Genomic DNA, 56,154 nt, shown 5'->3' on the forward strand with positions numbered 1-56,154 from the left:
CGCCGGACCGGGTGTCATCGGTCGCGACCCCGGGCGGCACCGGCGCCTGCCGTCAGGCGTTCGAGCTGATCCGCCTCGCCTCGCCCCATGCGACGGTCTGGGTCTCCGATCCGACCTGGCCCAACCACCTGTCGATCCTGAACTATCTTGGCATGAACGTGCGGACCTACCGCTATTTCGACGCCGAGACGCGCGGCGTCGATTTCGCCGCGATGATGGCGGACCTGTCTCTGATCCGTTCGGGCGACGTGGTGCTTCTGCATGGCTGCTGTCACAACCCGACCGGCGCAAACCTGACGCTGCCGGAATGGCAGGCCGTGGCGGACCTTCTGGAACGGACCGGCGCGGTCCCCCTGATCGACCTGGCCTACCAGGGATTCGGTGACGGGCTGGAGGCCGACGCGGCCGGACTGCGGCTGATCGCCGGGCGGCTGCCCGAGGTTCTGATCGCGGCGTCCTGCTCGAAGAACTTCGGCATCTACCGCGAGCGCACGGGCGCACTGATCGGGCTTTCCGAACCGGCACGGCGAGAGGTGACGCAGGGCACGCTCGCCTTCCTCAACCGCCAGAACTTCTCCTTCCCGCCCGACCATGGGGCGCGGCTGGTGACGATGATCCTGAACGACGACGCCCTGCGCGCTGACTGGCAGGCGGAGCTGGAAGAGGTGCGCCAGGGCATGCTGTCGCTGCGCGAACATCTCGCGCGCGAACTGCGCGACCTGTCCGGATCGGACCGCTTCGGCTTCATCGCCCAGCACCGCGGCATGTTCTCCCGCCTTGGCGCCAGCGCCGAACAGGTGGAGCGGCTGAAGGCCGAACACGGGATTTACATGGTCGGCGATTCGCGGATGAACATCGCCGGGCTGAACGCCACGACGGTGCCGATACTCGCGCGCGCGATCCTCGCCGTCGGCATCTGACGCGAACGGCGGGGCCGGGGCCCCGCCGTCGTGACGCTTCCCTCTCGGGAAGGATCAGGAGTGATAGGCGCTTTCGCCGTGCGCCGTCAGGTCGAGCCCGCGGCGTTCGTCCTCGGCCGCGACCCTCAGGCCGATGGTCTTGCTGATGATCAGATAGAGCACGGCCGACACGACGGCACACCAGACCACGGTAATGGCGACGGCCTGTATCTGAATCCACGTCTGCGCTGCGATCGAGTAGTCATCGCCCTTGATCCCGCCAAGGCTGGACGCGGAGAAGATGCCGGTCCCGATGGCGCCGATGATCCCTCCGACGCCGTGGATGCCGAACACGTCAAGGCTGTCGTCGTAGCCGAACTTGTTCTTCACCACCGCGACGAAGAAGTAGCAGGCCGACGATGCGAGGGCGCCCAGCAGGATGGCGCCGACCGGTCCGACCGTTCCCGCCGCTGGGGTAACGGCAACAAGCCCCGCGATCATGCCCGACGCCGCGCCCAGCATCGAGGCCTTGCCGCGCAGCACCGCCTCCAGTGCCGCCCAGGCGAGGATCGCGCCCGCCGTCGCGGTGAAGGTGTTGATCATGGCCAGCGCCGCTCCGCCATTCGCCTCGAGGTTGGAGCCGACGTTGAAGCCGAACCAGCCGACCCACAGGATGCCCGCACCGACCAGCGTCAGCGTCATCGAGTGGGGCGCCATCATGTCCTTGCCAAGCCCGATGCGGGGGCCGACGAAGATCGCGCCGATCAGCGCCGCGATACCGGCGTTGATGTGCACGACGGTGCCGCCCGCGAAGTCAAGCGCGCCCATGTTGAAGATCAGCCCCGAGGCATCCCAGACCATGTGCGCGACCGGGAAGTAGACCAGGGTTACCCAGAGCGCTGAAAACAGCATCACCGCGCTGAACTTGATGCGCTCTGCAAAGGCGCCGACGATCAGCGCGGGCGTGATCGCGGCAAAGGTCATCTGGAAGGCGATGAAGACATATTCGGGGATGACGACGCCTGCGGTGAACGTGGCCGACATGCTTTCGGGCGTCACGCCGGCAAGGAAGAGCTTGCCAAGGCCGCCCCAGTAGGCGCCGGTGCCGCCCCCGAAGGCGACCGAATAGCCGTAGACGACCCAGATCACCATCACCATCGCGGCGATCATGGTGCACTGCATCAGCACCGACAGCATGTTCTTGGCGCGCACGAGGCCGCCGTAGAACAGGGCCAGCCCCGGCACGATCATGAAAAGGACGAGGACAGTCGAGATCAGCATCCAGGCGACGTCGCCCTTCTCCATCACGGGCTCGGCTTCCTGCGCCAGGGCAGGATGCGCGGCCAGAAGGGCGGCCGCCAGCCCTGAGTATTTCGCGAGTTTCATCATGGTTTTCCGCTTTCGTGAAGGTTGGGGCCTAAAGCGCGTCTTCGCCGGTTTCGCCGGTGCGCACGCGCTGGACAGCCTGCAGGTCGAGGACGAAGATCTTGCCGTCGCCGATCTTGTCGGTGCGCGCGGTCTTCGCGATCGTCTCGACCACCTCGTCGGCGATGGCGTCGGAGACAGCGATCTCGAGCTTCATCTTAGGAACGAAGTTCACCGCATACTCGGCGCCGCGGTAGATTTCGGTGTGCCCGGACTGACTGCCGAAGCCCTTGATCTCGGTCACCATCATCCCGCGCACGCCGATCGCGGTCAGTGCCTCGCGGACCTCTTCGAGTTTGTACGGCTTGATCGCCGCGATGATCAGTTTCACGTCTCCCTCCTTGCCTGGGATAGGGCCCCGCGGGGGGCCGACGCCCTGATCGGAGATGCTGCGGCGCAGCAATTCAAGAAATGTCGGGGTGTGCCCCGGCACGAATTCACGGAAAGACACAAAGCATTGGCGTTTTTTGCGCCTAATGCCTATTTTTTGCGCAGGCAAAAAATTGCCGAAGGCTACCCGGCTCTCCACATTCTGCGTGGCTGCGTCTATGTTCGGCGCAAATCGGGCAGGCATCGGAACGGATGAAAATGAGCGGAAAAGGCGGACGGCGGCCGACTCTGGTCGCCGACAAGCGATATCGCGGCGCTACGCCAAAGCCCGCGCCGAAGCCGAAGGCCGCCGGAAAGCCGGCTGGCCCAAGACGTCCGCGCCGCAAGGGAAGCTGGCCCGTCCGCCTTGTGACCGGGATGTTCGCCTTCGTCTTCCGGACGGCCTGGGCGATCGGTTGGCGCCTTGGCTTCGTCGCCGGCAGCGTCGTCGCGCTGGCGACGATCTATTTCTATGCGCAGCTTCAGCCGCTCGATGCCTATATCGACGCGCGCACCAAGGGATCGGTCACGCTTCTGGATCGCGAAGGTCAGGTCTTTGCCTGGCGCGGCGAGACCTTCGGCGGGCAGATCGACGCGGCCTCGGTCTCCCCCTACCTGCGCAACGCCGTGGTCGCGACCGAGGACAAGCGCTTCTACGGCCATCTCGGCATCAGTCCGCGCGGGATTGCCGGAGCCGTCCGCATCAACCTGGCCGAAGGGCGCGGTCCGCTGGAGGGCAATGGCGGGTCGACGATCACGCAACAGGTCGCGAAACTTCTTTGCCTTGGCGTCGAATACGATCCGGCGGCCTGGAAAAGCGAGGGCGCCTATGAGGAGGACTGCCGCCGCGGCGGCGTCTGGCGCAAGATCAAGGAAGTTCCCTTCGCCTTCGCGCTCGAGGCGAAGTTCTCCAAGGACGAGATCCTGACGCTCTACCTCAACCGCGCCTATCTGGGTGCCGGTGCGCGCGGGTTCGAGGCGGCGGCGCAGCGGTATTTCGGCAAGTCCGCGAACGAGGTCGGCCCGGCAGAGGCTGCAATGCTGGCGGGTCTTCTGAAGGCGCCGACGCGCTATGCACCCACGGCGAACCTGAAACGTTCCCAGGATCGTGCGGCAGTTGTTCTGGGCCTCATGCACGACCAGGACTACCTGACGGACGCGCAATACCAGGATGCGCTGGCCAATCCGGCGCGGCTGTCAAAGGCCGCTGCCGCGCGGGCGGGGGGATACTTCGCCGACTGGGTGATGGAATCGGGACCGGCGTTCCTGACCTCGGACACGACCGAGGACGTGATCATCCGCACCACGCTCGACCAGCGCCTTCAGAACGCCGCGGAAGAGGCGTTGCAGCAGATCTTTTCCAATCGTCTGAAGGCGGGATCGAAGGCGCAGGCCGCAATCGTGGTGATGAGCGCGGACGGCGCGGTTCGCGCCATGGTCGGCGGGCGCGATGCGCAGGTGTCCGGCGCGTTCAACCGCGCGACGCAGGCCAAGCGCCAGACCGGATCGACCTTCAAGCCCTTCGTCTATGCCGCGGCACTCGACATGGGCTGGAACCTGAACACGATCGTCGAGGATGCGCCGCTGACGCTCCATGTCCCCGGGTCGGGCGAATGGTCGCCCAAGAACTATGACAAGGGCTACCGCGGGCCGATCACGCTGACCGAAGCGCTGGCGAATTCGATCAACACCGCCACCGTGCGCGTGTCCGAAGCCGTCGGCCGGGATGCGGTGCGCGAGGTCGCCAACAATTTCGGCTTCGAGGCGGACCTGGCCGAAGGCCCGGCGCTGGCGCTTGGCGTGTCGGAATCGACGCTTCTCGAAATGACCGGCGCCTATGCCGGCATCCTGAACGGCGGCACCTCGGTTCGGCCCTACGGCATGGTCGAACTGCGGCTTCAGGGCGAGGACGCCGCACTGGCCGGCCAGGAAGGCGGGATGGGAGAGCGGGTGATCTCCGAGGCGGCGGCGCGGCAACTGACCTACATGATGTACCAGGTCATCGAAAACGGAACCGGGCGCCGCGCGCGGCTTGAGGGGCGGCAGGCGGCCGGCAAGACCGGGACCACGCAAGCCGCGCGGGATGCCTGGTTCATCGGCTTCACTGCCGACTACGTGGCGGGGGTGTGGATGGGATACGACGACAACACACCGCTGACCGGCGTCACCGGCGGCGGACTTCCGGCCGAGATCTGGCACGAGGTCATGGTACGTGTCGAGGACGGCACCCCTGCGCTGCCGCTGCCGATGGCCAACCCCGGCGACTACGTCTCGGAACCCGTCGCGGAGGCTTATCCCGGCGCGGGCGGCGCACCCGCTCAAGGAACCGCGCCTGGCCGGCAACGCCCCTCGGGCGCCGAGGGCTTCCTGGTCGATCTGCTAGGGGCAATCCTGCGCGGCGGCAACTGAGGCCCCCGTCGGCAGGCCGGCGGGGTCAGCCTGCCTTCTTCAGCGCGGCCGTCAGCGCCGGAATGGATCCCTTGGCCTGGTCCAGCATGGCGCCGATCTCGGTCCGTTCGGTCGCCAGCATGTTCACGCCTTCGATGATGATGTTGAAGAACAGGTCCTTGCCGGACTTGTCGAACACGTGCCAGCGCACGTCGAACGGGCTTTGCCCCTTCAGCCGCGCGATCGACACGACCTCGAAGAAGCTCTTGAGCGGGTGGGCGTCGGTCACCTCGATCTCGCCGCCGATGAACTCGCGGAACCGTTTGCCGTACTTGCGCGCGATATAGCCCTGGAAGGCGGCCGTGTAGGCCGCGACATCGGACTTGGCAGCTGACCGGCCCGCCGGGCCGAGCGCGCTTTGGGCGATGTAGCGCACATCGGCATAGCGCGCGAAGATACGCTCGAAATCCTTGATCATCGCCCCTTCGGACTTGCCCGAGGCGATCACGGCGTTGATGTCGCCGACAAGGCGGCCGACAAGGGCCCGCGCCTCATCCACGTTCAGGGCGGCCGCGGGAAGACCCGTTGCGGCAAGGGCAATACCGCCCGCGGCAATGGTCAACGCGCGGCGGCGGCTCAGGCGATCAGCGGCCATAGGGGTCCTCGTAGGGGTCGATCGTGTACACATCCTCGCCAAGTTCGTAGCGACGGTTCTGCAAATATATGATGCGCGCCTGCGCATAACCATCCGCGCTTTCGTAGAGGATGGATTCCACGAGGTCAGCATTCACCTGACGCGACGCGGCGGACGAGGCGGCGGCGGCCCCCAGCGCATAGGTCGATTCCGGGCTTGGCAGCAGCGTGTTCAGCGGGTCGAGCGCCAGATCGACGACAATGCCCACCGCATCGCGCTCGGTCGAGGGACCAAGGATCGGAAGCACGATGTAGTCGCCCTCGCCCGATCCCCAGACCGCCAGCGTTTCGCCGAAGTCGGTTTCGTCCTTCTCGATCCCCATGGCGGTGGCCGGGTCGAACAGGCCGCCGATGCCGATCGTCGTGTTGATGACGAAGCGCAGGGTGGTCTCGATCGCCGGCTTCGGCTTGGCCTGCAGCACGCGGTTGACGACATCGCCGGGCGCTGCAAGGTTCGACGCGAAGTTGATGAAGCCCTTGGCGACCGGGCGCGGGAAGGTCGGCACGATCCCCTTCCGCTGCCCGTCGCCGAACAGGGTCCGGTCGATCTCAACGTTCGTCTCGTGAACCCCGCGGTTCTTCGCCTCATAGGGATCGCTGAAGTCCGCCCCTTCCGGCACCTGCGCGCAACCGGCGAGCAAGCCGGCCGCCGGGATCACCCCGAGGCGCAGGGCGCGATAGAATCTCGAAACCAAAGGGGACACCGAAAAGCCCTGATCTGATGAACCTGCTGCCAGCCTAGGCCCTTCCGGCCGTTTGCGGCAACGCTTGGGGGTGGAATATGCACCGCTGTGAGACGATTCAAGCTTGTAACGCCCCATTCACCGTCATTTGCAGCATTCGAAACATCAGCGTTGCCGCTTTGCCGCGCCCCCGCGCAGGCCCTCCCTCCAGGTGCCAGACTCATTTCCCCTTTCCCCCGGCACGGGCCACGGCTAGCTTCCGCGCCGGATCAGACAGGAGGATTCCATGACCGGAAAGATCGAAGCCCGCCTTGCCGAACTCGGCGTGACGTTGCCCGACGCTCCCGCACCGGCCGCCAACTACGTGCCCTTCGTGCAGGTGGGCGACCTGGTGTTCGTTTCCGGTCAGATCAGCCAAGGGCCCGACGGGCTGATCAAGGGCAAGCTTGGCGCGGACCTTGACGTGGCCGCCGGCGCCGCCGCCGCGAAGCGCTGCGGGATGAGCCTTCTGGCGCAGGCGCGCGCGGCCTGCGGCGGCGATCTGGACCGCATCACCCGCGTGGTAAAGCTGACCGGCTTCGTCAATTCGACCGCCGACTTCACCGACCAGCCGAAGGTCATCAACGGCTGCTCGGACTTTCTTGTCGAGGTCATGGGCGATGCCGGCCGCCATTCGCGCTCGGCCGTTTCCGCCCCGTCGCTGCCGCTGGGCGTCGCGGTCGAGATCGAAGCGATATTCCAGGTGAAATGATGGCAAGACCCGTCGCGCTGCCCGCGGCATTCCGGCACTTGCCGATCGCGCATCGCGCCTTTCACGATCGTGCGGCGGGGCGCCCGGAAAACTCTCCCGGCGCCGTGAAGGCCGCGGTGGAGGCGGGCTACGCCATCGAAATCGACATCCAGCCGTCCGCCGACGGCGTGCCGATGGTGTTTCACGATTACGACCTGAAGCGCCTGACCGGCCGTCATGGCCGCATCCGGGGCCATGCCGCGGCGGAACTGGCGGCAATGACGCTGCTGGACGCCGCCGACGGGATACCGACGCTTGCCGAGATCCTGACGATCGTCGAGGGACGTGTGCCGCTGCTGGTCGAGGTGAAGGACCAGGATGGCGGCATGGGGCCGGAGGTGGGCCCGCTGGAACAGGCGATCGCGCGAGACCTGCACGGCTACGCGGGCGATGTGGCGCTGATGTCGTTCAACCCGCATTCGGTTGCCGCGCTGGCCGAAGCCGCCCCCGAACGCCCACGTGGCATAACCACCAGCGCCTATGGCGAGGATTGGCCGCTTCTGACCGAGGCGATCCGCGACCGCCTGCGCGGCATCCCCGACTATGACCGCGTCGGGGCCAGCTTCATCTCGCACGAGGTCAGGGACCTTGCCCGCCCGCGCGTCGCCGAACTGAAGGCCTCGGGCGCGGCGGTCCTGTGCTGGACCGTGCGTTCGCCCGAGGTGGAGGCAGAGGCGCGCCGCCACGCCGACAACATCACCTTCGAGGGGTATCGCGCGGCATTCCCCGCTTGACGGCGCCGCACGCCACCCCACCTTCTGCGGGGAAGGAGAAGGCCTTGCCCGACGGACGTGCCACCGAGATGGAAGTAACCCTGCTGCCGGGCCTCACGGCGATCGACGCCGCGGACTGGGACGCCTGCGCCTGCCCGGCGGTCTCGAGCGGTCGGCCGCAGGATCCCTTCGTCACGCATCGATTCCTGGCTGCGCTGGAACGCTCCGGCTCGGTCGGGCCGGGCACGGGCTGGGACCCGCGCCCTCTGGTCGCGCGGGCCGAGGGGCGCATCGTCGCCGTCGCACCGCTTTACGTGAAGTCGCACAGCCAGGGCGAGTACATATTCGACCATGGCTGGGCGGACGCGCTCGAACGCGCGGGCGGGCGGTATTATCCGAAGCTCCAGATCGCGGTTCCCTTCACCCCCGCGACAGGCAGGCGGTTTCTGACCGCGCCAGGCTGGGATGGCCCTGGCCGGGCCGCGCTGATCGAGGGGATGGTGCGGATCGCGGCCGAGGCGCGGCTGTCATCTGCCCATGTCACCTTCTGCACCCGGGACGAGGCCGAGGCGGGCGCGAGCCAGGGCCTTCTGCACCGCGTGACCCAGCAATACCATTGGGAAAACCGCGGCTACCGCGACTTCGGCGCGTTTCTCGAAGCCCTTGCCTCGCGCAAGCGCAAGGCCATCCGCAAGGAGCGGGAGGTCGCGCGGGCCTTCGGCGGCACGATCCGACGCCTGACCGGCGACGAGATCAGGCCCGAACACTGGGATGCCTTCTGGCGCTTCTATCAGGACACGGGTAGCCGGAAATGGGGCCGCCCCTATCTGACGCGCGCCTTCTTCGACGAAGTGCACCGGACGATGCGCGACGACGCGCTGCTGGTTCTGGCCGAACGCAACGGCATCCCGGTGGCGGGGGCGCTGAACTTCATCGGGCGCGAAACCCTGTTCGGGCGCTACTGGGGCGCGGTCGAGGACCACCCCTGCCTGCATTTCGAATGCTGCTACTATCAGGCCATCGACTTCGCCATCGAGCAGCGCCTCGCACGAGTCGAGGCCGGCGCACAGGGCGAACACAAGCTGGCGCGCGGCTATTTGCCGAGCGAGATCCATTCGCTGCACTGGATCGCAGAGCCGTCCTTCCGCACGGCGGTCGCCCGGTTCCTGCAGGCCGAACGCGCGGCGGTGGGGCAGGATATCGAGGTGCTGACCGACTACGGCCCCTTTCGCAAGGGGGCGTGAACCGGCGCCTTCGGTGGCTGCAACGCAGCCATTGCAGTTTGCCCCGTCCGGCGGGACAATCCCCCTAGACAAGGGGAAACGCGAATGGCTGACCTGATCCTGTATTCCAACCCGATGTCACGCGGGCGCATCGCGCGCTGGATGCTGGAGGAGGTGGGTCAACCCTACGAGGTGCGCTATCTCGACTACGGGCCCCAGATGAAGGCGCCGGAGTATCTGGCGATCAATCCGATGGGCAAGGTGCCCGCCCTGGTGCACGGGGGGCGCGTGGTCACCGAATACGCCGCGATCTGCGCCTACCTGGCCGATGCCTTCCCCGAGGCCGGCCTCGCCCCGTCCGACCGCAGCGCCTATTACCGCTGGCTCTTCTTCGGGGCCGGCCCGCTGGAGGCGGCTTTGGTCATGCAGGCGCTCGGCCTCGAGGTTCCCGCGGACCGGCGTGCGATGGTGGGGTTCGGGACGATCGAGACGACCTATGCCGCGCTCGAAAGCGCCCTTTCGGCGGCGCCCTATCTGGCGGGAGAGCGGTTTTCCGCGGCCGATGTCGCGACCGGATCGCAGATCGGCTATGGCCTGCAATTCGGAACGATCGAACCCCGCCCGGTCTTCGAGGCCTACTGGAACCGCATCAGGGAACGCCCCGCGCTGGTGCGGGCGAACGCCGCCGACACCGCCGCCATGAGGGAAAAGGAGGTGTGAAATGGCTGTCATCCTGACCGATGAGGAACGCAGCGCGGCCCTGCCCGCACTTGACCAGACCGGCTGGCGCGCGGTTTCCGGGCGCGACGCGATCCGCAAGATCTGGAAGTTCCGCAGTTTTTCCGAAGCCTGGGGGTTCATGGCGCGCGCGGCACTTGCGGCCGAAAAGCTGAACCACCACCCGGAATGGACCAACATCTACAACACCGTCGATGTCACGCTGACCACGCATGACTGCGGCGGCCTGTCCACGCTGGACCTGACCCTGGCGCAGCGGATGGACCGGCTCGCCGGGGATGCCGAGGTGCAACGGGATCATTCCGAACCCGTCACCTGCCTGTGCGAACTGCATACGCGGAAGGGGGCGTAGGCCCCGTTTCCGTCAGACCTTCTGCAACAGCGCCTCGCCGACCGAGATGTCGCAGACGCCGGGCTTGTCGACATTGGCCGCGACGATCTTTCCGTCATCAAGGACGACCGCATAACGGTTCGACCGGCCGTGCAGCCCGATCTGGGGCGCGGTGAATTCCATCTTCAGTGCGCGCGTGAAGCTGCCATCGGCGTCGCCAAGGAAGGTGATGCCCGCCGCGGTCCCGCCCGTCGCCTCGCCCCAGGCCTTGAGCACGAAGGGATCGTTGACCGAGACGCAGTAGATATCCTTCACGCCTTTCGCGCGAAAGTCCGCGGCGGTGCGGACGAAGCTCGGCACGTGGATCGTCGAACAGGGCCCGGTATAGGCACCGGGCAGCGCGAAAAGGACGACCTTGCGCCCCTTTGTCAGCTCCGACAGCTTCACAAGCTCGGGGCCTTCGGCCCCCATTCGCACAAATGTCGCCTCTGGCAGTTGCCCGCCAACCTCGATCGTCATGATGGAACCCTCCGCGCGTTGTCCTTGCGGGTGAAGATAGGGCGTGGCGCAGCGCGCCGCCAGTGCCGGATCGCTCAGATCGCGTCCAGAAGCGCCTCTCCGCCCGAGATGCTGCATCCGCGGTCCGGCTCCGGGTGCCAGACCCGGACCACCCCATCCTCGGCCAGCAGGGCGTAGCGCTTCGACCGGCCGATCAGCCCGCGGTCGGGCGCGCTGTAAAGCATGCCGATGGCGCGCGCGAAATCGCCGCCCGCGTCGGCCAGCATGGTGATGCCGGCGCCCGTCGCCCCGGTCGCGCGCCCCCATTCCCCCATCACGAAGGGGTCGTTGACGGCGATGCAGATGACCTCGTCCACGCCCCTGGCCGCGAAAGCGTCCCGGGTGCGGATGAAGCTGGGCACATGCGAGGTGGAGCAGACCCCGGTAAAGGCGCCGGGCAGGCCGAAGATCACCACCTTTCGCCCCTTCAGCCGCCGGGCCAAGTCGACCGGACGCGGACCGACCGCCGTCATCTCGAGCACCGTCACCCCCGGCAGCCTGTCCCCAAGTCCGATCGTCATTCCCGTCCCCCGCGGTTGCGTTTTGCTCGACGAGCGATATAGGCTCCGCCGCGACAAGGGCCAGAGGAGATGCGCGCATGTCGGGAATCGTGATCGTCGGCGCCGGGCAGGCCGGTGCGTCCCTGGCCGCAAAGCTCCGTGCCTTGGGATACGCAGGCGAAATCACCATGATCGGTGAGGAACCGGTTCCCCCCTACCAGCGCCCGCCCCTGTCAAAGGGCTATCTTCTGGGCGAGATGGAGCTTGAGCGGCTTTATCTGCGCGCGCCGTCCTACTGGCAGGAACAGGACGTGACGCTGAAGCTCGGCAAGCGGGTGACGGCCATCGACCCGGCGGCGCGGACGCTGACGCTGGGCGACGAGACGATCGCCTACGACCAGCTTGCCCTGACCACTGGATCGGTGCCCCGCCGCCTTCCTGCCGCCATCGGTGGCGCCCTCGAAGGCGTCTACACCGTCCGCACCCTGGCGGACGTGGATGCCATGGCGGCGGAGTTCGGGCCGCACCGCCGACTTCTGATCGTCGGCGGCGGCTATATCGGGCTAGAGGCCGCGGCGGTGGCCGCCAAGCTCGGGCTGGACGTCACTTTGGTCGAGATGGCGCCACGCATCCTGCAGCGGGTGGCCGCGCCCGAAACCTCGGCCTGGTTCCGCGGGCTTCATGCAGGCCACGGCGTCAAGATCCTGGAAGGAACCGGGCTTGACCGGCTTCTGGGCGAAACCCGCGTGACCGGCGCGCGGCTGTCGGACGGAACCGAGCTGGCGGTCGATTTCGTGATCGTCGGCGTCGGCATCGCCCCCGCGACCGATCTTGCCGAGGCCGCCGGACTGGCCATCGACAACGGGATCAGGACGGACGCGCACGGACGCACTTCGGACCCCGCGATCTGGGCGGCGGGCGATTGCGCCTCGTTCCCGCATCAGGGCGGGCGCCTGCGCCTGGAAAGCGTCGGCAACGCCATCGACCAGGCCGAGGCGGTCGCGGAAAACATGCTGGGGGCGGACAAGCCCTATCAGGCAAGGCCGTGGTTCTGGTCGGACCAGTACGACGTGAAGCTGCAGATCGCCGGCCTCAACAGCGGCTACGACCGGATCGTGACTCGGCCGGGTGACGGCGATGCGGTCAGCTTCTGGTACTATCAGGGCGACCGGCTGCTGGCCCTTGACGCGATGAACGACAGCCGCGCCTACATGGTCGGCAAGCGCCTGATCGAGATGGGCAAATCCCCCGATCCCGCGGCCATCGCCGATCCCGCGACTGATCTCAAGGCGCTCCTGAAGGCATGAGGATCATCGGCGGCGCGCGACGGGGGCTGAAGCTGGCCGATGTCGGCGCAGGGGACGCGTCCGCCCATCTGAGGCCGACCGCCGACCGCGTGCGCGAGGCGATCTTCAACCTGATCCTGAACGGCGGCTACGGCGACCCGGTCGGCGGTGCGCGGGTGCTCGACCTTTTCGCGGGGACCGGCGCACTCGGCCTTGAGGCGCTGTCGCGCGGTGCGGCGCGCGTGGCCTTCGTCGATGACGGCGCGACCGCCCGCGCCCTTCTCCGCCGCAACATCGAACTGATGCAGGCGATGGGCACGACCGATGTCTGGCGGCGCGACGCGACGCGGCTGGGCCAGAACCGCGGGCCGGGTTACGGGCTTGTCTTTCTCGACCCGCCCTACGGCAAGGGCCTGGGAGAGGCGGCACTGACATCGGCGGTTCAGGGCGGCTGGCTCGCCCCCGCGGCCCTTGTCGTCTGGGAAGAGGGATCGCCGCCCGCGGTGCCCGAGGGGTTCGAGGTGCTGGACCAGCGCCGCTACGGCGACACGGTGGTAACGATCCTGCGGGGCCCGTCGTAACAGCGGCTGCCGACCGGGTCGGCGCCGGTCACACCCGCAGGTCGCGGGATTTACCAGGTCGGGTGGAACCGGTTCGCGGGCGACAGGGTGAAGATGTCGCAACCGTCCGCGGTGACGCCGACGGAATGTTCGAACTGCGCGGAAAGGGACTTGTCGCGGGTGACCGCGGTCCAGTCGTCGGCCAGAACCTTAGTTTCCGGTCGGCCAAGGTTCACCATCGGTTCGATGGTGAAGAACATCCCCTCCTCGAGCCGCGGCCCCGAGCCGGGGCGGCCGTAGTGCAGCACGTTCGGCGGCGCATGGAACACGCGACCCAGCCCGTGGCCGCAGAAGTCGCGCACCACGCTCATCCGCTGCGCCTCGACGTAAGCCTGGATCGCATGGCCGATGTCGCCGAAGGTCGCGCCGGGCCGGACCGCCCCGATCCCGCGCATCAGCGCATCGTGCGTAACCTGGATCAGCCGCTCCGCCTTGCGGCTCAGCGATCCGGCCACGAACATCCGGCTGGTGTCGCCATACCAACCGTCCACGATCACCGTCACGTCGATGTTGAGGATGTCGCCATCCTTCAGCAGCTTCGGCCCCGGGATGCCGTGGCAGACGACATGATTGACGCTGATGCAGGAGGCATGCTGGTAACCGCGATAGCCGATGGTGGCAGAGGTCGCCCCCGATGCCTCCACCCGCGCGCGGATGAAATCGTCGAGTTCCCCGGTCGTCGCGCCGGGCGTGACCAGGGGGGCGACCTCGTCCAGGATCTCGGCCGCCAGGCGGCCGGCGACATGCATGCCAGAGAAATCCGCATCCTCATGGATACGGATTCCGTCCCTGGTGACGCGGCCGCGCGTGTGCCCTTCCATCATCCTGTCCTTCCAGTCTCAACGCCTAGATAAGGCGATGCGACGGGATTTGAAAGACCGGATGGGCTGACGCGGGCACGCGCGGTCAGTTCCGCCCGGCCATGACGCCGCCATCGACGTCCCAGATGGCGCCCGTGACCCAGCCCGCGCGATCGGAGAGCAGAAAGTCGATAGCACCCGCCACATCCTCGACCCGGCCAACCCGGCCGATCGGGTGGAACGCGTCGAAACCGCCCGTCAGCGTCTCCTCGATCTTCGCCGGTTCGATGAAGGCGCCGTAGATCGGCGTCACCACGACAGCCGGGGACACCGCGTTGACGCGGATGCCGTGGTCGGCCAGTTCCATGGCAAGGTGCTGCGTCAGCGCGTGCAGCCCGGCCTTGGCCATCGAATAGGCCGAGGACGGAGTCGCCTTGACCGCCTGTTTCGCCCACATCGAGCCGACATTGACGATCGCCCCGCCGCCGTGCGCCTTCATGTTGCGCGCGACGGCCTGCGTCAGCAGGAAGGTTGCGCGGTTCAGCGCCATGTATCGGTCGTAGTCGGCCTCGCTGTGGTCGAGGAAGGACTTGGGGAAGAAGACCCCGGCCGCGTTCACAAGCGCCGCGATATGCGTCCCCTCGCCCCCGATCCGCGCGACAAGGGCCGAGACAGCCGCCGGGTTCGTCAGGTCGGCCACGATGGTCTCCGCCCCGCCGAGGCTGGCGCTGGCGGCGGCGAGTTTGTCGGCCGAAGATCCCACGATGACCGGGGAAAGGCCGCGCGCCTTGAGCAGCCTGGCAGCCTGAAGGCCGATCCCGCTCGACCCGCCGATGATGAGTGCCTTGGACGTCGTCATGATGAATTTCCTATCTATCAGTAGATAGACTCATAAAGCGCATTTGCACCGCCAGAGCAATACGTCTATTTATCACTAGATAGTTACCGGAGGTCCGATGACCGAGCCTTCCACCTGCGATCTGATTCTCGCCTCGGCCGAGCGGCGCGCGCGCACGGGCGGCTACCACGGTTTCAGCTTTCGCGAGATCGCGGACGAGATCGGGGTGAAATCGGCCAGCATCCATTATCACTTCCCCGCCAAGGAGGATCTTGGCGCCGTCCTCGCCCGGCGCTACGCCGACCGGTTCCTCGAACGGCTCGGCCCGCCCGACGCCGCGACCCCGGATGAACGCATTGCCCGCTACAAGGCCACGTTCCGCGCGGCCGTCGCCGAAGACGGCCGGATGTGCCTGTGCGGCATGTTCGGGGCCGAGATCACCGCGCTGCCCGCCCGTGTCGCGGAGGAAACGCGCGACTTCTTCGCCCGCAACCTGCTCTGGCTGGCTGCTGTCGAAGCCCGCAGGGGCCATGGCGAGGACGCGGCGCAGGTGCGCGCCGCCACCATCCTCGCCGCGCTGGAAGGCGCGATCATCCTGTCGCGGACCATGGGCGATCTTGCATTCTTCGACCGCGTGGCCGACAACCTCGGCTGAGCCATCCAGAGAGCCGGACCATGCCGAACCCAACCGCAGCAATCCTCATCATCGGGGATGAAATCCTTTCCGGCCGCACGCGCGAGGCAAACGCGCATTACCTGGCAGGCGAACTGACCCGCGCCGGCATCGACCTGAAGGAAATCCGTGTCGTCCCCGACGGGATGGAGGCGATCGCAAGCGCCGTCAACGCGCTGCGTGCGGCGCACACCCACGTCTTCACCTCCGGCGGCATCGGTCCGACCCATGACGACATCACCGCCGATGCGGTGGCGGCGGCCTTCGGTGTGCCCCTGTCCATCCGCGACGACGCGCGCGCCCTTCTGGCCGCGCATTACCGGGAGCGCGGGATGGAATTCAACGCGCCGCGCCAGCGGATGGCGCGCGTTCCGGGCGACGCCATCCTGATCGACAACCCGATCTCGGCCGCGCCGGGCTTTTCCATCGGCAACGTGCATGTGATGGCCGGCGTGCCCAGCATCTTTCAGGCCATGGTCGCCTCGCTTTTGCCGCGCCTGACCGGCGGAAGCCCGATGCTCAGCCAGTCCTTGCGCATAGACCAGGGAGAAGGCGTGATTGCCGAACGGCTCGGCGCCCTGGCGGCCGCGTTTCCGGACCTTTCGATGGGGTCCTACCCCTTCATCCAGAACGGCGCCTACGGAACCAACATCGTGATCCGGGGAACTGATCCGGCACGGATCGACGAGGCGATGACACAGCTTGCGGCGCTGTTCCCCGGAGAGCCGGCGTGATCGACAGCCTCGCCCTTACCGATGCCACCTGGCCGGCCGCGGCGAGGCATGATGTCGGCGCCTTTGTCGTGCGCGAGGGTCAGGGGGGCGGGCAGCGCGTCTCCTCCGCCACCGCGTCGGGCGCGTGGAGCGAGGCAGACATCGACCGGGTCGAGGCCTGCCAGCGGGGCCTTGGACAGGTGCCGCTGTTCCTGATCCGCCCCGGCGAAGCGGCTCTTGATGCCGCGCTTCAGGCGCGCGGATACACTCTCAAGGACCCTGTCCACCTCTACGAGGCCGCCGCGCATGACGTGGCCGCGCCGACCCCCGCGCTGTCTACCTTCGCGATCTGGCCCCCGCTTGCGATCCAGCGCGACATCTGGGCCGAAGACGGGATCGGGCCGGCCCGGATCGCCGTCATGGACAGGGCACGGGGGCCGAAAACCGCCATCCTCGGCCGCGTCAATGACCGCGCGGCGGGCACGGCCTTTGTCGCGATTCACGAAGGAACCGCGATGCTGCACGCGCTTGTTGTCGTTCCGGCAGAGCGTCGGCAAGGACTTGCCGCCAAGATGATGCGTGCGGCGGCGACCTGGTCCCAAGATCATGGGGCGGAGCGGCTTGGCGTTCTCGTGACCGCGGCCAATGCACCCGCAAACGCGCTCTATGCTTCCCTCGGAATGCGGATTGTGGGACAGTATCACTACCGCATCCACAGAACCTGAACGGGTCGCAAGAGCAGTTGAAGGACGACAAGACAAGCCCCACCGCGCTTGACCTTCCGATGGTCACGCCCCTTCCGGATGCCACCCGGAAGTATTTCGATGTCTGCGCCGAAAAGCTGGGGCTGGTGCCGAATGTGCTGCGCGCCTACGCCTTCGACATCGGCAAGCTGAATGCCTTCACGGCGATCTACAACGACCTCATGCTGGCCGACAGCGGAGTGTCGAAACTTGAAAGAGAGATGATCGCGGTCGCGGTATCCTCGCTCAATCGCTGCTGGTATTGCCAGGTGGCGCACGGAGCGGCGGTGCGCGAACTGTCGGGCGACCCGGTCCTGGGCGAGGCGTTGGTGATGAACTGGCGCGTGGCGCCCCTGACGCCGAAGCAACGCGCGATGCTGGAATTCGCCGAAAAGCTGACGCTCGCCTCCTCCCGGATCGAAGAGGCGGATCGGCAGGCGCTGCGCAATGCGGGTTTCTCCGACCGGGACATCTGGGACATCGCCTCCGTCACCGGGTTTTTCAACATGACCAATCGCATCGCATCGGCGACCGCGATGGAGCCGAACCCGGAATACCACGGGGCGCACCGGTGAAGGCGCTGACGCTGGCGCTGGCTTTCACGCCCGCGTTGGCCCTTGCCGCGCCGACGCTGTCACTGCCCGAAGGCGCCGTAGAAGCCGCCGGAAGCGTCAACCCGATGCAGGGTTTCGCGCTGCCTGTCGGCGTTTTCGCGAACGATACCCTTCCCACCCGCCCGGTGCAGGGCGAGGTGACGCGGACCGCCTGGCAGATCGAAGGCACCGCGACGACGATGCAGCTTTACCTGCCGCTGCGCGAACAGCTGGTAGCGGAGGGTTTCGAACCGATCGTCGAATGCGAGGACGATGACTGCGGCGGCTTCGATTTCCGCTATGCGATCGATGTGCTGCCCGAACCGGATATGCACGTCGATCTGGGCGATTTCCTGTTCCTCAGCGCCGAACGCAAGGCGGCACGCAACCCCGAATACGTCACCCTGCTGGTCAGCCGGTCCAGCCTGAGCGGGTTCGTGCAACTTGTCCGTGTCGGACCGGCTGAAACGCGGCCGATCGCCGCCGCGCCGGTGATCGCCGCCGAGGCCACGGGCGAGGCGCAATCGCTGGGTGCCCGGCTCGAGTCGCAGGGCGCGGTCGCGCTTGACGACCTCGTGTTCCAGACGGGATCGGCGCAGCTTGGCGAAGGGGATTTCCCCTCGCTCCGGGCGATTGCGGACTACCTGGCGACGAACCCCTCCGCACTGGTGATGCTGGTCGGGCATACGGATGCCGAAGGCAGCCTGGCCGCCAACATCTCACTGTCCGAAAAGCGCGCGAGATCGGTGGTCGAGCGATTGATCCAGGCGTTCGGGGTCAATCCGGCGCAACTTTCCGCCGATGGCGTGGGCTACCTGGCGCCCCGGGCCTCGAACCAGACCGAGGACGGGCGCAAATTGAATCGACGGGTCGAGGCGATGCTCGCCTCGACCCGATGATCGCACCGCTGGAACCGCTTACCAGTTCGTCGGACCCTTGTCCGCAAAGGCGGCCGTAAGGAAATCGATGAAGGCCCGGACCTTCGGCTGGGTGAACCGCCCGGGCGGATAGACTGCGTATATGCCAAGCGTTTCGACCGGCAGATCGGGAATGGCCTCTTCCACCTGCGCCTGCCGCATGGCGTCGGCGTAAAGGAACGACGGCAGATAGGCGATGCCAAGCCCCGAAATCGCGGCGTTCAGAAGCGACTGGCCATCGTTCACCGTCAGCCAGCCCGCCGTCCTGACCTGCCGCTTCTCGCCTGAGGGCGCGGTGATCTTCCATACGTTGCCGGACGCCTGGTTGGAGTAATGCAGAAGCTTGTGTTCGTTCAGATCGTCGATTTTCGTCGGGCGCCCGTATCTTTCGAAATAGGACGGCGCGCCGATCATGCGCTTCGCGGTGTCGGTCAGCTTGCGCGCGCGCAGGGTCGAATCCTCAAGCTCACCCACCCGGATCGCCATGTCGAAGCCTTCGGAGATCAGCTCCACATAGCGGTTGTTGAGCACCATGTTCACCGTGATCTCGGGATACTCCAGCAGGAAATCCCCTAGGATCGGCGACAGCAGGTTCACCCCGAAATCCGTCGCGACCGAGATCCGCAACAGCCCCGAGGGCGCGGACTGCATCGAGGTGACCAGCGCGTCTGCCTCGCCCGCGTCGTTGAGGACGCGCCGTGCCCGGTCATAGTAGGCCAGGCCGATCTCTGTCGGCGACACCCGCCGCGTGGTCCGGTTCAGAAGCCGCGCGCCCAGCCGCGCTTCAAGCGCGGAGACGTGTTTCGAAACGGCGGATTTCGAAATCCCCATCTTCTTCGCGGCGTCCGTGAAGCCCCCTTGGTCTACGACTGTGGCGAAGGCTTCCATTTCCGTCAGCCGGTCCATTGTGCACCCTATCTTGACATTCGCCCGCCGAGGACCGGTATCGGGTCCAATTCAGGCAAGAATTGGGAACGACCCAGACAAGAGTTTGGTTTTGTCTTGTCCGATGGTGGCAACCGGTGAAATCCGACCTGCGCAATGCGGGCTAAAGACGCGCGCCAAGCCGGGTTCCCTGGTCGATCGCGCGCTTGGCGTCCAGTTCCGCCGCTATCTCCGCCCCGCCGATCACATGCGGCTCCATCCCCCGTGCCCGCAGCGCCTCCGCCAGCCCGCGTTCGCTTTCCTGCCCGGCGCAGAGAATCACGGACTCGACCTCGATCAGGGTGGGCCGCTCTCGCTCCGGGCCAAAGCTGACATGAAGCCCGCTGGCGTCGATCCGTTCATAGTTGACACCGCCAAGCATCGTCACACCCTTGGCCGCCAGCGTCGCACGATGAATCCAACCGGTTGTTTTGCCGAGCGTTCGCCCCGGCTTCCCGGGCTTGCGCTGCAACAGCGTGACGGTCCGGACCGGCGGTTCGGGGTGTGGGTCGGCCAGCCCGCCGCGCCGGTCGGACGGATCGGCCACCCCCCACTCGGCACGCCAGGCGTCAAGCGAAAGCGCCGGGCCGGGCACCCGCTCGACAAGATACTCCGCGACATCGAATCCTATACCGCCGGCCCCCACGATGGCCGCCCGCGCGCCGATCGTCACCCGGCCCGAAAGCACGTCGGCATAGCTGTGCACCTGCGCGCCCGCGAGGGTCGGAATCCCCGGGTCGCGCGGCCGCACGCCAGTGGCGACGACGACCACATCGAACCCCGAAAGAAGGTCCGCGTCCGCCTCGACGGACAGCTGAAGGGTGACGTTTCTGACGGCAAGCATTGTTGCAAACCATTCAACAAGTCCGTCGAACTCCTCCTTGCCGGGAATGCGCCTTGCAAGGTTCAACTGCCCGCCGATGCGTTCCGCACGCTCGAACAGTGTGACGGCGTGGCCGCGTTCGGCCGCGGCAAGCGCGCAAGCCATGCCCGCGGGCCCGGCGCCCACCACGGCAACCCGGCGTGGCGCCGCGGCGGGTTCCAGCACCAGTTCGGTTTCGTGCCCCGCGCGCGGGTTGACGAGGCAAGAGGAAATCTTGCCGCTGAAGGTATGATCCAGACAGGCCTGGTTGCAGGCGATGCAGGGGGCGATCTCCTGCGGTCGGCCCTCTGCGGCCTTCCGCACGAAGTCCGGGTCGGCAAGGAAAGGCCGCGCCATCGACACCATGTCGGCTGAGCCCTCGGCCAGCACACGCTCGGCGATCTCGGGCGTGTTGATCCGGTTCGAGGTGACAAGCGGGATCGAGACCTGCCCCATCAGCTTTTTCGTCACCCAGGCGAAGGCTGCTCGCGGGACCGAGGTTGCGATGGTGGGTATCCGCGCCTCGTGCCAGCCGATGCCGGTGTTGAGGATCGATGCCCCCGCCGCCTCGACCGCGCGGGCAAGGGTTACCACCTCATCCCAGGTGGAGCCTTCGGGAATCAGGTCGATCATCGACAGCCGGTAGATCAGGATGAAATCGGAGCCGACCGCCGCGCGTACGCGGGCCACGACCTCGACCGGCAGGCGCATCCGGTTTTCATATGATCCGCCCCAGCGGTCGGTCCGCCGGTTGGTGCGGGTGACGAGGAACTGGTTGAGGAAATATCCCTCGGACCCCATGACCTCCACCCCGTCATAGCCCGCCTCCCGGGCGCGGGAAGCAGCGGTGGCGATGTCGGCGATCTGTTTTTCGATCCCCGCCTCGTCCAGTTCCCGCGGCTCGAACGGAGAGATCGGCGACTTGATCGCCGAGGGCGCGACACACTCGGGACCATAGGCGTAACGTCCCGCGTGCAGGATCTGCATGGCGATGCGCCCGCCCGCATCGTGGACCCGGTCGGTCACCATCCTGTGGTTCGCGATGTCGGTCGGGGTGAATAGGCCGGCCGCACCCGGAAACACCCCGCCTTCGCGGTTCGGCGCCAAGCCCCCGGTGACCATCAGGCCCACGCCGCCGCGCGCACGCGCCGCATAGAACTCCGCCACGCGGTTCCAGTCGCGGGTTTCCTCCAGATTGGTGTGCATCGACCCCATCAGCACCCGGTTCGGCAGGGTGACATGGCCAAGGTCCAGCGGGGCAAGCAGATGGGTGTAGCGCGTCATGGGAAAACCTCCGTCGAGCGCGCAGAATGGCGCCGCAGCGGGCGCCTGTCATCCCGAACGCCGCGTCACGCCCCGGGTCAGACCTGGCGCTGTTCGAACTGGCGGCGGAATGCCTGCTTGAGCATGTCGATCTCGGCGCGCAGCAGCGCCACCTCGCCGCGCAGATCGCCATCGGCGGGTGCGCCCGCGATCAGGCTGAAATGCCCGATCGCGACCCTGGCCCCGGCCTCGCGTATGACGAAGGTCTGGACGCCTTCGGAAATGCATTCGCCCGGAATCGGCAGCGTGAGCGTCCAGCTGTCATGGCCGATGGCAGTTTGCGACAGACCGGGCAGGACGCGCTGCCCCAGGCAGACCTCGAACGCGGGCGCCTTGCCGCCGCAGCATTCTATCACGCCTTCCCAAAGCCCCGAGTTGAGGGTCGAGCGGGTCAGAACCGGAACACTCATCCCACGCCCTCAATATTCCGCGCGAACCAAACGCATCAGCGTCAGATCCTTCAGCGTCATGCGATTCATGGCCGGATTCTCGAAGAACAGATCGATCCAGGCACGGTCGATCTGATCGGCCGCGAAGTCCGCATAGGCAAGGTCGAACTCCGCCTCGGGCGGCCGGGCGGTCTGGTCAAGCTCGCGGGTGATCTGTTCGGTATTCGGACCATAGCGCAGGTTGAGCCTTGCGTAGACCCTGATCGGCCGCTCCACCTCGATGCGCGCTTCCAGGCGGATCACGTGGCGCCGGGCCAGCCCCGCCAAGGCATCCGCCGGAAGGTCGACGACAAGCGACAGGAACGTGCCGCTAAAGCCGAACACTTCAACCAGATAGGCGTAGGGGTTGAGGTCATCCGCCCCCTGGTTGGCGACCTGGCGCAGCGCAATCTCGCCCAGGCCGCAATCGTGGTAGACCTTGCCGTGCCTGCTGAGATTGGCCTGCCGCGGCGCAGGTGCCACGCCCGCAGGACGCACCGGGCCGCTCCAGAGTTCGGGGCGCCACGCCCAGTCCATTCCCGGTTTGCGCTGGATCCGGGCGCTGCCCCCTTTTGGGTGGCCAAGACGACTGTCCACCGCGTCCAGCGTCACGTCGAGTTCGGCCCGCAGTTGCCGCCCGCCGGCTCGCAGGGCGCGCAGGGCGCGCAGGGTGGATGTGTCCGCATGCTCGGCCAGCGAATGGTTTCGCCGAACCCGCGCCAGCATGCGCCGATGCATGAACTCCCCTATCAGTCTGGACAGACTGCCCGCCATCGCCCGCATTCCACTGCGCGTGTCATTGCGTGGTTTCTAAGGGTGTTCGGCGCCGAAATGCAACCATTGGTTGGTGGCGCATCAGGGATTCTCGGAATGCACGCGCGACACGAACTTGTCGAGAAGCCGGCGCATTTGATCGGGGTCCATCGGCGCTTCGGGAAGGCCGAGGACGGAAAGGCTGATCAGCCGTCCACGCAGAGCGAAGATCGCGCGCCAGTATTCGGGCACGACCGGGTATCCCGCAAGCGGCGCCCGATCCTCGGCAAGAATGTAGAGCACCTCGCCCGAGGTCACGATCCTGGCGATGCGAACGCTTTCGGACGCCCCGTCGCGTGACAGCGCCTTGCGACCCTCCGCCGTGACGAAGAAATCCGCCATGCGCTGGAACTCAGCCTTCAGGCTTTCACCGGGTGGCGCGCCCAGAAGCACCGTCGCTGTCAGGAGAGCGCGCGCACGTGGAACCCGGCCTGACCCGCTAAGCGCCGCGCAGTTGCCCAGAAGGACAAAGGCGCCGTCCTGACCGTCGCGCGAGGACCGTGGATCGACGCAGTAGCCGGACGGCCCCGAAATGGTGATCTGCCCTTCCGAGACCGTGGCCTTTCGCGGGGCGGCTTCCTCTGCGAAGGCGGGCGAGACTGCCCATAGTCCCGCCGCAACCGCAAGGATCACCCTTAAGCGCCGCGCCCTACTGATCCATGTAGACATGCGTCTCGGCCCGCGCACCCGGATGCGTCACCGCCCCCTTGCGCGCGCCGCCGACCAGTTTCGCATACTTCCAGAGCGCGCCGGATGCATAGTCGGTCGTGCGCGGCCCCTTCCATTCGGCCTTGCGCCGGGCCAGTTCCTCGTCCGACAGGGCGACCGACAGTTCACCGGTGATGGCGTTCAGGGTGATGACGTCACCGTCCCTCAAAAGCGCGATCGGTCCGCCGTGAGCGGCCTCCGGCCCGACGTGGCCGACACAGAAGCCGCGCGTCGCACCCGAGAAGCGGCCGTCGGTGATCAGCGCCACCTTCTTGCCCATGCCCTGCCCCGACAGCGCGGCCGTGGTCGCCAGCATCTCGCGCATCCCCGGCCCGCCGGCCGGCCCTTCGTTGCGGATGACGAGCACTTCGCCCTCCTTGTAGGCGCGGCTCTTCACCGCCTCGAACGCGTCCTCTTCGCATTCGAAGACGCGGGCGGGGCCGGAGAAGACCTGTTCTTCCGGCTTCATGCCGGCGACCTTCACTATGGCGCCATCCGGGGCAAGGTTGCCCTTCAGCCCGACGACGCCACCCGTGGGGGTGATTGGGGTTGCGGCCGGATAGATCACACGGCCATCCGCCTCGCGGGTGATCAGGTCGAGTTCCTCGCCCATGGTGCGGCCGGAGGCGGTGATGCAATCCTCATGGATCATCCCGACCTTCCTGAGTTCCTTCATCACGACCGGCACGCCGCCGGCCTCGTAAAGGTCCTTGGCCACATAGGCACCGCCCGGCTTCAGGTCGACGAAATAAGGCGTGTCGTGGAAGATGTCGGTCACGTCGAAAAGGTCGAAGTCGATCCCCGCCTCGTGCGCGATGGCGGGCAGGTGCAGGCCGGCGTTCGTCGAACCGCCCGTGCAGGCCACGACGCGGGCGGCGTTTTCCAGCGCCTTGCGGGTGACCACATCGCGCGCGCGAATGTTCTTCTCGATCAGCCGCATGACAGCCTCGCCGGACGCCATGCCGTATTCGTCGCGGCTCTCGTAGGGTGCCGGCGCACCGGAGGAGTTGAGGAGTGCAAGCCCGATCGCCTCGGACACGCAGGCCATGGTGTTGGCAGTAAACTGGCCGCCGCAAGCACCCGCCGAGGGGCAGGCCACGCGTTCCAGCACGGCAAGTTCGGCGTCGGAGTAGTTGCCCGCCTGATGCTTGCCGACCGCCTCGAACACGTCCTGCACGGTCACGTCCTGACCGTTCAGCCGTCCCGGAAGGATCGAGCCGCCGTAGATGAAGACCGAAGGCACGTTGAGCCGCACCATCGCCATCATCATCCCCGGCAGCGACTTGTCGCAGCCCGCAAGGCCCACGAGTGCGTCGTAGCAGTGCCCCCGCATGGTCAGTTCGACCGTATCGGCGATCGCCTCGCGCGAGGCGAGCGACGACCGCATCCCCTCGTGCCCCATCGCGATGCCGTCGGTGACGGTGATCGTGGTGAATTCGCGCGGCGTGCCGCCGCCGACCTTGACGCCCTGCTTGACTGCCTGCGCCTGCCGGTTCAGCGCGATGTTGCAGGGTGCGGCCTCGTTCCAGCAAGTGGCGACGCCCACCCAGGGCTGGTGAATCTCCGCCTCGGAAATCCCCATCGCGTAGAAGTAGGACCGGTGCGGCGCGCGTGCGGGGCCTTCGGTCACATGGCGGCTGGGCAACTTCGACTTGTCGAACGGGCGGTTTTTCATCGGATCACTCCTCGCGGTCACTCGGCCCATGGCTTAATGGGCAAGAAACGCCGGGGCAAGGACGATAGACCGGCCGGTGCGCAATTTCGCGCCCGGCAAGGATCGCGGATCAACGCGGGGGCTTGCGCAGGGCGGGCATCTTGACCCGGCGCAGGCGGCGGACAGACGGCCTTCGATACGGGCCTCAGGCCTCAGCCTTCAGCATGGCGCTCAGCAAGCGCAGGAATGATCTGATCGAGGGGCCGGGTATCGGGCGCTCGAACACGACGGCGCCGATCTGCCGCTGGCTCAGCCCGCCGGCCGCGACCGAGTAGGTCGTTGCTTCCAGTTCGTCCTGCGCCACGTCGAGGGCGAGCGGATGCAGACGCCCAAGGTGCGGGGCCACCACCCACGAGGCACGCCCCACGGCCGGGTGCCCACCCGCGCGCCCGTTACTCCTCCGGGACAAGATGCCCATCCTCTTCGTTCCAGTAGGCGACAAGCTCCTGTCCGATCTGGAGCGGAAGGCTTGCCAGTTCCTCGTGGCTCTTCTGGACGCGGATTTCATGGCCATCGCCGGTTTCGAGATAGATCGTCGCCGTAGCGCCGATGAACTCCTCCCCGATCATGCGCACCGGAACGGCGTTCACGCGGCCGGTCGGCATGGTTCGGGAAAGGTTGGTCTTCGTGTCCAGCACCGTCAGCGTCGCGGTCCGGCCCATCAACGCCCGCGTCGACTGTTCCGAGGAAACAAGACCAAAGGCGCCCATCGGGGTTTCCAGCGTTGCCCGTCCGTCGCCCGTCTCCACCACGTTGCCAGTAAAGATGTTGGACGAGCCGAGGAAGTTGGCGACGAACCGGGTTCGCGGGGTGCGGTAGATCTCCTGCGGTGTGCCGATCTGCTCGATCTTGCCGCGGCTCATGATGACAACCCGGTCCGCCATCGAAAAGGCTTCCGACTGGCTGTGGGTCACATAGACGAAGGTGATGCCCGTCTCGCGCTGAAGATTCTTCAGAACCGACTGCATGCGGACCTTGAGGGCCGCATCGAGCGCCGAGAGCGGTTCGTCAAGCAGCAGGATTTCAGGCTCCACCACCAGCGACCTGGCAAGCGCCACCCGTTGACGCTGGCCGCCGGACAATTGCGAAATGTTGCGACCCGCGAATTCGGAGATCTGCATCCGGTCGAGCCATTGCTCGGCGCGCCGGCGCCGCTCGGCCTTGCCGACGCCACGCATCTTCAGCGCGAATTCCACATTCTCGATGACGTTGAGGAAGGGAAACAGCGCCAGGCTTTGCCAGACCATCGGCGTGTCGCGGCTCCAGGTCGGCAGATCGTTGATCGGCTTTCCGGACAGGCGGATCACGCCTTCGCTTGGCGCCTCCAGACCCGCGAGCATCCTGAGCGTCGTCGTCTTGCCGCAACCCGACGATCCCATGATCGCCAGGAACTCGCCCTTGCCGATCTCGAAGTCCATCCGCTGCACGGCCACGAATTCGCCGAACCGCTTGACCACGCCCTCGAAGGAAACCAGCGCGTTCTTGTTCATGTTCTTCTCCTATTCGTCCGAAGCCGGACGGTCCTTCGCGCCCCTGCCGGTCAGAAGGATCTGCGCGAGGATCACGAGGGTCATGGACGTGACGAAAACGAAGGTACCGATGGCGTTGATCCGCGGGCTGACCTGGCCCTGCAGGAAGCCCAGAACCTTGACGGGCAGCGTCTCGTTCAGGCCCGAGACGAACCAGGCGATCGCGAACTCGTCGAAGGAAACCGCCATGGTGATGAAAAGCGCCCCGAAGATCGCGGGTTTCGCGAACGGCACGATGACATGGCGCATCGCGGCCCATTCCGACGCCCCGAGGTTCCAGGCCGCGGCCTCCAGGTCCGGGTCCATCTGGCTGAGGCGCAGCCGGATGATCGCCATCGCGAAGGGGGCGCAGATGACGACATGCGCGATGATGACCGAAAGCGCGTTGCCCGACAGGCTGATGCGCGACAGGTAGGCCAGCATCGCAAGCCCGAGGATCACGACCGGGATCGTCGGCGGGATCAGGGCCAGCGCCAGATAGACCTGCTTGCCGAAGAAGCGGTAGCGATAGTCGGTATAGGCCGCGCCAAAGCCCAGCGCCGTGGCGATCACCCCGACCGTGACCCCGACGAACAGGGTGTTTCTCAACCCCTGCCAGACCAGCGGATCGCCGGCGACCGCCTGATACCATTCGAGCGAGAAGTGCCCGAGCGGGATCGAAGGGAAGCGGTCGGAGTTGAACGAGAAGACGAAGCTTGCCGCAATCGGAGCGAAGACGAAGGCGTATCCGAGGACGATGTAGACCAGGAGAGCGACATCGACGGCCCGGTTGCGGTTGATGCTGGCAGTGTCCTTGTCGCTCATTTGGTGCGCCCCTTGTAGGCGAAGCGGACGGCGGCGAAGGCTACGGCCAGAAGCGTGCCGATCATGGTCAGCGCGATGACGGCGGCGCGCGGCCACTGCTGGCCCGACTTCGTCGTGTCGGTGATCAGGATCGACAGCGTCGTCGGATCGCCGCCGCCAAGATAGATGGGGCTGACGAAATCGCCGAAGCTGAGGATGAAGGCGAAGAGCGCGGCAATGACCAGGCCGACCCGCGCCGAGGGGATGATGACCGCAAAGACCGTGCGCAGCCGCCCGCAGCGCAGGTTGTGCGCTGCCTCGATCAGGGTCCGGTCGATGAAGACGAGGCTGAAAAGCTGCAGGAGCACGACCAGCGGAAAGGTCAGCGTCAGGTAGCCGATCATCGTGGCGCCCACGGTGTTGAGAAGCGTGTAGGGGCCAAGGCCCACCCAGCCGAGCATCACGTTCACGATGCCCGCATCCGAGAGGAAGATCTGCCAGGAGTAGACCCGCACGAGATAGCTTGTGAAGAACGGGATCACCATCAGGAACACGGCCCAGCTTCGCGCCGTGTCCGAAAGCTTGAACGAGATCGCGTAGGAGCAGGGAAAGGCCAGAACGCTGACCAGAACCGAGGCGGCGGCGGCCAGCGCGAAGGTGGTGCCGTAGGCCTGCCAGAACACCGCGCGGCCGTACATCGTGGCCCAGTTCACGCCATCGAAATCCGGCTGCATCCGGAAGTTCTTGACGGTCCAGAAGCTGAGCGCGACGAGGAAGACAAGGGGGAAGACGAAGAACAGGACCTGCCAGACCAGAAGCGGCAGGGAGAAGGTCAGACCGTAGAGACTGAGGGGTCTTCGCATCGGGCGTGGCTCCTGCGGGAAGGGGAAAGGCCGACGGGGGGAGCGCCCGCCGGCCCGGGAGGACTCAGGCGCCCTTGTATTCGGACCAGAAGTCGTTCCAGTCCTCAAGGCTCTGCTGGATCGGCCACTGGCGATACTTGATCCGCCCTGAGCGGATCATGTCGATCACGTTGCCGGCCTCGCTCGTCATGCCCTGGCGCTTGGCCTCGGCGGGGTTCTCGGCCTGCAGCACTTCCCAGCCCTTCTGGTTCGGGACCAGCGCGGGATAGGCCGCCATCTGCGCCGACTTCGCCTGCCCCTTGGCCGAGGTGATGTACTGGATCCACTTCTTCGCGAGGTCGGCCTTGGTCGATCCCTTGCCGATCGAGAAGCATTCCGACCATTGCAGGCCGCCCTCCTCGGGGATGGCCGAACGGACCTTGGCGCCGTTCTTTTCCAGAACGCCGGTGATCCAGTCGCCGATGCCCGCGAAGGCCAGCATCTGACCGTCGTTGAGCGACGAGAAGGTTCCGCCGTAATCGAAGAAGCCGCCGATCTGAGGCCGTAGCGACAGGGTCTTGTCCTTGACGGCCTGCCAGGCGGCCTCGTCGATGTCGTAGGGGGCCGCGTTGCCGTTCAGCAGGCTCATCTGGCCGAGGTTGGGCAGGTGCCAGTCGAAATGGCCGACCTTGCCCGCCAGCTTTTCGTTCCAGAAGACATTGTAGCTTGCGGCTTCGGCCTCGGTCAGCGCGTCGGTATTGTAGGCGACACCGAGGAAGCCGAACCGCGTCACCAGAGAGAAGAGCTTTCCATCGCTCCAGTTGCCGGGGAAGTCCTGGAATTCGGGGAAGTAGTCGGCGATGGCATAGTCGTTCGGATCAAGCTCCTCGACATAGCCGGCCTCGTTCAGGGCCTGCACATACTCGGCATCCGAAAGGATCACGTCATAGGTGCCGGCCGGCGACTGCGAGATGAGGCCAAGCATGTTGTCGCCGCCGGTATAGTACTTCGGCACGAACTTGACGTTGTTCTCGGCCTCGAACTCGGCCACGACGTCGGGTTCTGCATGGCCGTACCAGGCCAGCATCGTCAGTTCGGTCGGCGCCGCGAAGGCGCGCCGCGACAGCATAGGCGTCGCAAGGGCTGCGGCACCCGAGGCGAGCAGCGACCTGCGTGTGAGTCCGGTGTTCAGTCCTGCAATCCGTGGCATCTGCGACTCCCTGAATTATGTGCCAAGCGCATCGTTGAGCACACGCTAGGTGATCGGACCGGCGGAACAAAATCGGTTATTGAAATCGCACAATTTGCCGCCCTTATGGCAGCAGCCAGTTCCCCACCGCAGCTTGCGCGGCGCCCGCGGGAGGGCGGCGAACGCGCAGGCCCGGTCGCAGGCACCCGGAACCTGATGCCTGCCTGCAAGGCCGGCAACAGCGGAAAACGTCAGGGGTGCAGGGGCCTTACGCTTGACCCCACGCTGTCCAGCCCCGCCACGAGGTCGCTGACAAGCTGCAACCCGGCGACCGAAAGGCGGGGATGCTTGTAGAACAGGCCGACCCGAAGCGGCTCAAGCGCGGGAAACCCTTCGCCCTCGCCCAGCACGCGCATGCCGGGCAGCATCGTGGCCCGGGTCAATGCGGTGACGCAAAGCCCATTCAGGACGGCGTTCTGAAGGCCCGAGATGCCCGGCCCGGTATAGACGATCCGCCAGCGCCGCTCCGCCGAGTCGAGCGCCTGGATCATGCGCGCTCGGTAATCGCAGCCTTCAGGATGCGCGCCCAAAGGAACCGGGCGATGTGCGACATCCTCGAATCCTTCTGCGGCGGCCCAGATGGGTTGCTCGACCCAGGCACGCGAGAGGTAGGGCATCCGCGCGCTCGGCATCATCGCCACGATCACGTCCAGCTCGTCCGAGCGCAGATGCTGGTGAAGCTCGCGGCTGAGGTCGCAGTGAATCTCAAGCTCCACGTCCTGGTTCTTCTGAATGAAATTCGTGATCGCATGTTGCAGGAAGGCGACCGCGTAGTCCGTGGGCAGCCCGATCCTGAGCACGCCGGTCTTGTCCGAACGGTGGAAATAGCTCACCGCCTCATCGTTGATGCGGATCATCTCGCGCGCATAACTCAGAAGCGCCTCGCCCGCCGATGTCGTCTGGATGGTGCGCCCCTCCTGCGACAGGAGCGGCGCCCGGACAAGTTCCTCAAGGCGACGGATCTGAAGCGAGATCGCCGGCTGGCTGCGCCCGAGCAGCGCGCCGGCCTTGGAATGGCCGCCGAGTTCGACCACCGCGATGAATGTCCTCAGCAGGTCTGTTGGCAGGTTGGTGATGACGGCCATGCATTTGCGCCCGCAATCGAAGCATTGGGACAATCTATTTTTCTTATCCAGACCCGGCAACGTATTTTTGCGGCGAACCCTCTCCAAGGAGCAGCCATGCCACGCAGCAGCGCGTTCGCATCCGAACTGACCTGGCCTGACTACGATGCAGCCGTGCGGAACGGACAGACCCCGATCCTGATCCCCATCGGCTCGATGGAGCAGCACGGCCATCACATGCCCTTGCACGTCGATGTTCTATTGCCCACCGAATTCGCACGTCGCGTCGCGCTTGAAATCGGTGCGCTGGTCGCGCCCCCCTTCACCTACGGCTACAAGTCGCACCAGAAGTCGGGCGGCGGCAATCATTTGCCCGGCACGACCAGCCTGGACGGCGCGACTCTGGTTGCCGCCCTCAAGGATGTGGTCAAGGAATTCGCCCGCCATGGCGTGCGCAAGATCTGCCTGGTGAACGGACATTTCGAAAACTCCTGGTTCATCATCGAGGCGATCGACCTGGCGCTGCGCGAACTGCGCTGGGACGGGATCAACGACCTGAAGATCGTGGTCCTGTCCTACTGGGATTTCGTCCACAAGGATGCCATCGCGCAGCTTTATCCCAACGGTTTCCCCGGCTGGGAGATCGAGCATGGCGGCGTGCTCGAAACCTCGCTGATGCTGGCGCTTCACCCGCACCTCGTTCAGCTGGAACGCGCGGTCGACGTCGCACCGGCGACCTTCCCGCCCTACGACGTCTACCCGGTCAAGCCGGAATGGACGCCATGCTCCGGCACGCTGTCCTCGCCCAAGGAGGCTTCGGTCGAGAAGGGCCATATCCTCTTGGAAGTCTGCACGGCGGGTATCGTCGCGGCGCTCCGGGCAGAGTTCGGATAACTCGCCCTCTTCTCGCGTTTTCCCCGACTGACAGGGCCCCTTCGGGGGCCCCTTTTTTGCCCCCACAGCGGCAGGTCGGCATTCTCTCCACGCCGCCCGGGAAACCCGGGCCAAAGGAAAAGGGCCCGCGTCTGCGGGCCCCTGCGCTCTGCCTGTCGGAAGGTCAGTTGCTGATGATGTTGTGCTCGGGTCCGAAGGGGAAGCCGGTAATGTTCTCGGCCCCGTCCTCGGTCACGATCAGGATGTCGTGTTCGCGGTAGCCTCCCGCACCCGGCGCGCCTTCGGGCAGCATCACCATCGGCTCCATCGACACGACCATGCCGGGCTTCAGCTCCGTCTCGATGTCCTCGCGCAGCTCCACGCCCGCCTCTCGCCCGTAGTAGTGGCTGAGGACCCCGAAGGAATGGCCGTAACCGAAGCTGCGGTACTTCAGAAGGTCCCACTGCCGGTACATGTCGTTCAGTTCCAGCGCGATTTCGTTGCACTTGGCGCCGGGTTTGATCAGCTCCAGTCCGCGGCGGTGGACGGCCACGTTCTTTTCCCAGATGTCGAGCGAGGCATCATCGACGCTGTCACAGAACAGCGTCCGTTCCAGCGCGGTGTAGTAGCCGAAGATCATCGGGAAGGTGTTGAGCGACAGGATCTCGCCCGACCTGATCTTCTTGTTCGTTACCGGGTTGTGCGCGCCGTCGGTGTTGATGCCCGACTGGAACCAGGTCCAGGTGTCCATCAGTTCGACGAAGGGGAAAGAGGCCGCGATCTCGCGGATCATGGCGTTGGTCCCGGCGATGGCGACCTCGTGCTCCGGCACGCCCGCCGCGACGGCGCCCGCAACGGCCCAGCCGCCCACGTCGCAAATGCGCGCGCCTTCGCGGATCAGCTTGTGTTCCTCGGCCGACTTGATCGAGCGCATCCACATCGACGGCTGGGCGATGTCGACGAATTCCACGCCCGGGAGCGCCGCCTCAAGCTGGCGCCGGTAATCGAGGTTCACATGGTCGAACTCGATCCCCAGCCTCCTGACACCGGGGGTCAACTGGCGCACCGCGCGATAGAAGTTGTCGCGCCGCCAATCGGTGTAGGTGACGTTCCCACCGAAGCTGCGCCGCCAGGGCTGGCCGCCGTCGATCCCGGCCGAGATCGTGGTGGCCGCGTCCTGCGTGACCACCATGCCGTACTTGCGGCCGAAGTAGCAGTAGAGCCAGCCGGAATAGTAGTTGATGCAGTGGTAGGAGGTGAACAGTGCCGCGTCGACATTGTTGTCCGCCATCCACCTGCGCACATCGTCCTGCCGCCGCTTCATCTCTGCGTCGGAGAAGGGGGAATAGTCCTTCTCGCCGTTGTGCCATTCCATCACGTGGAGCATGTCTTCGGTCATCCGATGGCCCTTTCCTGAGGTCGCAACTCTTGCGAGCGAAGGTAGCGGCCAGCCTTCGGGCACTGAAATTTGAAATGGAAATCCAGCCATTTGCGCGGCTTTATGCTGCGCCCGCAGGCGCCGGGACCTTCCGCCCCGCGGCGCATCCACGAGATCCGTCCGCCGGCGTCAGGGCTTCAGGGCGCGGGCGGCGAGTTGCCTGTAGAATGGCCTGTGATGGTCGAGAAGCGCGCGCAGCCTCGGCTCCCGCTCCGTGAGTGCGTCGAACTTTCTTTCCTGCGCGGCGATTTCCTCGGCGCCGATCGGGCGGATGCCTCTGGCGCTGCTGACATCGCCATGCCAGCCGCCGACCTGCGCCCAGTCCTTCGGCGCCTCGCGCTGCCAGTCGAAGGCTTGCGCGACATGGGCCAGTCCGATCCGCCGCCAGAGCGCGCCGATGACGCCTTCGGTGTCGGCACGCACGTCCTCGGCGGCGATCACCGGCGGGGTTTTGCCCAGCGCGACAAGGGCATCGTAGTGCCGCGCCTGCGCCTCGAGCCCGACCTCCTCCAGCGTGAGGTCCGGGTCGAGCTTGAAGTACGAGGGGATCGAGGCCACGGGATCTCGCACGAGAAAGACGTTGGTCAGCCGGTCAAGAAAGCTGCGGTCGTCCAGGATGTGCGGCATGACATAATAGGACATGTCCTTGAGGAAGACCGGCGCCTTGCCGGCGCGATCCAGGATCATGTCGCGGATGGCCGAGTAGCTGACCGGATGATCCTTCTGCACCTCGAAATGCGGCATGGTGCGCACCTGCCGGTGGACGTAGTAGTCGTACATGAAAGGTTCGTGCAGGCAGTCGAGATCGCCGCGTTCCCGCATGATCCGCTCGATCGCAGTCGACATGGAACGCGGGTGCGACCAAAGCGCGATGATCGGATATGCGCTCATGCCTTCATCCTTTCGTTCAGCGGGTCGAAGGGGCGCGCCTCCAGGACGCGTGCGGGTCTTGCGCGGCCAAGGATCTCGACCGAGAGGTCGTCGCGCAGGCCGCGTTCGCGCAGATACGCCAGCGCCAGCGCCTGATGCGTCCTGTGTCCCCATCCCCCCGAGGTGACGATGCCCACCGGGCGGCCCCGATGCAACACCGGGTGGCTGTAGAAGGGATCAACGCCCCCCGCATCGATGGCCAGCAGCACCATTTCCCAGCGGTCCTCTGCCGCCATCCGGCTGAGGAGCGCCGCCCGCCCCGCGAAGTCGCGCCCTTCGGGCCGGATCAGCGGCCCCGCGCCGGTCTCGGCCGGCGTCCGTTCGGTCGTGAAGTCGGCCCCCCAGGCCGGGTAACCCTTTTCCAGCCGCATCGAGTTCATCGCATAGGCCCCGAAACAGCCAAGCCCGTGCGGCCTGCCCGCCCCGTCAATGGCGTCGAAAAGCGCGGCAAGGTCATCGCGCGCGGTGTGAAGCTCCCAGCCGAGTTCGCCGACATAGGACAGGCGGAGCGCCCGGACCGGAACGCCGGCCACCTCGATCCCGCGCACGCTCAGCCAGGGAAAGCCGGCGTCCAGATCGGCGGTGGTCAGCGCGGAGAGGATCGCGCGCGACCGCGGCCCCATCAGCCCGATCGCCCCCCTTTCCTCCGTCACGTTGGCGACCGAGACATCGAACCCGGCCGCGCGGGATCGCAACAGATCCTCGTCCATCTCTTCCGCCCCCGCGGCGGAGGTCAGGTAGAAGGTTCCGTCTGCCAGGGCCGCGACGGTGAATTCCGCCTGCGTTCCCCCGGCCGGGGTCATGGCATGGATCAACCCGATCCGCCCGACGCCCGGCACGCGGTTGGCGCCAAGGGCGCCCACGAAGGCGCGCGCATCGGGGCCCGACACCTCGAACTTGGAGAAGATCGACAGATCGGCAAGGCCCGCCGCCGTCGTCACCGTCGCGACCTCGTGCGCGACATGGGCAAACCAGTTGGCGCGCCGGAAGGTGGGCACGGCCTCATCGCCCGCGTGGTCCGAAAACCAGTTCGGACGCTCCCAGCCATGGGCCGCGCCCATCACCGCGCCCCGGGCAAGCATTCGGTCGTGCAGGGGCGACAGCCGCTTGCCGCGCGCGGCGGGGCGCTCCTCATGGGGATAGTGGACGCCGAATTGCAGGCCGAAGCATTCCACCGCCTTCTGCACCCGGTAGTCGCGGTCGGCCCAGGCGCCGAAGCGGCGGCTGTCGACAGCCAGCGCATCCATCGGCGGCGCGCCATGCGTCATCCAGTGGGCGAGGAACCAGCCGGCCCCGCCGCCTTCCATGACGCCCATGGACGACCCGGTCAGAAGCCAGGCATCCGGCAGCCCGTGCGCCGGACCAATCAGCGGGTTGGCGTCTGGCGTGAAGGTGATCGGCCCGTTTACGACGGATTTGATGCCGCCCGTCTCCAGCGCCGGGATCCGGGCCATCGCGGCCAGGATGATGTGCTCGACCCGGTCGAGGTCCGGCGGCATCAGTTCGGCCCCGAAGTCGGGCGGCACGCCGTCAATCGACCAGGGCTGCGCGTCCTTTTCGTAGGGGCCAAGGATCAGCCCGTCACGCTCCTGCCGGACATACCAGCTTTGCTCCGGGTCGCGGATCATCGGCAGTTCGGGCAGACCCGCCGCGATGCGCTCTGCCACGGCGGGGACGGTATCGGTGACCAGATACTGATGCAGCACCGGCACGGACGGCACGTTGACCCCCATCATCTGCCCGACCTCCCATCCCCAGGTGCCGGCGGCGTTGACGATGTGGCGGGCGCGGATGACCCCTTGCGCCGTCTCGACCCACCAGTGAAGGCCCTCGCGGCGGATCGCGCTGACCGGGTTGCGGCGCAGGATCGTGGCGCCCCTTGACCGCGCGACCTGCGCCATGGCGTTGGTGGCCAGGGTCGGGTCCACGTGGCCGTCGTCGGGTTCGTAGATGCCGCCGAGGATGCCTTCGGTCCGCGCCAGCGGATGCAGCGCGGCCACCTCCTCGGGCGAGGTCAGCAGGCGCAGGTCGTAGCCGGTGAACTTCGACAGACCCGCGACATGGGCGAATTCATCCATCCGGTCGGGGTTCGAGGTGATCCGCATCGCGCCGGAGCGGTGAAACCCGCAGGTGCCCCCCGTCTCCTCCGGCAGGATGTCGCGGTAAAGCCGGACCGAGGTGGCGCGCAATTCCTGGATCGTCGGGTTATGGGCGAAGTGGGTGCACAGCCCCGCCGCATGCCAGGTCGAGCCGTGCGTCAGGTCGTTCTTCTCGGTCAGCACCAGATCGGACCACCCCGCCTTGGCGAGGTGATAGAGGAGCGACACGCCCATCGCGCCGCCCCCGATGATCAGAACCTGGGCATTCAACGTCATCCGCGCATCCGTTCGCCAGTTGGGTCAAAGGGCGGCCTGTCCAGCACCCTGGCCGGATAGAGCCGCCCCGCAATCTCGATCTCGAAGGCCCGTTCCGCCGTCCGGGCCGGCGTTTCCCCCGCCGCGACCGCGATCAGGCCAAGCGCCAGCCCCTTGCGCGTCCGCGCCCCCCGCGCGCCCGAGGTGGTCAGCCCGACGACAGCGCCGTTTTCCAGGATCGGCTCGTCATGGAGGACAAGCGGCCGCCCCTCGATCTCGAAAAGGTGGAGGCGACGCCTCACCCCTTCCGGCCTCTGGGTGAGGAGCGCCTGCCTGCCGAGAAAGTCCTTGGTCCAGTCGATGGTGAAGCCCAGGCCCGCCTCCAGCGGCGTGATCTCCGGGCCCAGGTCGTGCCCCCAGTGGCGGAAGCCCTTTTCGATCCGGCAGCCGTCGAGCGCGTGGTGGCCAAGCGGGCGGGCGCCCGCTGCGTACAGCGCGTCGAAGACCGGGCCGCCCTGCCCGGCCGGGATCGACAGTTCCCAGCCGAGTTCGCCGACGAAACTGAGGCGGGTGGCCCGCGCGCGCTGCCCCGCCACGGTCACCTCCCGCGCGGTCGCAAAGGGAAAGTCGCGCCAGTCGTCGGGCGAAAGCGCTTCCAGAAGCTCACGCGACCCCGCCCCCATGACGCCGATCACGACCTCCGTCTCGGTCACATCGGCGATGGTCACCTCTCCGCGCGCGTTCCGCCTGAGCCAGGCAAGGTCGCGCCAGCGCGTCGCGGCGCCAGAGGTGACGCGAAAGCGGTCGGGGCCAAGCCGGGTGATCGTCACGTCGGCCTCGATCCCGCCCTTCGCGTTCAGGAGCGGCGTGTAGACCGCGTGACCCGCCGGCACCTCGACGTTGCCCGCGGCAAGATACTGCAGCGCCTCAAGCGCCCCCGGTCCGGACACGTCGAACTTGCCGAAGGGCGACAGGTCGATCAGCGCCGTGCCCCGGTCCATCGCCGCCGCTTCCCGATGAACGATTTCCTGCCACGCCTGTTCGCCGACAGAGTAGGGCAGATCGCGCTCACCCTCGCCGGAGGCGTACCAGAGCCCCCGTTCCCAGCCCGCGGTCAGGCCGAAGACGGCGCCCGCCGCGGCCCAGCGGTCGTGCAGCGCCGACCTGCGCAGCCCGCGCCCCGCCTTGGGCTGCTTGAACGGCCAATGCATGGCGAACACATCCGCGACCGCCTCCTCCATCCGCCTTTCCACATGGGCTGCGGCGGCAGTCAGCGGATCGACGCGGGCGATATCCACTTCCCACAGGTCGATGGGCGAAGCCCCGTCGATCATCCAGTCGGCCAGCACCCGCCCGACCCCGGCCGAGGACATGACGCCGACCGAGTTCATGCCGGCCGCAACGAAAAGCCCGTCGACCTCGTTCGTCTGGCCGATCAGCGGGCGGGAATCCACGCTGAAGCTTTCGGGCCCGTTCATGAAACGCTGGATGCCGGTCCGCTCCAGCGCGGGGATCAGCGCCAGCGCCGCCTCCATGAAGGGGGCGAACTGATCCCAGTCCGCAGGAAGCTCCAGGAACGGCCGGTCGCCTTCCGGTCCGAACGGGTCCCAGCATTTCGCGTGCGGCTCGAACCCGCCGATCACCAGCCTGCCCGCGTCGCCCTTCACATAGATGCCCCGGTCCAGATCGCGCAGCACCGGGTAGGGGTGCGGCAGGTCGGGCATCGGCTCGGTGACGACGTACATGTGTTCGACCGCCTGCAACGGCAGGGCGACGCCCGCCGCATCCGCGAGGCTTTTCGACCACGCGCCCGCGCAAAGCGCCACACGCTCCGCCGCGATTTCGGCGCCATCGGCCAGCCGCACGCCCTTCGCCCGGCCGTCTTCGACCAGGATCGCGGAAGCCTCGACCCCCTCGCGGATATCGGCGCCGGCCGCCCGCGCCGCCTTGGCATAGGCCATGCAAAGATCGACCGGATTGACGTTCGCATCCTCCTCGACCCGGAGCGCGCCAGCGATGCCGGTCGTATCGAGGCCCGGAACCCGCAGCGCGTGCGCCTCGATGATCGACGGGGTCAGCGCGAACTGCCGGCCGAGCGCGGCGATCCGGCGCAACTCGTCCATCCGCACCTCCTCGCGCGCAAGCCAGAAGCCGCCCGTTTTCCTGTAGCCCGTCGAAAGCCCTGTCTCTTCCTGAAGCCTGGGGAAAAGCTCGCCCGCGTACATGGCCAGACGGGTGCCGTTGGGCGTCGCGCGCAGGGGGCCGACGATCCCCGCCGCATGCCAGCTTGTCCCCGACGTCAGCCGGTTGCGTTCCAGCAGGATCACATCACGCTCACCCCGGCGCGTCAGGTGATAGGCCAGGCTGAGCCCGACCGCGCCACCGCCGATGATGAGGGTCCGTGCCATTCCAGCCCCAGCCAAGGTCTCCACCGCCAGTGATGCTGCGCGAAGGCCATTGATCAAGCCCGCCCGAGCAGTATTAATCTTTCTAATGAAGGGTAGAACCCTGGCCCGCCAAGGGGGCCGCCCGATGAGGACAGAGTTGCACGGGGGATAGGATTGAAGGCTCCGGAATCGCGCCATTTCCTGCGAAAAACAGCAGGTTCGCCCGACCTGAACCTGTTCCGCGCGGTCGAGGTCTTCATGGCGGTCGCGGAGATGGAGCAGGTGACGACCGCCGCGCATGCGCTTGGCATGACGCAGTCGGCCGCGTCGCAGCATCTCAAGAACCTTGAGTCCCTGTTCGGTGTAAAGCTGCTCGACCGATCGCAAAGACCGTTGTCGCTGACCCATGCGGGCAGCATCCTGCAACGCCACGGCTTCCGCATCCTGAACGAGATCGAGGATCTCAAGGCCAATATCCGCAGGCTCAACGCCACCACGCTGCCGGTGTTGCGGATGGGGCTTCTGGCGTCCATCGCAACCACGCTGACGCCCGGTCTTTTCGACTTCGTGGTGCAGGATCTCGGCGTTCCCGAACTGATCCTGTCCGCCGGGCTTGCCACCGACCATAAGTCCGCCCTGAACGCCCGCCAGATCGATCTGGCCGTGACATCCGAACTGGTCGGCAACGACGACGACCACCGCGCCATACCAGTACTGGAGGAGCCATTTTATCTAGTCCTGCCAGAGGAATACGAGGGCGATCCGACGGATATCGGGCAGATTTCACAACGCCTTTCGCTTGTGCGCTTCGGAGTTGCCACGCCGGTGGGACGGCGGACCGACCAGCATCTGCAACGATGCCGGCTGTACTTCCCCAGGGCGATGGAGGCGGACCGCTCCTCGATGGTCGTCGCGGGCGTCGTCACCGGCAAGTGCTTCGCGATCCTCTCGCCTTCGCTGCTGATCGATGCGGTGGCCGAAGGCATGAAGCTGAGGATCGAACCCTTGCCCTTTCCCGGCTTTCGTCGCCGCATCCAGGTCGTCGCGCGGGCGGGGGAGCATGACGCGATCGCGGACGCGCTGGCCGCGCAGTGTGCACGCATCTTGCAGGCGCATTTTGCCATGCGCTTTCCCGCCATTGCGGACGAGATCGAGTATCACGGCCTTCCCGCATAGCGGCGCGATCCCGGCGCTAATCCGCAACATTAGTAAATCCGATGCTACACGCCGCCCCTATGCGGGCGCCGGAGCGGGTGAGTAGATTTCGGCATCGGGGCGGAGAGTGCAGGATGCCATGCCGAAGTATGACGATCGGGGCCGCGCATGAGCCGGCGTGAGGGGCGCGACCTCCGGATCAGGGCCCGCGCCGCGCGCACGGCGCTGGCCGCGCCCTACACGCTCAGGCGCACCGCCATCGTGAGCCTGATCGACGAAGAGGCGGTGGCGATCATCGAGCGCAACGCCGACCGCATCCTCGACGAGATCGGCATGGAGTTCCGCAACGACCCTGAGACGCTGGAGATCTTCCGCAAGGCCGGCGCGCGGGTCGACGGGGAACGTGTCCGCTTCGATCCCGGCTGGTGCCGAGACAGGATCAGGACCGCGCCGCCGGTCTTCACCCAGCACGCCCGCAACCCCTCCCGCTCGATCCAGGTCGGCGGCAACGCACAGGTCTATTGCCCGAGCTTCGGCCCGCCCTTCGTCCACGACATCGAACGGGGCCGCCGCTACGCCACGATCGAGGATTTCCGAAACATCACGAAGATCCATCACCAGCTTGCCGCGGTGAACCACTCCGGCGGCGTGGTGGTGGAGCCGGTGGACCTGCCTGTTCCCGTCAGGCATCTACACATGGCGCATGCGCATCTCACGCTGAATGACAAGCCCTTCATGGGGGCCGTCACCGCACCGGAACGCGCCCGCGACACGATCGAGATGTGCCGGCTCGCCATGGGCGCGGATTTCGTCGACCGCAATTGCGTTCTTTACTCGGTGGTGAACACGAACGCCCCGCTTGTGCTGGACGAAACGATGCTTTGGGCGCTGAAGGAATATGCCCGCGCCGGGCAGTGCACCGTCGTCTCGCCCTTCGTGCTCGGGGGTGCGATGTCGCCCGTCACCATCGCCGCGACACTGGCGCAGGTGCTTGCCGAGGTGATGGCCTCGGTCGCGCTGATCCAGCTTATCCGCCCCGGCGCGCCCGCCGCCTTTGGCACCTTCTTTTCCCCGCTCTCGCTCAAGACCGGGGCGCCGACCTTCGGCACGCCCGAGGGTACGCAGTTCCAGATGTGCGCCAAGACGCTGGCCGACCGGCTTGGCCTGCCGTTCCATTCGGTGGGCGCGCTGACCGCCTCCAAGGTTCCGGACGCGCAGGCGGGCTATGAGAGCCAGGCGCAGCTGATGGGGGCGACGCTGGCGGGGGTGAACTTCATCATCCACGCGACCGGCTGCCTCGAAGGGCTGCTGACCACCGGCTACGAAAAGATCGTCATGGATGCGGACCGCTGTTCGGCGATGATGCGCTTTGTCGAGGGTGTCGATTTTTCCGAGGCGGCACAGGCGATGGACGCCTTCCGCGAGGTGCCGCCGGGCGGGCACTTCCTGGGCGCCGCCCACACCCGCGCGAACTTCGAGACCGCCTTCTGGATGGGCGAGATGTCCGACAACGGCACCTACGAGCAATGGGCGGCGGAAGGCGCGCTGTGGGAACACGAACGCGCGGCCCTGCGCGTGAGGAAACTGATCGCCGATCACGAGCCGCCGGAGATGGACCCGGCCATACGCGAGAGCCTGGACGACTTCGTCGCCCGCCGCACGCACGAGATCATGGGAGACCGCAGATGAGCCTGCCGCTTGACTGGAGCCTTGAAGGCATCACCCGCCGCCGCGACACCTACTATGCCGCAAGCCAGCGGAAGTTCGTGCCCTTCGCCGACCCGATGATCTTCCGCAAGGGGGCCGGGCAGTATCTCTGGGACGAGGCGGGCCGGAAATACACCGACCTGCTGGGCATGAACGTCTGCATCTCGGTCGGGCATTCGCACCCGGTTGTGGTCAGGGCGGCAATGGAACAGGCGGCCGAACTGACACATTGCACGACGATGTTCTATCACCCCGTCCCCGCCCACCTGGCCGAGGAACTGGCCGCGACGATGCCGAAGGGGCCGAAGGGCGATCTCGAATGGGTGGTGCATTTCACCAATTCCGGGTCCGAGGCCATCGACCTCGCCATGGTCATGGCCCGCACCTTTACCGGCAACCTCGACCTTCTGGCGCTCAGGAACGCCTATCACGGGCCGACCTCGGCGGCGCAGTCGATCACCGGCATCGCCGGGTTCCGCCACCCCGGCATGCCGGGCAACGTCGCCTTCGTGGCCGAGCCGAACCAGTACCGCGGCATCTTCGGCGCGGGGACGGCGCCCTATCTCGACGAAATCGAGCGCACCATCGCCGTCGCCACGACGGGCCGCATCGCAGGAATGTTCGTGGAATCGGTGCAAGGCTACGGCGGCATCATCGAGATGCCGAAGGGCTACATGTCGGGCGCGGCAGAACGCGTGCGCGCGGCGGGCGGGCTCTACATCGCCGACGAGGTGCAGTCGGGCTTCGGCCGCACCGGCGACCACATGTGGGGGTTCGAGGCCGACGGAGTGATCCCCGACATCGTGGTGATGGCCAAGGGGATCGGCAACGGCTTTCCCCTGGGCGCAGTGGTCGCGCAAAGGCACATCGCGGCGCCGATGGCCGAGAAGTTCATGTTCCACACCTACGGCGCCAACCCGACAAGCTGCGCGGCGGGCCTCGCGGTGTTGCAGGTGCTGCGGGAGGAACGCCTGCAGCAGAACGCGAAACAGGTGGGCCGCGCGCTCCTGGAGCGGCTGGACGACCTGAAGCAGCGCCACCCCGCGATCGGCGACGTGCGCGGGCGCGGCCTGATGCTGGCCATCGAGATGGTCAAGGACCGCAGGTCGAAGGAACCCGATGCCGAGACGACCGCCGCCGTCTTCGAAGCCTGCCGCGCAGGCGGGCTGATCCTGTCGAAATCCGGCCCGACCCGGTCGACGCTGCGCATGGTGCCCCCGCTCTGCCTGTCGATGGAGGATGTCGACCGGGTGGCAGAAGGTCTGGACCGGGCATTCACCGCATCGGCATGAGGCGCGGGACGGTCCCGGCCGCCCCGACGAAGCCAGAAATCCACAGCGCAGGCCGCGCCCGTGTCGGGCCTCGCCTCAGGTGGCTTCGGCAGGTGGCATCCTGACCGGGTCGCCAGGCGGCAGGTCGCCGTCCACGCGGACGAACCGCCCGTCCCAGAACGGATGTGGTTCCCTCAGGTCAAGCCGGGTTCGCGGTTCCCCGGCGAAGCGGGCTTCGGCCAGTCCACCTTCGATGTAGGAGCGCAGAAACCGATGATTGCTCCACCATTCTGCGCGGCGTGCCCCTTCCCTTCGGCTCGGGATGCCTTTCTTCGACAGCCACGAAAGGAGCGCATACTTCGCTCGTCGGAGCGGTGGCAGGCGGAAGACCTTTCGGTAGGCCTGAACCGAAAGGCCGGTGTTCTCTAACGCCCTGTCGTAATACTCGCTGTAGGCTGAATCGTTTGGGTCCAACCAAAGCGCCTGCGCGCCGTGCCAGGGGCGCACCATCCCACAGAAGTGCACGAAGACGGGCGCCACGGCGCGTGTCAGCCCCCAGTGCAAGACCCCGCCTTGCCAGTTGTAGCGCGGTGAAAGCTCGGTCCATCGCCCATCGAACACATGAGCCAGAAAATCCTGATCCGGAAACGTCGTTGCCGGGTATGCGGCAAAATACTCAGGTAGCATCCCGGCAAAGTCGATCCGGTTCCAGACAGCCGGATCGATCAACAGAACGCCGGAATTGGCGTATCGGCCCGAGCGTACGCCGATCCCGGCAAGCCAGGCTTTGCGCTCCTTCTTGTCATGTCCTCGCTCGAGCGCGGCAAGATCGGCAACCGCCCCCAATCCGTGCGGCAAAGGCACCTCCCAAAGCGCGGCGTCTGCGTCGAACGACAGGATGTCGGCGTCAAGATAGAGCAGCCGGCGATAGGACGACAGCAATCGGGGGGCGAACAACCGCAGGTAGACGATGCGCGGCCATCTTGAAGACTCTGGGAGGCCATCCGGCAGAAAGCCACCGAGTTCCTCATAGTGATAAGTGATCCGGCCGGATCCAACCTCTCTGATCTGGGCGGTTGGCTCTTGCCTCTCGATAAAGATGTGGAAATCGCAGTCCCAGTGCAGGGTCATCTGCAATGCGGCCGCGCCTGCAAGATCTGCCAGACGCTCGTCGGCAATGAAAAAGATCGCGTGCATCCAAATACTTTCAAGACTTTCCATCGACGCCCCGGCATCGGCGATCGAGTACGGCGGAGCGGGCGAGGCACAGGAACAATAGGCGCGCACGTTACGCCGAACAAGTCAGTGAGAGCGCCGTCCGCATGGGCAACCTCTCCGACCGCGTCTTGCGCGGACGCTTCGGCCCCGGTTGCCCGGCGGGAGCAGCCGGTTCGCCCAAGTCTTCCCTGCCCCCGAGTGCAGCAATGGATTCGTTGGCCACTGCGTCCGGCACGCCCCGATACGCGCGCGGCGCATCAATAAGAAGATGCTTAAATCCTTCATATAGATGGAAAAGTGGTGAGCCCGACAGGATTCGAACCTGTGACCCACTGATTAAAAGTCAGTTGCTCTACCAACTGAGCTACGGGCCCATCACAGGGCGCCTCTTTATGAACCTCGCCGGAAGCGGTCAAGTGCAAAAGCGCGAAAAATCCGTCCACTGGCAAAATCGTCGCCCGCGGCGTATATCGCGGATCATGAGACATGCCCGCCCCGATAACGGCCTGCCGTTCATGAAGATGCACGGCGCCGGAAACGACTTCGTGATCATCGATTCACGCGGGCGCCCCGCCGTGACCACGCCGGCCCTTGCGGCGGCGCTCGGCGACCGCCATCGCGGCGTGGGATTCGACCAGTTGGCCGAGATCCGGGACTGCGCGGGGGCCGACTTCGCGCTCGACTTCTGGAATTCGGACGGCAGCCGCGCGGGCGCCTGTGGCAATGCCTCGCGCTGTGTGGCCGATCACGTCATGGCCGGGCTTGGCCGTGACAGCGTGACCTTCACCACCGAACGCGGAACGCTTGCGGCGGTGCGGCGCGATGACGGGCTGGTCAGCGTGAACATGGGCGATCCGCTCCTCCACTGGGCGCAGGTGCCCCTTGCCCGGGAGCTTGACCTTCTGCACCTGCCCATTGCGGGCGACCCGGCAGCGGTGGGCATGGGCAATCCGCACTGCGTCTTCTTCGTGGAAGACGCCCTGGCCGTGGACCTGCCCCGCGACGGCGCGGCGATGGAACACCATCCGCTGTTCCCGATGGCGACCAACGTGGAATACGCCAGTCTGACAGGCCCGGACCGGCTGAGGATGCGGGTCTGGGAACGCGGCGCAGGCATCACGCTCGCCTGCGGGTCGGGGGCCTGCGCGACCGCGGTCGCGGCGCATCTGCGCGGGCTGACGGGCCGGCAGGTCACGCTCGACCTCGATGGCGGAACGCTCGAGATCGACTGGCGCGACGACGGCGTCTGGATGACCGGGCCAACGGCGCATGTCTTCGATGGCTGGCTCGCGCCCGCTTTCCTGGCCGAATGCGCCTGAGCCCCCGATGCGCCCGCCCGTCTTCACCACACTTGGCTGCCGACTGAACGCCTACGAGACCGAGGCGATGAAGGAACTTGCCGCCGCGCATGGCGTCGGGGGTGCGGTGGTCGTCAACACCTGCGCGGTCACCGCCGAGGCGGTGCGCAAGGCCAGGCAGGAGATTCGTCGCCTCGCACGCGAAAACCCCGGCGCGCCGGTCATCGTCACCGGCTGCGCGGCGCAGACCGAGCCCGAGACATTCGCGGCGATGCCGGAGGTGACGCGCGTCATCGGCAACCATGAAAAAATGCAGCCGGCGACCTGGGCCGGCCTGACCGCACCCGACCTGATCGGCACGACCGAGCGGATCATGGTCGACGACATCATGAGCGTGAAGGAAACCGCCGGCCACCTGATCGACGGGTTCGGCCGTCATCGAGCCTATGTGCAGGTCCAGAACGGCTGCGACCACCGCTGCACCTTCTGCATCATTCCCTTCGGGCGGGGGAACTCCCGGTCGGTTCCGGCCGGCGTCGTCGTGGAGCAGATCCGGCGGCTGGTCGACAAGGGCTTCCTGGAGGTCGTTCTGACCGGTGTCGACCTGACATCCTGGGGCGCCGACCTGCCCGGTGGCCCGCGCCTGGGCGATCTGGTGATGCGCATCCTGCGCCTGGTGCCGGACCTTCCGCGCCTGCGCATCTCCTCGATCGACTCGATCGAGGCCGATGACAACCTGATGCTGGCGATCGCGACGGAACCGCGGCTGATGCCGCATCTGCACCTGTCGCTGCAACACGGTGACGACCTGATCCTGAAGCGGATGAAGCGTCGCCACCTGCGCGACGATGCCATCCGCTTCTGCGAGCAGGCGCGGCGCCTGCGCCCGGACATCGTCTTCGGCGCGGACCTGATCGCGGGTTTCCCGACCGAGACCGAGGCGATGTTCGAGAACACGCTGAAACTCGTGGCCGACTGCGACCTGACCTTCCTGCACGTCTTCCCTTTCAGCCCGCGCAAGGGCACGCCGGCCGCGCGCATGCCCCAGGTCCGGGGCCCCGATATCCGCGACCGCGCAGCGCGGCTGCGCCAGGTGGGCGACGAAGTCCTGAACCGTCACCTGTCGGCGCAGACGGGCAAGACCCACAGGGTTCTGACCGAAGGGCCGCGCATCGGGCGCACCGAACAGTTCACGGAAGTCGCCTTTGACGAGGACCGCCCCGAAGGCGCGATCCTCGACGCCCGCATCAAGGGCTTCGGTCAGGGGCGGCTGAGGGCCTGAACCCCGGCACGACCTGCCTTCGCCCCCTGACGCAGATCAAATTCGCGACTGTCGATGCGTGCTATCATTTACCTTACGGAAACGCATCATCTTGCGGGAGGAACGCAATGCACAAGATGGTTTTCACGACGGCGCTGCTGATGGGTTTTGCGGGCCTTTCGCCTTTGGCCAAGGCGCAAAGTTCCGACATCGGCGCGCATCTCTACATGGACTACTGCGCCGCCTGCCACGGAGAAAGCGGCAAGGGTGATGGCGACATGGCGAACCTGATGACGATCGCGCCGCCGAACCTGACACTTCTGGCCAAGAACAACGACGGCGTGTTTCCGATGCTGAAGGTCATCCATATCATCGACGGCCGCACGGGCATGCGCGCCCACGGCGGACCGATGCCGGTGTTCGGCAAGGCCTTCATGTCGACCGAGCCCGGCCCGGCGAACCCCTACGGCTCGATCCTGGAGTCGCGCGGGCGCGTCATGTCTGTGGCCTACTATCTGGAGACGATCCAGGCAGAGTGACGAGCATGGGCCGTGTCGACGTTCGGCGCGGCCCACGCTTTCGGGCGGCGAGGCCCGAGGTCGGCCCAGGTTTCAGCCCGCCCCGGTCGGTCGCGCGACACCATAGCGCGCCAGGAACATCTCCACCGCCCCCTTGGCCACGCGATCCTGCGCAGCCTGATCGAACGTTTGCTTCACGCCAAGACAGGCGCAGGGAAAGATGAAGGCCTTGCACAGTTCCGCGAACTGGTCGGCGGCAAGGTCGATGTCGTCGACCTTCAGTTCTCCGCGCGCTACCGCGCCGGTCAGATAGCCGCCCAGCCGTTCCCGCAGAAGCGCCGGGCCGTTCTCATAGAACTCACGTCCGAGTTCGGGGAACCTTTCGGATTCGGCAACGCTGATGCGGAACACGTTGCGTCCGAAATCCGACAGGGAAAATGCGATGATGCGCCGCGCCGCTTCGGGCAGGACGACCTCGGGCGGGGCGGACAGATCGACCAGCGCCTCGGCCTCGTCGGCCTGCCTTCGGCATTCACGCGTCGCAACCTCGACGAAAAGGACGCGCTTGTCGGGGAAGTAGTTGTAGAGCGTGGCTTTCGACACCCCCGCTTCGCGCGCGATGTCGTCCACGCTGGCGCCTTCGAACCCGTCGCGCAGGAAAACCAGCCGGGCGCCTTCCAGCACCTTGTCGAACTTCCTGCCCTTGCGGATCGCGCTTCCCTCGCCGGTCAAACTGTCTTCCTTGTGGCCGGGACGTCCGGCGCGGGAATGATAGACGCGGCCATCGCGACCGGGCAAGCGGCGGCGGTCACTTTCCGTCAGCCGTGGGGCAGGGCTGTGTCGCGGGCGCGCAGGTCTGGACACCCTGCGGGAACGTAAGGCGCGGCAGGTCGAACGTGAAGTTCTCCGCCGCGGCGGGCAGTGCGATTGCGGCAAGGAAGCCGGCGATGACGATGCGACACGTGTTCATCCGTTTCTCCAATTCTGAACTGATCGGTTCACTTTTGTAAATGAACTGATCGGTTCACTTTTTCAAGACCCCCACACCGCGTCCCGGCAGTATGGCGCCTGCCCTTGCCCATCCGCCGCGACCGGCCTAGTTTGGAATGATTCCAGATCGGAGACGAAAATGATCCCTGGCTTGGCGAACCGCCGTCGCTTTTCTGACCTGAGCGAACAGGAAGTCCTGGCGCTGGCCATCTCCTCCGAGGAGGACGACGCGCGCATCTACCGGACCTATGCCGAACGGCTGCGCAAGGAGTATCCGGCCTCGGCCGCGATCTTCGAGGCCATGGCAAAGGAGGAGGACACCCATCGCCACTGGCTGATCGAACGCCACCGCACGCGCTTCGGCGAGACGATCCCCCTGATCCGGAGGGAGCATGTCGCTGGGTTCTACGCCCGCCGCCCCGTCTGGCTGATCGAGAACCTGTCGCTGGAGCGAATCCGGGCCGAGGCAGAGGCGATGGAACGTGACGCAGCGGCCTTTTACACCCGGGCCGCACAGCGAACGGAAGACGCGGACACCCGCAAGCTTCTGGGCGATCTGGCGGCCGCCGAAACCAAGCACGAGGCCAGGGCCGAAGGCCTGGTCGAAACGCATCTGGACGAAGACACGAAGGGCGAGGAAGACCGTGCGGCGCACCGTCAGTTCATCCTGACCTGGGTGCAGCCTGGCCTTGCGGGTCTGATGGACGGCTCCGTTTCCACACTGGCCCCCATCTTCGCGACCGCCTTCGCGACGCAGGACCCCTGGACCACCTTCCTCGTCGGGCTGGCCGCATCGGTCGGCGCGGGCATCTCGATGGGCTTCACCGAGGCCGCGCACGACGACGGCGTGCTGTCGGGCCGCGGATCGCCCCTGAAGCGCGGGCTTGCCTCTGGGGTGATGACGACCCTTGGTGGCCTGGGCCACGCCCTGCCATACCTTATCCCGGACTTCTGGACCGCGACGACCATCGCCATCGCCATCGTCTTCGTCGAGCTTTGGGCCATCGTCTGGATACAGAACCGGTTCATGGAGACGCCGTTCCTCAGGGCGACGTTCCAGGTCGTGCTGGGCGGCGCGCTCGTCTTTGCCGCTGGTGTCCTGATCGGCGCCGGGTAGACTGGCGCCATCCATTGTTGGAACGAGGCGCCGGCATGTACCACCGCGACAAGGTCACCTATCAGCCGCTTCCCCTGCCCGATCGTGTCAGCCTGCCTGACGACCAGGCGCTGGCGGCTGCCACCCGGTTCCGGGGCTACATGCGCAAGCGGCATTCGGTGCGCGATTTCCGGCCCGACCCGGTTCCCGTCGAGGTTATCGCCGCCTGCATCGAGGCGGCCGGCACTGCGCCGTCGGGCGCCAACCACCAGCCCTGGCATTTTGTCGCGATCTCGGATCCGGCAATGAAATCGCAGGTCCGCGAGGCGGCGGAGGAGGAGGAGCGCGCCTTCTATGAAGGCGGCGCGGGCGACGAATGGCTCCGCGCGCTCGAACCGATCGGCACGGGCGCGTCCAAGCCGCATCTCGACATCGCGCCCTGGCTGATCGTCGTCTTTGCGCAGCGCTATGGGGTGACGCAGGACGGCCACCGCTACAAGAACTACTACGTCCCCGAAAGCGTGGGCATCGCGACCGGGTTCCTGATTGCCGCGCTGCACCACGCCGGCCTTTCGACGCTGACGCATACGCCCAACCCGATGAAGTTCCTCAACGCCCTTTGCGACCGGCCCGAAAGCGAAAAGCCGGTCATGATCCTTGCCGTCGGTCACGCCGCGCCGGAGGCGACGGTGCCGGCGGTGGCCAAGATCAAGAAACCGCTGCACGAAATTCTGACAATCAGACAGGGCTGAGCGCTGGCCACCGGCGGCGCGTCCATGCTAGGCAGCGACAGGGCCGGCTGACCCGGACGGCCCTGGCGCCGCATCGCAAGGACCTCGGGCGACCGACCGACGACACGAGACAATGCTGGCGATATTCCTGAAAACACTTCCTTTCTTCGCGCTGATCGGGATCGGCTGGGGCGCGGGTCGTCTGCGCTTCTTCCCCGATGCGGCGACCGAATACCTGACACGCTTCGTCTTCTACTTCGCGCTGTCGGCCATGCTTTTCCGATTTGCCGCTAACCTGTCGCTGGCGGAAATCTTCGACGCCCGGTTTGCCGCGGCCTATCTGGCGGGATGCATGGCCGTCTATCTGCTTGCCACGCTCGTGGCGCGGCTCCGCGGCATTTCCGCCGCCGAAGGCGCGGTCGAGGCGCAGTGCGCGGTGATTGGGAATACCGGCTTCCTGGGCGTGCCGCTTCTGACCGCGCTGCTTGGCGCCGAAGCCGCGGGCCCGATCCTGATGGTGCTTTCCATCGACCTGATCGTGTTCTCGAGCCTCATCACGCTCATCATCACCGGCACGCGCGAGGGGCATCTGTCGCCGCGCATCATCAAGGTCCTGGTGCTGGGTCTTTGCAGGAACCCCATGATCGTCGCGATGGTCGCGGGCCTTTCCATCTCCTCCCTCGGCGTGTCGCTGCCCGCCCCGGTCGAGGAGTTCACGGCCATTCTTGGAGCCGCGGCGACCCCATGCGCGCTTTTCGCCATCGGGGCATCGCTTGCGTCGAAAACGACCGAGCGTTTGTCGGTCGCACTCTGGCTATCGTTCGCCAAACTGGTACTTCATCCGCTGGCAGTGGCGGCCGCCGCCCTTCTCGTCTTCGCGGTGGAGCCTTTCGCCGCAGGCGTGATGATCGCGGCTGCGGCGCTGCCGGTGGCGGGCAACGTCTATATCCTGGCCCGCAGCTACGGGGTCGCGCCGCAGCGCGTGTCGGCCTCGATCCTGATTTCCACGGTGTTCAGCATCGTGACCGTATCGCTCGTGGTCGCCTGGATCACCGGCGTCTGAGGAAAGGAGACCACATGCAGACCGTGTCGGAAAACAAGTGCTTCGGCGGCATCCAGGGCGTCTACCGCCATGCGTCGGAAACCTGCGCCTGCGACATGACATTCGGCCTTTTCCTGCCGCAAGAGGCCGCCTATGGCCCGGTCCCGGTCCTGTGGTACCTGTCCGGCCTGACCTGCACGCATGAAAACGCGATGGTCAAGGCAGGGGCGCAGGCCTGGGCGGCCGAGGCGGGGATCGCGCTTGTCTTTCCCGACACATCGCCCCGCGGCGACGGGGTGGCCAACGACGAGGCCTATGACCTCGGCCAGGGGGCGGGTTTCTACGTCAACGCGACCGAACAGCCTTGGGCGGATCACTACCGAATGTGGGACTACATCGCCGAGGAGCTTCCGGCCATCGTCACGGCCAACTTCGCAGTGGCCGAGGATCGCCAGGCCATCTCCGGCCATTCGATGGGCGGGCATGGCGCGCTAACGCTGGCGATGCGGCTGCCAGGCCGCTTCCGCTCGGTCTCCGCCTTTGCCCCGATTGCCAATCCCACGCGCTCCGACTGGGGGCGCAAGCAGTTCGCCGCCTATCTCGGCGCCGACGAAAGCCGCTGGGCGCAGCATGATGCGACGCTCCTGATGCAGCGGAGGGGCTTTGACGGGCCGGTGCTGATCGACCAGGGCTCGAAGGACCAGTTCCTGGACCTCCTGCGGCCCGAGGCGCTGGCGCACGCGCTGATGGAACGCCGCCAGAACGGCCAGTTCCGGATGCAACCGGGCTATGACCACAGCTACTTCTTCGTCTCGACCTTCATGCGCGACCACATCGCGTTTCACACCGAGGCGCTGTTTCAGGACTGATCCGCGATGAGCCACTATGACCTGATCATCATCGGCTCCGGCCCCGCCGGCAAGGCCGCGGCCATCCAGGCCGGCAAGCTCAAGCGACGCGTTCTGGTGATCGACCGCAAGGACCGGCTGGGCGGCGTGTCCGTCCATACCGGCACCATCCCGTCCAAGACGCTGCGCGAAACGGTCCTGAACCTGTCGGGCTGGCGCGAACGGTCGTTCTATGGCCGGTCCTACCGGGTGAAGGCGGACATCAGTTCGGAAGACCTGAAGATGCGGCTGCACAAGACGCTCGACTACGAGGTCGACGTGCTGGAGCATCAGTTCAACCGGAACCATGTCGAAACGCTTCTGGGCAGCGCGCGGTTCACTGCCCCCCACGAGGTCGAGGTGGCGACACATGCGGGCGAAACCGTCCGCATGTCCGCCGACCGGTTCCTGATCGCCACCGGAACCCGCACGCACCGGCCGAAGGAGGTACCCTTCAACGGCCGCTCCGTCGTGGACAGCGACGAGTTCCTGGAACTGGGCCAGCTGCCGCGCAGCCTGTGCGTCGTCGGCGCGGGTGTCATCGGGGTCGAATACGCCACGATGTTCACCGCGCTCGACGTGCGGGTGACGCTGATCGAACCGCGCGAGACCTTCCTCGACTTCATAGACCGCCACACGATCGAGGAATTCACCCACCAGATCCGCGAAAACGGGCTCGATCTGCGGCTCGGCTCCCCCATCGAGAAGATCGAGGACGAGGGGACGCATGTCGAGGTGTGCCTGAAGAACGGCCGTCACATCCGGACCGAGATGCTTCTGTTCGCCGCCGGCCGCATGGGCGCGACCGACACGCTCAACCTGGGCGCGGCGGGGCTGGAGACCGACCATCGCGGCCGGCTCGAGGTGGACCGCAAGACCTACCAGACGAAGGCCGGCCACATCTACGCGGCGGGCGACGTGATCGGCCACCCGTCGCTTGCCTCGACGTCGATCCAGCAGGGGCGCGTCGCGGCCTGCCACGCGCTCCAGACGCCGACGCTTCCCGAAAGCCCGTGGTTCCCCTACGGCATCTATTCCGTCCCCGAGATCTCCACCTGCGGCATGTCCGAGGAGGAGGTGCAATCGCGCGGCATCCCCTATGAGGTGGGCATCGCCCGGTTCCGCGAAACCTCGCGCGGGCACATCATGGGGATCGAGCACGGGATGCTGAAGATGCTGGTCAGCCTCAAGACCCGGCGGCTTCTGGGCGTGCAGATCGTCGGCGAAGGGGCCACGGAACTGATCCACATCGCGCAGGCGGTGCTGAACCTCAAGGGCACGGTGGACTACTTCGTGGAAAACACCTTCAACTATCCCACGCTGGCCGAGGCCTACCGCATCGCCGGCCTTGACGCTTTCAACCGGATGCCGATTCCCAAGGCCTACAAGGTGCCGCGCCAGAAGCCGCAGCCATGACCCTGTTCATCGACGCCGACGCCTGCCCGGTGAAGGAGGAATGCATCCGCGCCGCCGAGCGTTTGGGCGTTCCGGTCAAGCTGGTCTGCAACGGCGGCATCCGCCCCTCGGCGCATCCGCTGGTCGAAACCGTCTTCGTCACCGCAGGCCCGGACGAGGCCGACAAGTGGATCGCCGAACGGGCGGGCGAGGGTGACGTGGTGGTGACGGCCGACATCCCGCTGGCCGCGAAATGCGTGGCCGCCGGGGCCGCGGTGCTGAAGCCGGACGGAGAGGCACTGACCACGGCCAACATCGGCATCACGCTCGCCACCCGCGACCTGATGGCCGACCTGCGCGCGGCCGACCCGTTCAGGCAGGGCGGCGGGCGGCCGTTTTCCCGCCAGGACCGGGCGCGGTTTTCGGCCGCGCTCGACCGCGCACTCAGGGTCGCCCGCAGATGACCTTTCCCGCGGACGCCGGCGCGCGCGAAAGAACGATGGCGCACCCCGCCACCTGTCGCGGATGGAACAGACAAGGCGGCATGCCACCCGTTCAGTAGCCCCATGACGCTGACACTCAGAGACACTTCGGACACTGCCCGGAACCGCCTTTCGGGCATCCTCGCGATCGTCGCCGCGATGGCGCTGTTCTCGATGACGGACATGTCGATCAAGTTCCTCTCGGGCGGCTACGCGCTGCATCAGATCATCATGATCCGGTCGGTCATCGCGCTGGCGATCCTCTGCGGGATCATCATGCCGATGCAGGGCGGTCTCGTGCTGATGCGGACGCGGCGACTTGGCATGCACCTTGCCCGCGGGCTCTGCGTCGTGGCGGCGAACCTGTTCTTCTTCGCCTCGCTCGCCGCCATGCCACTTGCCGAGGCGGTGGCGATCTCCTTCGTCAGCCCGCTTCTCATCACCGTCTTCTCGGTCGTCTTCCTGGGGGAAAGCGTGGGGCCGCGGCGCTGGGCGGCGGTGGCGGTCGGCATGATCGGCGTCATCGTCATGCTGCGCCCCGGGACGGATGCCTTCCGCTATGTCGCACTTCTGCCGCTTGCCGGGGCGGTGGCCTATGCCGCGCTCAACACGCTCACCCGGCGCATGGGCGGGACCGAGGCGGCGATCACGCTGTCCTTCTACATCCACCTGACCTTCCTGACCGTCTCGGGCCTCATGGGCCTGTTCGCGGGGGACGGCCGCCTTGCGGGGACCGGCAACGCCTCGGCCGATTTCCTGCTCCGGGCGTGGATCTGGCCGGCGGGCGCCGACTGGCTGATCCTGCTGGCGATCGGCGTGACAAGCGCCTTCGGCTCGGTCATGGTCAGCCACGCCTACCGGACCTGTGCCATCGCTCTGGTGGCACCCTTCGAATACGTCGGCATGCCGATCGCGGTCTTCTGGGGCGTGGTGGTCTTTGGCGAATGGCCCGATGCCGTGGCCTGGGTAGGCATCTTCCTGATCGTCGGCGGCGGGCTCTACATGGCCTGGCGCGAAACCGTGCATGCGCGCCGTTGAGCGGGGTTTTCTTTCCGGTCCGAAACAGTAGTCTCGGCCCCGGCAGGCGGAATAGGACAGGCACATGGCACGGCCCGAGGCGGTGATCTTCGACATCGGCAACGTGCTGATCGAGTGGCAGCCGGAACGGTTCTACGACACGATCATGCCGCGGGCGGAGCGCGAGGCGATGTTCGCCGAGGTGGACCTGCACGGCATGAACGACCGGATCGACCGGGGCGCGGACTTCCGCGGCACGATCTACGAGATGGCCGAACGCCACCCGCGCTGGCGCGACCCGATCCGCCACTGGCACGACAGCTGGATCCACATGGCCTCACCCGCCATCGCGCCCTCGGTCGCGCTGCTGCGCCGGCTGCGCGCCCGCGGCGTTCCCGTCTTCGCGCTGACGAACTTCGGGATCGGCAGCTTTGCCTACGCGCAGACGCAGTACGATTTCCTCAACGAGTTCGACCGCGCCTATGTCTCGGGCCACATGGGCGTCATAAAGCCCGAGGTCCGCATCTACCAGATGGTGGAGGAGGACTGCGGGGTCGCGCCGGGACGGCTACTGTTCACCGACGACCGGGCGGACAACATCTCCGCCGCCGCCGCGCGCGGCTGGCAGGTCCAGCACTTCGCAGGCCACGAAGGCTGGGCGGCGCGACTGGTGGACGAAGGATTGCTGGAACCAGGAGACATCGCGACATGACCATCGACATCATCGGGCCGGAAGCCGAGGCAACGCTTGACTGGATCGCGCTGACCGAGGCGATGGAGGCGGGCCATCGCCTGCCCCGGGCCGAGGTGGGCGACACCTTCCTGCGGCGCGGCCCCGATACGCTCCTGACCCGGTCGGCCTGGATCGACGGCATGGGGCTTGCCGTCAAGGCGGCGACGATATTCCCGGGCAATCTCCGCCATGGCGTGCCCAACCTCCACGGCGCGGTCGCGCTTTTCGAGGACCGGATGGGCATCCCCGAGGCCTATATCGACTTCGCGCTGGTGACCAAGTGGAAGACGGCCGCCGACAGCCTTCTGGCTGCGCGTCACCTCGCGCGGAAGGATGCCGAACGCTTTCTCCTGGTCGGCGCGGGCACCGTTGCGCGGTCGATGATCGAGGCCTATTCCGCGGCCTTCCCCCGCGCCCGGTTCCATGTCTGGACCCGGTCCCCCGACACCGCCCGCGTCTTCGCCGAGGAAACCGGCGCCACGGTCGAGCCCGACCTCGAATCCGCGGTGCGCCAGGCCGATGTGATCGCCACGGCGACCATGGCCACCGCCCCGCTCGTCCGCGGCGACTGGCTGAAGCCCGGAACGCACCTCGACCTGATCGGCGCCTACCGAAAGGACATGCGCGAATGCGACGACG

Annotated in this window: 57 protein-coding genes and 1 tRNA gene (2 of these 58 only partly in view); 30 read left to right on the plus strand and 28 right to left on the minus strand. The window is 66.6% G+C overall.

The window, feature by feature from the left end; genetic code table 11:
* A protein-coding gene (locus tag N5I32_RS10945; protein ID WP_261495662.1) for an amino acid aminotransferase crosses the window boundary here: on the plus strand, positions 1–920 show its 3' portion. 262 nt of this gene lie to the left of the window's left edge; 920 of the gene's 1,182 nt are visible here — the last part of the coding sequence; its start codon lies off the left edge, out of view; it ends in the stop codon at positions 918–920.
* A 54-nt stretch (positions 921–974) separates the two neighbouring features.
* On the opposite strand, the gene N5I32_RS10950 is transcribed toward N5I32_RS10945, so the two are convergent.
* Both N5I32_RS10950 and N5I32_RS10955 read right to left on the minus strand, forming a co-directional pair.
* Positions 975–2,288, minus strand: a complete 1,314-nt coding sequence (locus N5I32_RS10950) for an ammonium transporter (RefSeq protein WP_261495663.1) — start codon at positions 2,286–2,288, stop codon at positions 975–977.
* A 28-nt stretch (positions 2,289–2,316) separates the two neighbouring features.
* Positions 2,317–2,655 carry a P-II family nitrogen regulator gene (locus tag N5I32_RS10955; RefSeq protein ID WP_261495664.1) on the minus strand — a complete coding sequence of 113 codons (339 nt, stop codon included), beginning with the start codon at positions 2,653–2,655 and terminating at the stop codon, positions 2,317–2,319.
* Positions 2,656–2,912: 257 nt separating this feature from the next.
* Here N5I32_RS10955 and N5I32_RS10960 point away from each other — a divergent pair, with 257 nt between their 5' ends.
* Positions 2,913–5,102 (plus strand): transglycosylase domain-containing protein, encoded by a 2,190-nt coding sequence (locus N5I32_RS10960; protein WP_261495668.1) that lies wholly within the window; start codon positions 2,913–2,915, stop codon positions 5,100–5,102.
* Positions 5,103–5,127: 25 nt separating this feature from the next.
* Here N5I32_RS10960 and N5I32_RS10965 read toward each other — a convergent pair whose 3' ends face one another.
* Positions 5,128–5,736: an MlaC/ttg2D family ABC transporter substrate-binding protein gene (locus N5I32_RS10965; protein ID WP_261495669.1), complete on the minus strand. Its 609-nt coding sequence runs from the start codon at positions 5,734–5,736 to the stop codon at positions 5,128–5,130.
* Positions 5,726–6,469 (minus strand): MlaA family lipoprotein, encoded by a 744-nt coding sequence (locus tag N5I32_RS10970; RefSeq protein WP_261495670.1) that lies wholly within the window; start codon positions 6,467–6,469, stop codon positions 5,726–5,728. Before N5I32_RS10970 ends, N5I32_RS10965 begins: the two co-directional genes overlap by 11 nt.
* Positions 6,470–6,743: 274 nt before the next feature.
* On the opposite strand from N5I32_RS10970, the gene N5I32_RS10975 reads away from it, so the two are divergent.
* The 5 genes from N5I32_RS10975 to N5I32_RS10995 all read left to right on the plus strand — a co-directional run bounded on the left by N5I32_RS10975 (position 6,744) and on the right by N5I32_RS10995 (position 10,273).
* Positions 6,744–7,208, plus strand: a complete 465-nt coding sequence (locus N5I32_RS10975; RefSeq protein WP_261495671.1) for a RidA family protein — start codon at positions 6,744–6,746, stop codon at positions 7,206–7,208.
* On the plus strand, positions 7,208–7,981 hold the full coding sequence (locus N5I32_RS10980) for a glycerophosphodiester phosphodiesterase family protein (protein ID WP_261495672.1): 774 nt from the start codon (positions 7,208–7,210) through the stop codon (positions 7,979–7,981). Before N5I32_RS10975 ends, N5I32_RS10980 begins: the two co-directional genes overlap by 1 nt.
* Positions 7,982–8,049: 68 nt before the next feature.
* Positions 8,050–9,204 (plus strand): GNAT family N-acetyltransferase, encoded by a 1,155-nt coding sequence (locus tag N5I32_RS10985; protein WP_261496006.1) that lies wholly within the window; start codon positions 8,050–8,052, stop codon positions 9,202–9,204.
* Positions 9,205–9,288: 84 nt separating this feature from the next.
* Positions 9,289–9,903 carry a glutathione S-transferase family protein gene (locus tag N5I32_RS10990; protein WP_261495673.1) on the plus strand — a complete coding sequence of 205 codons (615 nt, stop codon included), beginning with the start codon at positions 9,289–9,291 and terminating at the stop codon, positions 9,901–9,903.
* Position 9,904: 1 nt separating this feature from the next.
* Positions 9,905–10,273, plus strand: coding sequence for a 4a-hydroxytetrahydrobiopterin dehydratase (locus tag N5I32_RS10995; RefSeq protein WP_369414282.1), 369 nt, complete (start codon positions 9,905–9,907; stop codon positions 10,271–10,273).
* A 12-nt stretch (positions 10,274–10,285) separates the two neighbouring features.
* Here N5I32_RS10995 and N5I32_RS11000 read toward each other — a convergent pair whose 3' ends face one another.
* Together N5I32_RS11000 and N5I32_RS11005 are read right to left on the minus strand one after the other, a co-directional pair.
* Positions 10,286–10,771, minus strand: coding sequence for a peroxiredoxin (locus N5I32_RS11000; protein WP_261495674.1), 486 nt, complete (start codon positions 10,769–10,771; stop codon positions 10,286–10,288).
* A gap of 74 nt (positions 10,772–10,845) precedes the next feature.
* Positions 10,846–11,331 carry a peroxiredoxin gene (locus N5I32_RS11005; RefSeq protein ID WP_261495675.1) on the minus strand — a complete coding sequence of 162 codons (486 nt, stop codon included), beginning with the start codon at positions 11,329–11,331 and terminating at the stop codon, positions 10,846–10,848.
* Between the two features lie 77 nt (positions 11,332–11,408).
* Between N5I32_RS11005 and N5I32_RS11010 the strand changes: the two genes are divergently transcribed.
* Both N5I32_RS11010 and rsmD read left to right on the plus strand, forming a co-directional pair.
* Entirely contained in the window at positions 11,409–12,617 is a 1,209-nt protein-coding gene (locus N5I32_RS11010; protein ID WP_261495676.1) for an NAD(P)/FAD-dependent oxidoreductase, read from the plus strand.
* A complete protein-coding gene (gene rsmD, locus N5I32_RS11015; RefSeq protein ID WP_261495683.1) occupies positions 12,614–13,177 on the plus strand; it encodes a 16S rRNA (guanine(966)-N(2))-methyltransferase RsmD in 564 nt (187 codons plus the stop codon). Before N5I32_RS11010 ends, rsmD begins: the two co-directional genes overlap by 4 nt.
* A 50-nt stretch (positions 13,178–13,227) precedes the next feature.
* Here the strand turns inward: rsmD and map are convergent, their stop codons facing one another.
* Both map and N5I32_RS11025 read right to left on the minus strand, forming a co-directional pair.
* Positions 13,228–14,037: a type I methionyl aminopeptidase gene (map, locus tag N5I32_RS11020; RefSeq protein ID WP_261495684.1), complete on the minus strand. Its 810-nt coding sequence runs from the start codon at positions 14,035–14,037 to the stop codon at positions 13,228–13,230.
* An 85-nt stretch (positions 14,038–14,122) separates the two neighbouring features.
* Positions 14,123–14,875: an SDR family NAD(P)-dependent oxidoreductase gene (locus N5I32_RS11025; RefSeq protein ID WP_261495686.1), complete on the minus strand. Its 753-nt coding sequence runs from the start codon at positions 14,873–14,875 to the stop codon at positions 14,123–14,125.
* 97 nt (positions 14,876–14,972) lie between these two features.
* Here N5I32_RS11025 and N5I32_RS11030 point away from each other — a divergent pair, with 97 nt between their 5' ends.
* From N5I32_RS11030 to N5I32_RS11050, 5 genes are read left to right on the plus strand one after another with little or no spacing between them, the layout of a single operon-like run.
* Positions 14,973–15,509 (plus strand): TetR/AcrR family transcriptional regulator, encoded by a 537-nt coding sequence (locus N5I32_RS11030; protein WP_261495687.1) that lies wholly within the window; start codon positions 14,973–14,975, stop codon positions 15,507–15,509.
* Between the two features lie 20 nt (positions 15,510–15,529).
* Positions 15,530–16,261, plus strand: a complete 732-nt coding sequence (locus N5I32_RS11035) for a competence/damage-inducible protein A (RefSeq protein WP_261495688.1) — start codon at positions 15,530–15,532, stop codon at positions 16,259–16,261.
* Entirely contained in the window at positions 16,258–16,965 is a 708-nt protein-coding gene (locus tag N5I32_RS11040; RefSeq protein WP_261495689.1) for a GNAT family N-acetyltransferase, read from the plus strand. The genes N5I32_RS11035 and N5I32_RS11040 overlap by 4 nt, the downstream gene beginning before the upstream one ends.
* A gap of 59 nt (positions 16,966–17,024) precedes the next feature.
* A complete protein-coding gene (locus tag N5I32_RS11045; RefSeq protein WP_261496008.1) occupies positions 17,025–17,558 on the plus strand; it encodes a peroxidase-related enzyme in 534 nt (177 codons plus the stop codon).
* Positions 17,555–18,475, plus strand: a complete 921-nt coding sequence (locus N5I32_RS11050; protein WP_261495690.1) for an OmpA family protein — start codon at positions 17,555–17,557, stop codon at positions 18,473–18,475. Before N5I32_RS11045 ends, N5I32_RS11050 begins: the two co-directional genes overlap by 4 nt.
* Positions 18,476–18,493: 18 nt before the next feature.
* Here the strand turns inward: N5I32_RS11050 and N5I32_RS11055 are convergent, their stop codons facing one another.
* The 12 genes from N5I32_RS11055 to N5I32_RS11110 all read right to left on the minus strand — a co-directional run bounded on the left by N5I32_RS11055 (position 18,494) and on the right by N5I32_RS11110 (position 30,753).
* A complete protein-coding gene (locus tag N5I32_RS11055; RefSeq protein WP_261495691.1) occupies positions 18,494–19,399 on the minus strand; it encodes a LysR family transcriptional regulator in 906 nt (301 codons plus the stop codon).
* A 142-nt stretch (positions 19,400–19,541) separates the two neighbouring features.
* Positions 19,542–21,563, minus strand: coding sequence for an NADPH-dependent 2,4-dienoyl-CoA reductase (locus N5I32_RS11060; RefSeq protein ID WP_261495692.1), 2,022 nt, complete (start codon positions 21,561–21,563; stop codon positions 19,542–19,544).
* A gap of 77 nt (positions 21,564–21,640) precedes the next feature.
* Positions 21,641–22,012 (minus strand): hypothetical protein, encoded by a 372-nt coding sequence (locus N5I32_RS11065; protein WP_261495693.1) that lies wholly within the window; start codon positions 22,010–22,012, stop codon positions 21,641–21,643.
* A gap of 9 nt (positions 22,013–22,021) precedes the next feature.
* A complete protein-coding gene (locus N5I32_RS11070; protein WP_369414283.1) occupies positions 22,022–22,813 on the minus strand; it encodes a DUF6478 family protein in 792 nt (263 codons plus the stop codon).
* A gap of 72 nt (positions 22,814–22,885) precedes the next feature.
* Entirely contained in the window at positions 22,886–23,476 is a 591-nt protein-coding gene (locus tag N5I32_RS11075) for a hypothetical protein (RefSeq protein ID WP_261495695.1), read from the minus strand.
* Positions 23,477–23,492: 16 nt separating this feature from the next.
* Positions 23,493–25,226, minus strand: a complete 1,734-nt coding sequence (gene ilvD, locus N5I32_RS11080; protein ID WP_261495696.1) for a dihydroxy-acid dehydratase — start codon at positions 25,224–25,226, stop codon at positions 23,493–23,495.
* Between the two features lie 184 nt (positions 25,227–25,410).
* Entirely contained in the window at positions 25,411–25,632 is a 222-nt protein-coding gene (locus N5I32_RS11085; protein WP_261495698.1) for a hypothetical protein, read from the minus strand.
* Positions 25,633–25,657: 25 nt separating this feature from the next.
* Positions 25,658–26,755, minus strand: a complete 1,098-nt coding sequence (locus N5I32_RS11090; RefSeq protein ID WP_261495700.1) for an ABC transporter ATP-binding protein — start codon at positions 26,753–26,755, stop codon at positions 25,658–25,660.
* Positions 26,756–26,764: 9 nt separating this feature from the next.
* Positions 26,765–27,598: an ABC transporter permease gene (locus N5I32_RS11095; RefSeq protein WP_261495702.1), complete on the minus strand. Its 834-nt coding sequence runs from the start codon at positions 27,596–27,598 to the stop codon at positions 26,765–26,767.
* The gene (locus N5I32_RS11100) at positions 27,595–28,440 is read right to left on the minus strand and encodes an ABC transporter permease (RefSeq protein ID WP_261495703.1); all 846 of its coding nucleotides are present in this window, start codon (positions 28,438–28,440) and stop codon (positions 27,595–27,597) included. The genes N5I32_RS11095 and N5I32_RS11100 overlap by 4 nt, the downstream gene beginning before the upstream one ends.
* 64 nt (positions 28,441–28,504) lie before the next feature.
* Positions 28,505–29,629, minus strand: coding sequence for a polyamine ABC transporter substrate-binding protein (locus tag N5I32_RS11105; protein ID WP_261495704.1), 1,125 nt, complete (start codon positions 29,627–29,629; stop codon positions 28,505–28,507).
* Between the two features lie 230 nt (positions 29,630–29,859).
* Positions 29,860–30,753 carry a LysR substrate-binding domain-containing protein gene (locus N5I32_RS11110; RefSeq protein WP_261495705.1) on the minus strand — a complete coding sequence of 298 codons (894 nt, stop codon included), beginning with the start codon at positions 30,751–30,753 and terminating at the stop codon, positions 29,860–29,862.
* Positions 30,754–30,849: 96 nt separating this feature from the next.
* On the opposite strand from N5I32_RS11110, the gene N5I32_RS11115 reads away from it, so the two are divergent.
* On the plus strand, positions 30,850–31,626 hold the full coding sequence (locus N5I32_RS11115) for a creatininase (protein ID WP_261495706.1): 777 nt from the start codon (positions 30,850–30,852) through the stop codon (positions 31,624–31,626).
* A gap of 163 nt (positions 31,627–31,789) precedes the next feature.
* Here the strand turns inward: N5I32_RS11115 and N5I32_RS11120 are convergent, their stop codons facing one another.
* The 4 genes from N5I32_RS11120 to N5I32_RS11135 form a co-directional block, all read right to left on the minus strand.
* On the minus strand, positions 31,790–33,004 hold the full coding sequence (locus N5I32_RS11120; protein ID WP_261495707.1) for a M24 family metallopeptidase: 1,215 nt from the start codon (positions 33,002–33,004) through the stop codon (positions 31,790–31,792).
* Between the two features lie 168 nt (positions 33,005–33,172).
* Complete coding sequence (locus N5I32_RS11125; RefSeq protein WP_261495708.1) at positions 33,173–33,934, minus strand: sulfotransferase-like domain-containing protein; 762 nt, start codon at positions 33,932–33,934, stop codon at positions 33,173–33,175.
* A complete protein-coding gene (locus N5I32_RS11130; RefSeq protein ID WP_261495712.1) occupies positions 33,931–36,348 on the minus strand; it encodes a GcvT family protein in 2,418 nt (805 codons plus the stop codon). The genes N5I32_RS11125 and N5I32_RS11130 overlap by 4 nt, the downstream gene beginning before the upstream one ends.
* Entirely contained in the window at positions 36,345–38,735 is a 2,391-nt protein-coding gene (locus N5I32_RS11135) for a GcvT family protein (protein ID WP_261495713.1), read from the minus strand. The genes N5I32_RS11130 and N5I32_RS11135 overlap by 4 nt, the downstream gene beginning before the upstream one ends.
* Positions 38,736–38,888: 153 nt before the next feature.
* Here N5I32_RS11135 and N5I32_RS11140 point away from each other — a divergent pair, with 153 nt between their 5' ends.
* The 3 genes from N5I32_RS11140 to N5I32_RS11150 all read left to right on the plus strand — a co-directional run bounded on the left by N5I32_RS11140 (position 38,889) and on the right by N5I32_RS11150 (position 42,868).
* Positions 38,889–39,890, plus strand: a complete 1,002-nt coding sequence (locus N5I32_RS11140) for a LysR family transcriptional regulator (protein WP_261495715.1) — start codon at positions 38,889–38,891, stop codon at positions 39,888–39,890.
* A gap of 147 nt (positions 39,891–40,037) precedes the next feature.
* Positions 40,038–41,558, plus strand: a complete 1,521-nt coding sequence (locus N5I32_RS11145; RefSeq protein WP_261495717.1) for a trimethylamine methyltransferase family protein — start codon at positions 40,038–40,040, stop codon at positions 41,556–41,558.
* On the plus strand, positions 41,555–42,868 hold the full coding sequence (locus N5I32_RS11150) for an aspartate aminotransferase family protein (protein ID WP_261495718.1): 1,314 nt from the start codon (positions 41,555–41,557) through the stop codon (positions 42,866–42,868). The genes N5I32_RS11145 and N5I32_RS11150 overlap by 4 nt, the downstream gene beginning before the upstream one ends.
* A 75-nt stretch (positions 42,869–42,943) precedes the next feature.
* Here the strand turns inward: N5I32_RS11150 and N5I32_RS11155 are convergent, their stop codons facing one another.
* Both N5I32_RS11155 and N5I32_RS11160 read right to left on the minus strand, forming a co-directional pair.
* Entirely contained in the window at positions 42,944–44,068 is a 1,125-nt protein-coding gene (locus tag N5I32_RS11155) for a glycosyltransferase family 8 protein (protein WP_261495719.1), read from the minus strand.
* A gap of 295 nt (positions 44,069–44,363) precedes the next feature.
* A tRNA-Lys gene (locus N5I32_RS11160) sits at positions 44,364–44,439 on the minus strand.
* A gap of 105 nt (positions 44,440–44,544) precedes the next feature.
* Between N5I32_RS11160 and dapF the strand changes: the two genes are divergently transcribed.
* From dapF to N5I32_RS11175, 3 genes are all read left to right on the plus strand, one after another.
* Positions 44,545–45,384, plus strand: coding sequence for a diaminopimelate epimerase (gene dapF, locus N5I32_RS11165; protein ID WP_261495721.1), 840 nt, complete (start codon positions 44,545–44,547; stop codon positions 45,382–45,384).
* A 7-nt stretch (positions 45,385–45,391) separates the two neighbouring features.
* On the plus strand, positions 45,392–46,645 hold the full coding sequence (mtaB, locus tag N5I32_RS11170) for a tRNA (N(6)-L-threonylcarbamoyladenosine(37)-C(2))-methylthiotransferase MtaB (RefSeq protein ID WP_261495723.1): 1,254 nt from the start codon (positions 45,392–45,394) through the stop codon (positions 46,643–46,645).
* A gap of 107 nt (positions 46,646–46,752) precedes the next feature.
* On the plus strand, positions 46,753–47,163 hold the full coding sequence (locus N5I32_RS11175) for a c-type cytochrome (protein ID WP_261495725.1): 411 nt from the start codon (positions 46,753–46,755) through the stop codon (positions 47,161–47,163).
* A gap of 72 nt (positions 47,164–47,235) precedes the next feature.
* Here the strand turns inward: N5I32_RS11175 and N5I32_RS11180 are convergent, their stop codons facing one another.
* Positions 47,236–47,874 (minus strand): TetR/AcrR family transcriptional regulator, encoded by a 639-nt coding sequence (locus N5I32_RS11180; protein ID WP_261495727.1) that lies wholly within the window; start codon positions 47,872–47,874, stop codon positions 47,236–47,238.
* A 76-nt stretch (positions 47,875–47,950) separates the two neighbouring features.
* Positions 47,951–48,112: a hypothetical protein gene (locus N5I32_RS11185; RefSeq protein ID WP_261495729.1), complete on the minus strand. Its 162-nt coding sequence runs from the start codon at positions 48,110–48,112 to the stop codon at positions 47,951–47,953.
* Between the two features lie 159 nt (positions 48,113–48,271).
* Here N5I32_RS11185 and mbfA point away from each other — a divergent pair, with 159 nt between their 5' ends.
* From mbfA to N5I32_RS11230, 9 genes are all read left to right on the plus strand, one after another.
* Entirely contained in the window at positions 48,272–49,249 is a 978-nt protein-coding gene (gene mbfA / locus N5I32_RS11190; protein ID WP_261495730.1) for an iron exporter MbfA, read from the plus strand.
* A 35-nt stretch (positions 49,250–49,284) separates the two neighbouring features.
* Entirely contained in the window at positions 49,285–49,980 is a 696-nt protein-coding gene (locus N5I32_RS11195) for a nitroreductase family protein (protein WP_261495731.1), read from the plus strand.
* Positions 49,981–50,092: 112 nt separating this feature from the next.
* Positions 50,093–51,022, plus strand: a complete 930-nt coding sequence (locus tag N5I32_RS11200) for an AEC family transporter (RefSeq protein ID WP_261495733.1) — start codon at positions 50,093–50,095, stop codon at positions 51,020–51,022.
* 14 nt (positions 51,023–51,036) lie between these two features.
* On the plus strand, positions 51,037–51,870 hold the full coding sequence (gene fghA / locus N5I32_RS11205) for an S-formylglutathione hydrolase (RefSeq protein ID WP_261495734.1): 834 nt from the start codon (positions 51,037–51,039) through the stop codon (positions 51,868–51,870).
* A 6-nt stretch (positions 51,871–51,876) separates the two neighbouring features.
* Positions 51,877–53,304 (plus strand): Si-specific NAD(P)(+) transhydrogenase, encoded by a 1,428-nt coding sequence (gene sthA, locus N5I32_RS11210; RefSeq protein WP_261495736.1) that lies wholly within the window; start codon positions 51,877–51,879, stop codon positions 53,302–53,304.
* A complete protein-coding gene (locus tag N5I32_RS11215) occupies positions 53,301–53,747 on the plus strand; it encodes a YaiI/YqxD family protein (RefSeq protein ID WP_261495737.1) in 447 nt (148 codons plus the stop codon). Before sthA ends, N5I32_RS11215 begins: the two co-directional genes overlap by 4 nt.
* Before the next feature lie 102 nt (positions 53,748–53,849).
* Positions 53,850–54,803, plus strand: coding sequence for a DMT family transporter (locus N5I32_RS11220; protein ID WP_261495738.1), 954 nt, complete (start codon positions 53,850–53,852; stop codon positions 54,801–54,803).
* A 64-nt stretch (positions 54,804–54,867) separates the two neighbouring features.
* Positions 54,868–55,494, plus strand: coding sequence for an HAD family hydrolase (locus tag N5I32_RS11225; protein ID WP_261495740.1), 627 nt, complete (start codon positions 54,868–54,870; stop codon positions 55,492–55,494).
* On the plus strand, positions 55,491–56,154 hold the 5' portion of the coding sequence (locus tag N5I32_RS11230; protein WP_261495742.1) for an ornithine cyclodeaminase family protein. 254 nt of this gene lie beyond the right edge of the window; 664 of the gene's 918 nt are visible here — the first part of the coding sequence; its start codon is at positions 55,491–55,493; its stop codon lies beyond the right edge, outside the window. The genes N5I32_RS11225 and N5I32_RS11230 overlap by 4 nt, the downstream gene beginning before the upstream one ends.

Source organism: Albidovulum sediminis, assembly GCF_025380365.1.
In the GTDB taxonomy this organism is placed as follows: domain Bacteria; phylum Pseudomonadota; class Alphaproteobacteria; order Rhodobacterales; family Rhodobacteraceae; genus Albidovulum; species Albidovulum sediminis.

Coding starts and splice junctions, on each gene's coding strand:
- N5I32_RS10950 (WP_261495663.1), bottom strand. CDS start 2,288: ATGATGAAACTCGCGAAATACTCAGGGCTGGCGGCCGCCCTTCTGGCC.
- N5I32_RS10960 (WP_261495668.1), top strand. CDS start 2,913: ATGAGCGGAAAAGGCGGACGGCGGCCGACTCTGGTCGCCGACAAGCGA.
- N5I32_RS10965 (WP_261495669.1), bottom strand. CDS start 5,736: ATGGCCGCTGATCGCCTGAGCCGCCGCCGCGCGTTGACCATTGCCGCG.
- N5I32_RS10975 (WP_261495671.1), top strand. CDS start 6,744: ATGACCGGAAAGATCGAAGCCCGCCTTGCCGAACTCGGCGTGACGTTG.
- N5I32_RS10980 (WP_261495672.1), top strand. CDS start 7,208: ATGGCAAGACCCGTCGCGCTGCCCGCGGCATTCCGGCACTTGCCGATC.
- N5I32_RS10985 (WP_261496006.1), top strand. CDS start 8,050: ATGGAAGTAACCCTGCTGCCGGGCCTCACGGCGATCGACGCCGCGGAC.
- N5I32_RS10990 (WP_261495673.1), top strand. CDS start 9,289: ATGGCTGACCTGATCCTGTATTCCAACCCGATGTCACGCGGGCGCATC.
- N5I32_RS10995 (WP_369414282.1), top strand. CDS start 9,905: ATGGCTGTCATCCTGACCGATGAGGAACGCAGCGCGGCCCTGCCCGCA.
- N5I32_RS11000 (WP_261495674.1), bottom strand. CDS start 10,771: ATGACGATCGAGGTTGGCGGGCAACTGCCAGAGGCGACATTTGTGCGA.
- N5I32_RS11005 (WP_261495675.1), bottom strand. CDS start 11,331: ATGACGATCGGACTTGGGGACAGGCTGCCGGGGGTGACGGTGCTCGAG.
- N5I32_RS11010 (WP_261495676.1), top strand. CDS start 11,409: ATGTCGGGAATCGTGATCGTCGGCGCCGGGCAGGCCGGTGCGTCCCTG.
- rsmD (WP_261495683.1), top strand. CDS start 12,614: ATGAGGATCATCGGCGGCGCGCGACGGGGGCTGAAGCTGGCCGATGTC.
- map (WP_261495684.1), bottom strand. CDS start 14,037: ATGGAAGGGCACACGCGCGGCCGCGTCACCAGGGACGGAATCCGTATC.
- N5I32_RS11025 (WP_261495686.1), bottom strand. CDS start 14,875: ATGACGACGTCCAAGGCACTCATCATCGGCGGGTCGAGCGGGATCGGC.
- N5I32_RS11030 (WP_261495687.1), top strand. CDS start 14,973: ATGACCGAGCCTTCCACCTGCGATCTGATTCTCGCCTCGGCCGAGCGG.
- N5I32_RS11035 (WP_261495688.1), top strand. CDS start 15,530: ATGCCGAACCCAACCGCAGCAATCCTCATCATCGGGGATGAAATCCTT.
- N5I32_RS11045 (WP_261496008.1), top strand. CDS start 17,025: ATGGTCACGCCCCTTCCGGATGCCACCCGGAAGTATTTCGATGTCTGC.
- N5I32_RS11055 (WP_261495691.1), bottom strand. CDS start 19,399: ATGGACCGGCTGACGGAAATGGAAGCCTTCGCCACAGTCGTAGACCAA.
- N5I32_RS11060 (WP_261495692.1), bottom strand. CDS start 21,563: ATGACGCGCTACACCCATCTGCTTGCCCCGCTGGACCTTGGCCATGTC.
- N5I32_RS11065 (WP_261495693.1), bottom strand. CDS start 22,012: ATGAGTGTTCCGGTTCTGACCCGCTCGACCCTCAACTCGGGGCTTTGG.
- N5I32_RS11070 (WP_369414283.1), bottom strand. CDS start 22,813: ATGCGGGCGATGGCGGGCAGTCTGTCCAGACTGATAGGGGAGTTCATG.
- ilvD (WP_261495696.1), bottom strand. CDS start 25,226: ATGAAAAACCGCCCGTTCGACAAGTCGAAGTTGCCCAGCCGCCATGTG.
- N5I32_RS11090 (WP_261495700.1), bottom strand. CDS start 26,755: ATGAACAAGAACGCGCTGGTTTCCTTCGAGGGCGTGGTCAAGCGGTTC.
- N5I32_RS11095 (WP_261495702.1), bottom strand. CDS start 27,598: ATGAGCGACAAGGACACTGCCAGCATCAACCGCAACCGGGCCGTCGAT.
- N5I32_RS11100 (WP_261495703.1), bottom strand. CDS start 28,440: ATGCGAAGACCCCTCAGTCTCTACGGTCTGACCTTCTCCCTGCCGCTT.
- N5I32_RS11105 (WP_261495704.1), bottom strand. CDS start 29,629: ATGCCACGGATTGCAGGACTGAACACCGGACTCACACGCAGGTCGCTG.
- N5I32_RS11110 (WP_261495705.1), bottom strand. CDS start 30,753: ATGGCCGTCATCACCAACCTGCCAACAGACCTGCTGAGGACATTCATC.
- N5I32_RS11115 (WP_261495706.1), top strand. CDS start 30,850: ATGCCACGCAGCAGCGCGTTCGCATCCGAACTGACCTGGCCTGACTAC.
- N5I32_RS11120 (WP_261495707.1), bottom strand. CDS start 33,004: ATGACCGAAGACATGCTCCACGTGATGGAATGGCACAACGGCGAGAAG.
- N5I32_RS11125 (WP_261495708.1), bottom strand. CDS start 33,934: ATGAGCGCATATCCGATCATCGCGCTTTGGTCGCACCCGCGTTCCATG.
- N5I32_RS11130 (WP_261495712.1), bottom strand. CDS start 36,348: ATGACGTTGAATGCCCAGGTTCTGATCATCGGGGGCGGCGCGATGGGC.
- N5I32_RS11135 (WP_261495713.1), bottom strand. CDS start 38,735: ATGGCACGGACCCTCATCATCGGCGGTGGCGCGGTCGGGCTCAGCCTG.
- N5I32_RS11145 (WP_261495717.1), top strand. CDS start 40,038: ATGAGCCGGCGTGAGGGGCGCGACCTCCGGATCAGGGCCCGCGCCGCG.
- N5I32_RS11150 (WP_261495718.1), top strand. CDS start 41,555: ATGAGCCTGCCGCTTGACTGGAGCCTTGAAGGCATCACCCGCCGCCGC.
- N5I32_RS11155 (WP_261495719.1), bottom strand. CDS start 44,068: ATGGAAAGTCTTGAAAGTATTTGGATGCACGCGATCTTTTTCATTGCC.
- dapF (WP_261495721.1), top strand. CDS start 44,545: ATGAGACATGCCCGCCCCGATAACGGCCTGCCGTTCATGAAGATGCAC.
- mtaB (WP_261495723.1), top strand. CDS start 45,392: ATGCGCCCGCCCGTCTTCACCACACTTGGCTGCCGACTGAACGCCTAC.
- N5I32_RS11175 (WP_261495725.1), top strand. CDS start 46,753: ATGCACAAGATGGTTTTCACGACGGCGCTGCTGATGGGTTTTGCGGGC.
- N5I32_RS11185 (WP_261495729.1), bottom strand. CDS start 48,112: ATGAACACGTGTCGCATCGTCATCGCCGGCTTCCTTGCCGCAATCGCA.
- mbfA (WP_261495730.1), top strand. CDS start 48,272: ATGATCCCTGGCTTGGCGAACCGCCGTCGCTTTTCTGACCTGAGCGAA.
- N5I32_RS11195 (WP_261495731.1), top strand. CDS start 49,285: ATGTACCACCGCGACAAGGTCACCTATCAGCCGCTTCCCCTGCCCGAT.
- N5I32_RS11200 (WP_261495733.1), top strand. CDS start 50,093: ATGCTGGCGATATTCCTGAAAACACTTCCTTTCTTCGCGCTGATCGGG.
- fghA (WP_261495734.1), top strand. CDS start 51,037: ATGCAGACCGTGTCGGAAAACAAGTGCTTCGGCGGCATCCAGGGCGTC.
- sthA (WP_261495736.1), top strand. CDS start 51,877: ATGAGCCACTATGACCTGATCATCATCGGCTCCGGCCCCGCCGGCAAG.
- N5I32_RS11215 (WP_261495737.1), top strand. CDS start 53,301: ATGACCCTGTTCATCGACGCCGACGCCTGCCCGGTGAAGGAGGAATGC.
- N5I32_RS11220 (WP_261495738.1), top strand. CDS start 53,850: ATGACGCTGACACTCAGAGACACTTCGGACACTGCCCGGAACCGCCTT.
- N5I32_RS11225 (WP_261495740.1), top strand. CDS start 54,868: ATGGCACGGCCCGAGGCGGTGATCTTCGACATCGGCAACGTGCTGATC.